The sequence below is a fragment of the Edwardsiella piscicida genome (genome assembly GCF_021733145.1).
Classification (GTDB): domain Bacteria; phylum Pseudomonadota; class Gammaproteobacteria; order Enterobacterales; family Enterobacteriaceae; genus Edwardsiella; species Edwardsiella piscicida.
Window position 1 is genome coordinate 1379958 of the sequence record NZ_CP090968.1, and the last position, 55976, is coordinate 1435933.

Genomic DNA, 55976 nt, shown 5'->3' on the forward strand with positions numbered 1-55976 from the left:
CAGGTATAAAAAAACCCCGCGGAGCGGGGTTTTGAATGAAAGGGAAGAACTTAAGCCTGCGGCTGAGAAACTTCTTCTTTGATGCCTTTCACTTCGATAACAACGCGACGATCCGGTGCCAGGCAGTTGATCAGGGCAGCACGCGGCTTCACGTTATCACAGGTTGAACCGGTAACCGGATCAGCTTTACCCATACCACGGGCAGCGATCTTGTCTGCCGGGATACCTTTAGATACCAGGTAGTCAACCACGGTCTGAGCACGTTGCTTAGACAGCTTCAGGTTGTACTGATCGGAACCGATGCGGTCGGTGTAGCCCAGAACGACGACAGAACCGTCTTTCGGATCCATGCTGCTCAGCTGGCTGTACAGCTGATCCAGCGCCTGACGGCCTTCGGCTTTCAGGGTGTATTTGTTGAAGTTGAACAGAACGTCAGACTTCAGGGTGAAACGCTTGGTTTCAACGACCGGAGCCGGAGCCGGAGCCGGGATCGGTGCCGGAGCTGCGACTTCATCCTGACCGAAGCGGTATACAACGCCCAGGCTCAGCATGGTGTTGTCCGGACGTGCGCCGGTTTCGCTGCGGGTGCCAACCTTGTTGACATACTGATAGTCCAGACGGGTAGCCCAGTCTTTGTTCAGTGCGTACTCAACGCCGATAGCGGCCAGCGGAGATACGCCGGTGTCGTGGCTTGAAGTATAGTCGCCGCCGTCTGCTGCGCCGTGGATATCAGAACGCCATACCATGCCGCCCAGGCGGGTGTATACGTCCAGATCGTCCATCAGCGGGTAGCTCAGTTTGGCAGCCAGCTGTACGCCCTGTGACTTGAATTTGGCATTCACGTCACCGGTGTAGCCCATGCGGCCCAGCCAGTCGTAGCCCATTTCGAAGCCCAGGTACGGGTTGGCTTGGTAACCGAAGAAAGCACCGGCGCCCAGCTGATTCGGATGGGACTTGGTTGTACCCATGTCTTCAAAGCTGTTGCTGATAAAGTGGGACCAGCCCAGTTTACCACCGACGTACCAGGTGTCGTCTTTCGGAGCTGCCTGAGCTACGGTAGCGAAACCTGCCAGTGCCACTGCTAATGCGATCGCTGTTTTTTTCATTTTGCGCCTCGTTATCATCCAAATAGGCAATGAGCTATAACTATAGCTCTTGGTTTAATACCTTTTATACGGCTGTCGCTCGGTTTATTACGCTGTTAGCCAGGTAACAATTATAGATATCTCGGACAGCCGCTGCGATAACAAGTCTACAACGAGATTAGAAACTTACAAGTACGATGTGATTATGCTCACCAAAAAAAAGAGTGTCGTCTACGTTTTGGTAAACAGGTGGTGTTTTTTTGCGCGCAACTGAAATGGTTTTCAGCCAGTCTAACCGCTTAACCGGTGGGGATTTCCCCATTATGAATAACCTATTTTCATATTATGAACGCATCCGCGTTGGATTTATCCTAAAGTGATTTAATGGTAACGCGCTGATCCGCGATTTGCGGCATGGGCCTGAGGCGGTGCCGCCGCGGCCAATTTACCCTCCTGCGGCTGCATCAGCAGTCCGATGCTGCGACCGGCCTGCGCCGCGCGGTTGAGTCGCAGCCGTTCGGCGGCCGTCAGCGGCGGCAGCCATCCGAGTACAACGCTGTAGTTTCCGCTGCGCAGCGCCTGCTCCATCGCATAGATCGCTTCTCCCGCCTCTGCGCGTCTCAGCTGCATCACTTTATGAACCGGAACGCCGCAGGCGGACAGCCAGCGCTTGCTGGGTTTGTGCTGGGCGGTGATCCACAGCTGCCAGCGGGACTGCTCCCCCAGCTGGCGCAGTAACGGAGGCAACAGCAGCGACAGCAGCGGCTGTTGGGCGCCATATCCCAGCTCGCTGACAAAACCGCTTTGCGGCACCGTGGGCGCGCTCTGGCAAGCGGGGCGGCTGAATACGACGCTGTCTGTAGCAGGATGCAACGGGGATGTACGCATAGTCATGTTCTCGTTCCGTATACTGTATGCTTATACAGTAATTCTACCCTGTCCGAAGATCAACCTGTTTTTTTGAATACACTTCGCATTTATCGGATGTAAGGCATGGCGTCGCTCTGTTGCGTATTGGGTGTTGCGGTTGAATTGGTTATGTTGCTAATGGTTGTCCGCAGCGATCTGGTGACAGCTCATTGATTACAATGATTATTAAGGAGACATACATGAATGGACTACAGGGTGAAAAATGCCGGGTGGCGGAGTCCCTGTTTGCGGCGCTGGGGCGGGTCTTGCTGCGCTCTCAGTTCGGCGGCCAGGGCGTATGGTGTGACGGGGTGATGTTTGCCCTGATCGCGGAGGGGGAGCTCTATCTCCGAGCCCGCGATGCACAGGGGCGCCACTGTGAAGACTGCGGAATGCAGCCGTTTATCTACACGAAGCGCGGTTTTCCGGTGCGGTTGGGCTACTATCGGGTCGAGGCGGCCATATGGCAACAGCCCCAGCGCCTGGCTACCCTGCTGCGGCGTTCGCTGCAGCAGGCGCGCAGCGACAACGATATCCGCCTGGCGGCGATGCGGCGGCTGCACACTCGCCCGAATATCTCGATCAATATGGAGCGGCGGCTGTATCGGATCGGCATTCGGTCGCTGGCCGATTTGGAGCGCGTCGGGGCGACCCAGGCCTTCAGCCAGCTAAAGGAGGCGAATCATCAGGTGGGGGATCGGGTGCTATTCGATCTGGAGGCGGCGGTGCAGGGATGTCATAGTGCGGTGCTGCCGCGCCCGGTGAGCGAGGCGCTGCGCCAGTGGCTGCAGGGGAACGCGCACCGCTGGCGCTACAAAAAGTAGTCGCCGCGGCGGCGCGCGCTCAGCGGCTATGCCAAAGAGGCCTTGAGGCGGGTCAGCTCGGGCAGCAGCTCCAGCATCAGGCTGATCTGCTGCAGCACCAGCTGTCCGGCGCTGTCGCTGGGGAGATTGACCGTCAGCAGGCGCTGCTGCAGCTGCTCGATAGCCCGCTGGGTGCGACGAATGACCTCGTCATCCTGATAGTTAAGCGCATCGTCCATATAGCAGACGGCATCATTGAGCAGCGCCAGGGTGACGGGGTCGTCCAGGCGCTGGCGGTGGGCACCCAGCGCGGAGATGTAGCTTAACAGGGTGTGATTGAGGCAGAGCAGGCGAAAGGCCGCCTCTTGGGACTGCGCCGAATGGCGCGGCTCCAGCGACATATTGGAGACGACGGAGGCCAGCTCTGCGTCGCAGTTGTGTGCATCGCGGCGGGCGATACGGTACGCCAGCGCATTGGATTTCCCCTGGTGGTACTGCACTAAAATGGCATCCAGGTAGCGGCAGTCTGCGTTCAGAGTGCGAGCGATCACCGCCGGGATCTGGCGGAAGTGCCAGTCAGGCCAGATGAATGTCACGGCAGCCCAGGCGATGGCGCAGCCCAGCAGGGTATCGAACACGCGCGGCCCCGCAACCTCAAACCCTTCGCCCAGCAGGTTGAAGCACAGCAGAACCAAGAGCGTGATGAACATGGTGGCATGGGCGTACTGCACGTTGCGAAAGGCGAAAAACAGCACGCCGCTGATCACGATCAGCAGCAGCTGTCCCTCCAGCGAGGGGACAAAATAGAGCACCGGCAGACCGATCAGGATGCCGGCCAGCGTGCCGACGATCCGCAGCCACAGGCGACGTTTGGTGGCATGGTAGTTTGGCTGGCAGACAAAGAGGCTGGTGAGCATGATCCAGTAGCCGTGCTGCATGCCGGTGAACTGAATAAAGGCGTAGCCAACCACCAGCACCAGCGCCATGCGCACCGCGTGACGGAACAGCGCGGACTGGGGCGTCAGCTGGCAGCGGATACGCTGCAGCATGTCATGCCAGCCGGTAATGCGATCCTCGGCGAGGGTGCTCTCCTCCTCGCGGGTCTCCTCCAGGGTCTGCTCCGACTCGATATTGGCCAACTGAGCATCGATAGCGCGCAGGTTAATCAGCAGGTTGAACAGCGACTTGACCAACGTATGCTGGCGACCATGGCGGGTGGCGATGCGCTCCAGCGTGGATTCCAGGTGGCAAAAGGCCCGTTCGAAGCGGGGATCGTGCTGATAGTGCTGCATCAGGATCAGGCTCTGAGAGAGCTGTGCGCAGGCGCGGGCCTGTAGCATCAACAGGCGCTGAAAGCGGAACAGCACATCACTGTAGCGGAACATATCGCTCAGTTGCCGGTACTGAAAGTGCGAGGAGCTGGCGCGCTCATGGATATCCTGCGCCACAAAGTAGTAGTGCATCATCCGGCGGGTGCTGCGCTGACCGCGATCGCCGCGCAGGCGCGTCAGCAGCGTCAGCTTGGTCTGATTGAGGGTGGTGACTAGATTACTGTTGGCCATCGCCACGTCGATCAGCGGCTGATTCAGATCCTCTTCCTGATCCGGGTCAAACAGGTTGGACTTGGCATCCAGATAGACGGCCAGCTGGCTGTAGCTGCGCGCGAGTCCCTCCTGTACCGGGCGAATGGGAAAAAGCAGGTGGACGATCAGCGTCAGCAGGTTATACCAGACGGCGCCCAGCAGCAGCAGCAGCGGCTGCTGATACCAGAACTGGTACATGGATGTTCCCAGCATGGTATAGATGGCGATCAGCAGCGCGCCGAAGGCGATGGTCGCGTAGCGCTGCCCCAGCGCGCCCAGCAAAATAAAGCCCACTGTCGATAGCATCAGGCCACCGGCAAACAGCCAGGGATAGGGAAACAGCAGCTCAATGGAGGCGGAGGCGATAAAAAAGCAGACCAGGGTGATCAGCAGGTTGCGCAGGCGGCCCACCAGACGATCGTCGAGATCCGTCAGCGCGGCGGCCACGACCCCCAGCGTGAGGGGAATGGTCAGCCGCGGCTGGTGCAATAGCCAGGGAACCCCGGCGGCGCCCGCCAGGGCAATAAATATACGCAGGTTATACAGCAGAGCGCTGTTATAGGCATAGCGGCGCAGGCTGGGCGCAAACGTGACAAAAACGGACATGGCGCAGCGGGCTTATTGAAAGCGGCGGCGCGCGTTAGCCTGGCGCATTTCCTGCGCGACCTCAATCGGAACGACGCGACGCCCGACCGGCCACAGGGCGATGGCTGCGATCTTAAAATTGGCAATCCCGACCGGAATGCCGATAAGGGTCACGCACTGCAAAATGCCGGCCGCGATATGGCTCAGGCACAGCCACCAGCCAAACAGAACCAGCCAAATCACGTTCAGCAGCGTCCCCCCGGCGCTCAGTAGGCCGTTTTTGCGCTCCGGGTAGAGATCGTCGACGTGCACGGCCTCATTGCCATAGGGAATGAAGGAGAGCTTGGTTATCTCCCAGCAGGAGCGGGTCAGCGGCAGGGTGACGATGAGCAGGGCGCTGACGACGGTAGCCAGCAGCCAGCCCAGGGTAGTAATAAAGCCGCCTAGCACAAAATTCAGAATATTCAGTACGGTTCTCATTAGGGTTAACTCATTATGACACTGGCTATAATTATATGCAGTTTACCCTGTTTTTCCGGCGGCAGGAACGTGGCGCATTGCGTTTTGGCCGCGTTGCTCCGCAGACAGGGGGCGTCGGCCCGGCGCGACGGTGAGTACAATTGTGGGAGCGCGCCTAGAGGCGTCGTCGATTCATGGGTAAACTGGTCGATATTATGGAATCAACGCAGGTAGAAAACGGCATGGAACTTAGGGCCACCAAGCTGGGACAGCGTCTGGCGCAGCATCCGTATAACCGGGTGCGCCTGCTGAACGCCGGCATTGAGGTCAGCGGAGAGCGGCACCAGTATCTGATCCCGTTTAACCAACTGATGGCGCTACGCTGCAAGCGGGGATTGGTATGGGGGGAGCTGGAGTTTGAGCTGCCTGATCAGCGGGTGGTCCGCCTGCATGGCACGGATTGGCAGGAGACACAGCGGTTTCATCAGCAGCTGATGCAAAGCTGGGACGCGTGGAGCGAGTCGATGGCGCAGATCAGCGCCGAGGTGCTTCAGGCTCAGTGTCAAGGGCTACAGGCGCTGGCGCAGCGCGATGGCTGGCTGACGCGCGCCGATCTGACGTCCCTGGTGCAGGAGATCGACCGCACGCTGCAGGCGCTGCCGCTGCCGGTGCAGCGGCTAGAGGCGTTTCCGGTCTGTGCTCCGCTGTACCACGACTGTGTGGCGTGGCGCGATGAGGGCGAACAGCGCCGTCAGCAGCACAACCGCCGCTGGAGTCAACGGGTGCTGAGCGAGCGGGCGGATTTTTTTGCCGAGGCCATGCCGTCGCCGCTCAATGACAGTCAGGCGCTGGCGGTGGTCAACGGCGAACAGAATGTGCTGGTGCTGGCCGGCGCCGGCAGCGGCAAGACCAGCGTCCTACTGGCGCGCTGCGCCTGGCTGCTGCAGGGCGGGCAGACCGACGCCGAGCAGATATTGCCGCTGGCCTTTGGCCGCCGGGCGGCGCAGGAGATGACGCAGCGGCTGCGGCAGACGCCGGGCTGCGCAGAGGTACAGGCCAGAACTTTTCATGGGCTGGCGCTGTATATTGTTAATCAGACGGCCCGACGACCGGTGGCCATTTCACGCCTGGCGAGCGATCGCGAGGCGCGCGACGCGTTTCTGCTCGCCGAGTGGCAGCGTCAGTGCGCAGAGAAGAAAAGCCAGGCCAACGGGTGGCGCCAGTGGCTGACGCTGCTGTTCGACGCGCTCCCTGAGCGGGAGGACTTTTGGCAGGATACCGCGCTGCAGGCGCGTCTGGCGCCCCGCCTCGCGTACTGGATCGGGCTGCTGCGCGAGCACGGCGGCAGCCAGGCGGCGATGGTCGAACAGGCGTCGGAGGCGCTACGAGCGCCGTTTCAACAGCGTCTGCGCCTGTTGGCACCGCTGCTCAAGGCGTGGAAGGCGGCGCTGAAGCAGGAGGGGGCGCTGGATTTCCCGGCGCTGCTCCAGCAGGCGCAGGCGCAGCTGGAGAAGGGGCGTTTTATCAGCCCGTGGCGACATATTTTGGTGGACGAGTTTCAGGATATCTCGCCGCAGCGGGCGCGACTTTTGGCTGCGCTGCGCAGCCAGAACAGCCACAGCGCGCTGTTTGCCGTCGGGGATGATTGGCAGGCTATCTACCGTTTCAGCGGTGCCCAGCTGACGCTGACAACCGCCTTTCACCACTATTTTGGCGAGGGCGAGTGCTGCCGGCTGGATACCTCCTACCGATTTAATCGCCGCATTGGCGAGATCGCCAACGGTTTCGTACAGCAGAATCCACACCAGGCGAAGAAGACGCTCAACGCCCTGCGCGATGGCGATCGGCAGTCGGTCACCCTGCTGCCGCAGGACCAGTTGGAGGCGCTGCTCGATAAGCTGAGCGGCTATGTGCGTGCCGACGAGTCCATTCTGATCCTGGCGCGCTATCATCACCTGCGTCCGGCGCTGCTGGATCGCGCCGCGACGCGCTGGCCGGGGCTGGATCTTCACTTTATGACCCTGCACGGCAGCAAGGGGTGTCAGGCGGACTATGTGATCGTGCTGGGATTGCATGAGGGGCGGGATGGTTTCCCCGCGCCGGAGGCCCCCAGCGTGATCGAGGAGGTGCTGCTGCCCGCGGCGGAGCCGTTCCCCGATGCCGAAGAGCGGCGGCTGCTGTATGTGGCGCTGACCCGCGCCCGCCATCGGGTATGGCTGCTGCAGGATCCGCTGCGGCCCTCACGCTTTGTGGCCGCGCTGCAGCGCCTGGGCGCCGTCGCGCGACGTAAGGCGTAATTTCCGCAGCGTCGGGCGCTTGACGGCCCGCGCTGCGCAGCCGGATCAGATCAGGCGTTCGTTGAGATAGCGCTGATAGTCGGGAATGGCGATGCGCATCTCGCCGGCAAACATCGGCGAACTGATCAGGAAATCCGCCGTGGCGCGGTTGTTGGCCACCGGAATATTCCAGACGGTGGCCAGGCGCAGCAGCGCCTTCACGTCCGGATCGTGCGGGACGGCGTTGAGCGGATCCCAAAAAAATACCAGCATGTCGATTTTGCCTTCGGCGATCAGCGCGCCGACCTGCTGATCCCCGCCCATGGGGCCGCTCAGCATGCAGTGTACTGGGATCCCGGTAGCGCTGTGGATCAGGTTACCGGTGGTTCCGGTCGCATAGAGTTCGTGTTTGCTGAGCTGCGGCTGGTTGCTGCTGACCCACTCCAGCAGCGCCTGTTTGCGGTGATCGTGCGCGACCAGGGCGATGCGTTTACGGCTGGGGAGAGTTCGGGTGGTCATTTCCATGCTGTTGGCCTTTATCAGAAAAAGTAGTCTTATTGGCGGTGTTCCGCGGCGCGGGGCATTAACCCCGGCGGCGCGATGTCCCACGCGCTGCGCACACGGCGTTTGGCGCGTTGGCAGCGCTGTGTCGAGGCAGGGCGTAAGCCGCGATGAAACACGCGCGATACCCTATCAGGATATCGGCCGGAGCGCCGCGACGCGGCGCAAGAAAGGCACAATAAAGCGAAAGTGAACGGGCGGCGCCCGGCGGCTCAACGCGTGAGCGCAGGCAGGGCGGCGGCGGCGGCGCTGTGGTTATAGCGCTGCAACTGCTGACGGTAGTCGCCGGCGGGCGGCGAGCTGAGGACGTCCGCGCGGTACTCCAGCGGGATCCCGCGGTGGTTGAGCAGCTCAAAGTTCAGCGTTTGCTCCAGCTGGCGGATATCCCGATCGTCCCCGATGCGCGGCAGCTTGATAGTCACGGAGGTGGCGTCGCGGGTATCGAAGAGGGCGATCAGCGGAGCCGAGTAATGGGGCTCTCCGTTTGCCGTCAGCGGTTTGGCGACCCGAAACAGCATCTGGTGGATACCGGCGTCCAGCTCCAGGCTGTTGGCGCTTTTGAACAGCGCCGCAGGCAACGGCTGTCCGTCGATAGCCAGCAGTTCGACATCGCTGCCAAATTTCAGCGTGGTGGCTGACAGGGCGTGACAAAAGAGCAGCCCGCCGCAGCTTAGAGCCAGTAAAACACGTGATCGCATGGGGTCCTCAAATTTACTCAGGCGAAAGGCATGATGCCAACGGAGCCAATATTCGACGAGGTGTATCAAAACATTTCCCGTTAACATATTTTTACATTATAAGGGGCTTCACCGCGCTTCGTCAAAAAACCTTTCCCGTCGCCCGCGAGCGATCTACGCTGAGAATATCACTTTTTTCTGGGGAGTCCGCAATGGAAGATGAAACGATTAAGCTGATTTTACGCCGGGTGCATCACATCGCCTTGGTCGGCGCCAGCGACCGGCCAGAGCGGGCCAGCTATCGGGTGATGGCGTACCTGCTGGAGCAGGGGTATCGGGTAACGCCGGTCAGTCCAAAGCTGACGGGACAGACGCTGCTGGGGCAGAGGGTGTATGCCACGCTGGCGGATATTGCGGATCCCATCGATATGGTCGATGTGTTTCGCAACGCCGAGGCCGCCGTCTCGGTTGCCCAAGAGGCGATCGCCGTGGGGGCCGGCGTGCTGTGGCTACAGCTGGGGGTGATAAGCCCGCAGGCGCAGGCGCTGGCCCAGGCGGCGGGGATGCAGGTGGTGATGGACCACTGTCCGAAGATCGATATTCCGCGGCTGGGGATCGCGCGCGAGGCGTAAGGGGGAAATGGCCCCCGCCAAGGCGGGGGCGGCAGGCTTAGTTGCGCAGGCGAGGCGCCAGCAGCTGGGCCCGAATGGACTCCGCCAGATCGTCCATCGACGGCTGCTCTGGATGTGAGTCGCTGCTCTCGCCATCAAGCTGGGCCTCCGCCAGGTAGGTATGTACCGGCTGGCCCTGCTCATCCTCCATCACCACGTGATACCAAGGGGCGTGGCGCAGAACCTCGTTGGCGCCCAGATCATCGTCATCCGGGGCGTCATCCAGGGCATATTCGGGGTCAATATCTATCACTACGCCCAGCGAGCCTAACAGTTTGTGGCGGACCTGCTGCCCAATGCCAAATTTGCTGGTAATCATATGACCTCCTTTGCAACCGCTGCGTCTACTTTATCGGGGAAGACTCCGTGTAATATGCGGGTGGAAATGCCTGTTTCAAGTCTACGCTAGCCTATTGCCGTTCCGGTGCCGAGATCGTCTAGCGATCGCCCATGACCCGGCAGGCAAACCCTTTCAGGTACAGCCCCTCTGGGTAGGTGGCAATCACCGGGTGATCGGCGGCCTGACGGTACTGTTCTATAAATTGTATATCACGTCCGGCGTCGACGGCGGCGTCGGCCAAAATTTTCTGGAACAGGTCGGTCGGCATCAGCCCCGAACAGGAGAAGGTCAGCAAGATGCCGCCGGGGCGCAGCAGCTGCAGGGCCAGCATGTTGATATCTTTATAGCCGCGGCAGGCGCCGGCGAGCTGATTTTTGTTTTCAACAAACTTGGGCGGATCCATGACGATCAGATTGAAGGTTTTCCCTTCGTCACGGTAGCGGCGCAGCAGCTGGAAAACATCGTCGCGCAGGAAGTCGGCGCGCGCCAGATCCAGTCCGTTAAGCGCTACGTTCTGGCGGGCGATATCCAGCGCCGCCTGCGAAGTATCGACGCTGGTGACGTGGGCGCAGCCGCCCATCAGGGTCGAGACGGCGAAGGCACCGGTATAGGAGAAGCAGTTCAGCACATGCGCATCGCGGGCAAAGCGGCGGGCCGCCAGGCGGCTGTCGCGCTGATCAAGATAGAAGCCGGTCTTGTGGCCCCCCTTGATATCGACCAGGATCTGCATACCGTGTTCGCGGATAGGCAGCAGATCGGGCGGCAGGGCGCCGGATACCGGACCTTGCGCGAGGGGCAGCCCCTCTTTCTTGCGTACGGCCACATCGGAGCGATCGTAGATCGCGCACTGTGGGTAGAGGGCGTGCAGGGCGTCTAACAGCGTAGCGCGCTGGTATTCGGCGCCGGCGGAGAGCAGCTGCAGCACCAGCGTATCCTGAAAGCGATCGATAGTGATCCCCGGCATGCCATCGGACTCTCCGGCAATCAGGCGATAGCCGGTCAGATCATCGCGCTCGACCAGCCAGTCACGCCAGCGCTGAGCCTGCTGTAGACGGCGTTCGAAAAAGGCCCGATCGATGTTCTCATCCCGGTCAAAGCTCCAGACGCGGGCCCGGATCTGGGACTGGGGAGAGTAGGCGGCGCGGGCCAGCCACTTTCCCTGATGGTCGCAGACGTCCAGCGTTTCACCGCTGACGGCATTGCCTTCGATGCGCGCTACGGCGCCGGAAAAAATCCAGGGGTGGCGGCGGAGTAAGGACTTTTCGCGTCCTTTGGCGAGGATTAAACGGGCCAAGATTCACCTTCAATATACAGTTATGGAAGCGGCGGGCGGCTATCATAGCCGAATGTGGGCGGAGGCACTAGGCTATGTCCTGCCGCGGGATACGGCGCCGGCGATCTGCGCCGCGCGAATGCGCTATGATAGGGGGAAACGGTGTGGACAAGGGGGAGCGCGCAATGGGAAGAGAGTGTGTGGCAGCCTATGTCAGCGGGCGGGTGCAGGGCGTGGGATTTCGCTATGGCACCCAGCGTCAGGCGGTGGGGCTGGGGCTGACCGGCTATGCCCTCAACCTGGACGATGGCCGAGTCGAGGTGGTGGCCGAGGGTGACACGCAGGCGGTGGCGCAGCTGCTGCGCTGGCTGTCAGAAAGCGGTCCCCGCTATGCCCGGGTCGATCGGGTCGATACGGAACCGCGTCCCCTACAGCATTTTCAGCGTTTTGAGATCCGCTATTGAGGCCTCCGACGGCGGCGTCGCGAGGATTAAATGCACTTCACCGGCCTGGGTAGCCCGGCTATTTTGGTGGCCTGCTTCGCCGGCCCTTTGGGGAACAGGCGGTACAGATAGCGGCTGTTTCCCTTCTCCTCGCCGTATTTTTGCGTCATGGCCTTCACCAACATGCGGATCGCCGGTGACGTGTTGAAGGTTTGGTAAAACTCACGCACAAAGCGCACGACCTCCCAGTGCGCTTCGCTCAGGGTGATCCCCTCCTGCTGCGCCAGGATCTCGGCCAGCGCCTCGCTCCACTCCTGGCTATTGAGCAGATATCCCTGGGCGTCGGTTTCAATGCAACGGCCGTCAAACTCTAACATGGTAAATCATCCTAACAGGCAAACAACGCCGCTCAGTGTACCCTAAGGCCCGGCGGGCGCCAAACCACGCCAAAAAAAACGCCCCGCGGAAGCGGGGCGTAGAGATGGGGATATGGGGCGCGGACTCAGTTGCTGCGGGCGAATCCCAGCAGGCTGAGCAGGCTGATGAACAGGTTATACAGCGAGACATACAGCCCAACGGTGGCGCGGATGTAGTTGGTCTCTCCGCCGTGGATGATATTGCTGGTTTCCCACAGGATGGCGCCGGTAGAGAACAGGATAAACAGCGCGCTGATGGCTAAAGAGAGCGCCGGCAGCTGCAGGAACAGGTTCGCGACCACGGCCAGCAGCAGTACCACAAAACCGGCCATCATCATGCCGGAGAGGAAAGACATATCCTTACGGGTTGTCAGCACATAGGCGGAGCAGCAGAAGAAGACCAGGGCGGTACCCCCCAGGGCCAGCATGATCAGATCGCCTGCGCCGCTGGCGATAAAGCTGCTGAGGATCGGGCCAAGGGTATAGCCCATAAAGCCGGTCAGGGCGAATACGGCCAGCAGACCGGCCGGGCGATCGGCCAGCCGGTAGGTCAGAAACATCAGGCCATAAAAGCCGACCATCATCAGCAGCAGGCCCGGCGCCGGCAGCATCAGGACCGTGCTGACGGTGGCGGTTAAGGCGGAGAACGCCAGGGTCAGCGCCAGCAGAAAATAGGTATTGCGCAGGACTTTATGCGTACTGAGCAGTGAACTGCGCGCAGAGGTAGAGGAAACGACAATACGATCCATACGAAGATTCTCTCGTTGTGTTATAGGTATCGGATGAGATGACGCCAGCGCGACGGCGGCAAGACCTTGTTTTCCTGCCCAATGCGAATGGTATCCCTCAACCCAGACTAAAATATAATTATTGGAATAAAAAGCAGAAAGACGGTTTACCCATCTTTACGCTCGCTCGCCGCCGTTGCGGCGGTGTGATGCGCGCTTTTTATCCCGCGCTGCGCAAAAAGGGATCAAACGGCGCCGGTATTGCCGATTTTGGCAGCACTTGCACCGGGGTGGCCTTTACAAGCGGGGTGGCGCTGGATATAGTCTTCCCCGTCGCGGAGGAGTGGCTGAGTGGTTTAAGGCAGCGGTCTTGAAAACCGTCGAGTGTAACAGCTCCTAGAGTTCGAATCTCTACTCCTCCGCCAAAATTCAGGCCCGAGCTATTCATTAGCTTGGGCCTTTTTCATTTCTGTGTTTTTCAGTATGCCATCCAGTATGCCATCAGCGTCCGTCTTGTATGAGACACGATGATTTCTCCTCGGAGAGTATGGCGTGTTGTCTCCCCCTCTTATTTTGCTGCCATCATCTACCGATAGTGCTTTGCGACGATGCCATTTTTCCACCAGCTTGGGGCGCATTAAAAATGTGCGGCGGAGGTGGAAATGGATAGCAGAGTATTATCACCGTTCAATGACTGAAACAGCGATGTACCGGGGTAAACAGTCGTCGGAGGACCCACTGGCGCTGCGGGACTAGGGGGCAGGTGGCAAAGGCTTTGGTCATGGGGCGTGTATTGAACAAAATGATGAAGGCGGGCAGGCCGGAAAGCGAGCGTATTGCCTGAGAATCAGGTTAGCTGCGGGAAAGTGACTCAAAACCTGATTTATTTAACAAAACCGTGGTGACAGAAGGTATGCCTCATCGGGGGGCTGAGAAGCGGTATGAGGCCTTGGGCTTGCTGTATCCAGCCTGATAACAAGCCTGTTATCTCAGCAGGCGGCAAGGGCCGTCATAATATGATGGCCTTTCCCGTATTGATAGCCAGATTCATCTGGCCTGCCAGATCTTCGATGGTAGAGCCCGGCGATGCTGTTTTCAGGCGATCCACCAAGGATTGTGGGCCGGCAGCAGTATGGCCTGTTTTATTCTGTTTTGGATGAGGGGGGCGTTTGTTGAAAATGGCTGACGGTTTCCCAGGCGATCTGTTGTAACGCGTTGGCGGTAACCGGCGTCATATCGCTATCTATCGGCAGAGCACCGCCAACCGGTGATTGGTTATACAGTGTGGCAAAAAACACACAGGCGGTTAAATAGGTTCCGGCCATTGAGGGATGAACACCATCATGATAGTAGAGATTAATCTCCGGGTGTTGTTCCCGCGCTCTGGCAAAGGCCAGTCCGACAGGTGCAACATAGCCACCGGTTTTTTGTGCGATGGAGAGGTAGGCGTCAGCCAGTTTGGCAGTATCCTCGGGGGTGTCTCGCTTTGCCCATGTCATAAAATAGACCACTTTTGCACCGGCCTGATGCGCCATTCCGGCCATTTTAGTCGCCGCGGCGACAAAGTTTTCCCGGGTGCTCTCTTTCTTTGAGATGGTTTCTGTTGAATTACCTTGCAGGACAACTACATCCCATTTTTGTAGCTTATTTTGATAAGCTAGGTTATTGATTTGCCAGCTTAGCCGACCACTGGATATCGTAATTCCACGGTATTGATACCCCTGTGCATGGTGAGGGAATAATGACTTTGCTAGATCGCGTAGACGGGTATTAATGTTGTTATTATAAAACGTGAATGAATTACCATAGAGTGCGACAGACTTATTCTCCCCGTCCATTTTAGCATAGGGTGATAAAGCCAGTAAGGTATCTGCATGGGCATATATACTGCTGAGCAGTACCATCAGGCCTGTGATTAAGCGTAGTGTTTTTTTCATCGCTCCTCCCATTAGCAATCATAACGCAGTCGGTGGCGTCTCCAATCAGTGAAACAGGTATTTTTCGATAAAAGCACCAATGATTTTTTCATGGAGTTCAACAGCGTGGGAAGCGCAGAGGGTTCTGCTGACCAGACGCTGATTCGGGCGCTCAGTGTGAGGCTGTTGCGCTCAATGCGTTGAGCAAAGATCTTGCCGGTCAGGGGCTTCTCTTTTGGCTCCTCTATTGCTCGTCGAACTCACAGATAAGTGCTATGTCAGCATGCGCCACCGGAGATGGGGTTATGCGTCGTGGCGCGCGCTTTTTAACGTTCGGATGACGGGGTTGAGGCCCATTTCAGTGTCCGGGAAGTATCACGAACGCCGGCGCCGTCGCAGGCCATTTCAGGTATCCTGTCATGATATTTAGAGGAATGCCCATGACGAAAAGCAATTTTATACGTCAATTTAACCAGCTAAAGTCACTACCTCGTATTTTAATGTCGTTTAATAATTGCTGATAGCGCGCTGGTAGCGGCCATTCCGCACGGTGAATGGCCCAGAGCGTATCGGTAACTGGCGATTCACTGTGATAGACGCGGACTAATTCAGGTCTAGCGAATGCAATAACCGCAAAGCGCGGCAGCACGGTAAACCCCAGACCGCGCGCGACGGGTTCTAGGATCAGACTGATTTGGTTGGTGAAGCCTCGCACTGGAATGTCATCTAAATGCTGACCCGGGAACTGGCGGCTCAGTAGCCGTAATGCCATAGCGCGCCCATCTGGGTGGTCGATAAACCCTAACGCCAGCAACGCTGACCAACTGATATCAGTAAGAGATGCGGGGACCACTAGACACAGCGGTTCGCGTGCAAAGGGCTCGGCATGTAAGCTCGGGTGCTCAGGCGCTTGATCGACGATCCCCAGATCGCAGCGTCCCTCTAGCACAGCGCGGATGATGTCGGTGGCTGGGGCGATACGGTGCTGGATACTGAGGGTCGGGTGGGCTTGTTGCTGCTCCAGCAGCCAAGGGTAGATGAATAGACCGATACTGCCGGGTGTCGAGAGACGGATCTCCCCCGCGTGTGGGTTATCCTCTGATAGCTCGGCATACAGACGTTCGCTGGCCCGTTGTTGTTCACGAGCGTAGGCCAATACGCGCAGGCCGCGTGGCGTGAGTTCCAGTTGACGCGGTTTACGCAGTAACAGCGGACCACACTCCGCTTCTAGACGCTGGATATGTTGGCTGACGGCTGCCTGCGTAAGATCGAGTCGCTCCGCGGCGCGGGTAAAGCTGCCGGTTTCCTGTATCGCGATCAGTGTCTTTAGCCAGAGTGGATTTAGCATAATAAATATTTATGGCATCCATTATTTTCACCTTATTTTTAATTATGCTCATCCTTACTATTCTGTCACCTGTTTTCTAACACAACATCAGGTGATTTATGACTTATCCACGTAGCTTTTCGCACATTGGTATCACCGTTACTGATTTAGATCGTGCGGTTGAGTTTTACACCCAAGTAATGGGCTGGTATCTGATTATGCCAGCCACCACCATTACGGAAGATGATTCGTCGATTGGGATGATGTGTAACGATGTATTTGGCCCCGGCTGGGGGGCGTTTCGTATCGCGCATTTATCAACGGGGGATAAAATCGGGATTGAGTTGTTCGAGTTTCCCAATAGTGAACAGCGAGAGAACAATTTTGAATTCTGGAAAACCGGCGTGTTTCACTTCAGTGTGCAAGATCCGGATGTTGAAGGCTTGGCAGCACGCATTGTGGCTGCCGGCGGTAAGCAGCGTATGCCAGTACGAGAATACTATCCGGGGGAAAAGCCATACCGTATGGTCTACATGGAGGACCCGTTTGGCAATATCATCGAAATCTACAGCCACAGCTATGAGCTGACTTACTCTGCTGGTGCTTATCAAGCATAAGATTTGCTGGCACGATTTCCCCGTCTGTTTTTGTCTCTTGCCCCCGGCGATGCCGGGGGCTATTTATTTCATTTCGCGCGCGTCGAGTGTCAATACGCTTCTGCCGTCCCAATATCCACGTTGATATTCTCTTCCCGAATGCGTATACCCGGGGCGCGTCGTGCGCCCGTGGACTCGCGGCTCAGTAGCGCTGACCGATCCCTTCATAGATTAGCCTGAGCGCAAACAGCCCGATAATTGCCCCGATCGCCCGGCTGGCGACGCGCTGTATCCGCCCGTAGAGGCGGCGTACCGCAGGGAGGGAGAAGGCTTGGCTCAGGAATAGGCGCCAGACAATGGATGCGACCACGATCCCGCCCCAGGCCGCCAATCTGGCCCAAAGCGGCGTGTCGGCGCTGAGCGTTACCGAAAAGATACTGATGAAGAACAGCACCGTCTGCGGGTTTGACAGATCGGTCAGCAGCCCGCGGCGGAAGAAGATGTGCCAGGGTTCGCTGACGGAGGGCCGCACGTTGAGTATTGGCAGCGAGGCCTGAGTGCGAACGCTATTCCAGGCGAACCAGAGTAGATAGGCGCCGCCGCCGATCTTAATAAGCGCGAAGAGTGCCTCGCATTGGGTAATCAGCGTCGCCAGACCAAACAGCCCGAGTCCGGAGTAAAATGCATCGCCGAGCGCGACCCCCAGACCGGTCATCATTCCGGCCCGCCGCCCAGAGGCCAGGCTGGTTTGCACCACCACAAAGAGATTCGCGCCGGGATTGAAGAAGGTCAAAACGAACAGGCTGATAGTAAGAATGACGGCATGCAAGGGTTCCATAGACCACGGGCTCATGAGTTAACGTAGTCTTATTTATAGCAAAATAGGGCCGTAATATCGTGACCCATGACAGGGTATTGCTGCGCCGACGGCGGAAGGGCGCGGGCGATAAGGTGAGAGGGCGGGGGAATAGTCACAGGCCGGGCGTCGCCCCGACCTGTGAGAGGGGCATTAGCGTGCGTTGATACGATTGTAACGTTTATCCACGCCGATGATGCCAATGGTTAGCAGCACCAGAAGAATGGCGATGGCCGCCAGCAGGATAAAGACCCCATTCCAGGAGTAGGCTTTCTCGATCAGCGCGATAGGCGCCCCAGCCATCGCTGCACCAATGTAGGTCACGCCGCCTTTCAGGCCGGTTGCCGCCCCGGCGCCGTCGGCATGGGAGGCCTCGATGATCCCCAGCGCGAACAGCATTTGGGGGGCATAGATCCCCGCGCCGATGATAAAGAAGCAGATGGCGACCAGGTAATAGTGGACGTGGATCGTCAGCGCGACGCCAATCATGCCGGCGATCAGGACGAAGCTATAGATCAGAATGGTTTTCCAGCGATCGGCGTTAAACAGTCGATCCGAAATGATGCCGGAGGTCAGTCCCCCGAGGATGCCGCCGACCTCAAACCAGGCGACCAGCGAGTTGGATTTTACCAGATCCCAGCCCAGCTCTTTGACAAAGTAGACGCTGACCCAGTCATTGGTCACGGTGCGGATGACGTAAATGCACAGATCCCCACCGATGGCCATCCAGATAATCGGGCTGTTGACGATGTAGCGGGTAAACATGGCCCACATGGTGAGGCCGCCTTCAGAGCGTTGATTGATGGCCAACTGCTTGGTGTCTTTCTTCCATTCGCCCACGTTGGGCAGGCCATATTTTTCCGGCTTGGCGCGCATAAATATCGCGGAGATAATCGCCTGGACGGCGGTAATGGCGGCTGGAACATAGAAGGCATAGCGCCAGTTTCCGGTATATTCAATAACGCCGGAGGCGATGAGCGGAGCCAGCGCACCGCCAACGTTGTGGGAGGTATTCCACAGTGAATACCAGCCGCCGCGCTCTGATTTAGAGTACCACTGGCTGATGGCCTTCGCGATGGGAGGGAAGCCACAGCCCTGGGCTACGGCGGTCAGGCAGTAGAGCGATAGCAGCACGGTAACGTTATTGGACATGCCGATACCGACGTTGATCACGGCGATGACCAGCAGCACTGGGGCTAGAAAAAGGCGCGGGTTAATTCTATCCGCCAATAGCCCGGAGCTAAACTTTGAAATACCATATAAAATATAATAAATAGAGGAGGCAGTACCGAATTGTACTGCGGTCATGCCAATATCCTGCATCAGCAGTGGCGCCGCTGCGGCAAATGCTTTTCGTGAAATATACATCACGGTATACGTTAGGAATGTCGTGATGATAATTTGCCAGCGTAATTGTTTATAGATTTTATCTATATTATTCATTATTAAGACACCAATATGAACAGGGTGGCGTAAAAAACGTCATAAAAAAGCCTGGTCTAAAATAAGACCATGCTGCCTGGTGATACATGCCGCAATTCAATGGAAGTGGGTAGGATCGGCGTATATTTTGTCACGGTATGACGTCGAACGTCTAGCCGTGAGGAGAGTAAATAGTAAGGAAAATAGCGCCATTTTGTATATAAATTAACTTATTTGTTTCTATTTATATTTGTGTGACGCCTATCATTTATCGATAGAGGCAACTGCAGTATATCTATAATGCGAATGGTGGAAAAGGTTTTTATTTTTCTATCGTGTTTAATCTACCGCGTGGCGGAGATATGAGACGCTATTTCCCTTTCCCTTTCCCTTTCCCTTTCCCTTTCCCTTTCCCTTTCCCTTTCCATATTGCGGCTTGGCAACGATATGCCGGTGATGGTCACCGGCCAACATTTTATACTACTGTTATACACCATGATAACGATGCGAGAAGATAACAGACTGTGCTTTACTGAAAACGCGAGTACTCTCCGGCGCCCCCGACTTTGCGCTCGGGGGCACTCGGGCTACCCTTTATCGTCAACGACGTTTTAGCCTCGTAGCCTCTCACGCTGTGCTCCGCCGCGGGGCCTCTCTCAGCTATGCTGGGGAGCATGATAGGTTTTATCGATCTCCAGCGTCTGGGTGTAGGGGCCGCGCCAGTCGGCCTCAAACAGCGCGCTGAGGATATTGGCCGGCTGATGCCCATTGATTAGCAGCGCAATATCGCGGGTGTTATAAAAATATCCCCACTCCCAGTTACTGGTGGTGATCCAGCTGAGGTCATCATCGACGACGAAATATTTTTCATGCTCTACCCGAGAATAGGGAATATAGCGTGATGGGATAGGGGGAATGCTGCTGATTTTTACCGCGACATTGGGCATTAGCTGCAGCGCCTTCATAAAATCGATGGCCGGTACGGTATTATTCCAGTCTGCGACAATAATTTTCACCTGTACCCCCCGCAGTGCCGCGTTGGCGATGGCATCATACAACTCCCCCCAATAGCCAACGGCACCATATTTTTTGAACCCTGAGAAGGTCATGACCTGCATACGGATAATATGATTAGCGCTATTAATCGCCGCCAGCATCTGCGATATTTCACTATCGGTTCCCTGCGGGCGTATATCGACAGGGCTAAAGGCCGGGTGAATTAAAAGCGTTTCGTCACCATAGCTAACCTGAGCGGGGCGTTGTGCGGTAACCCAGCGGCGTTTATCGGTGTTATTGGTTAAGGCATAGTTGACTGGGCCATGGGTATTTTCAGCAAGCGCCCAGTCCAGATTAAATACGCTCAGCAGGGTCATTGCCAACGGCTGATTACGGATCCGAACGCCAACGTTGTGAATTTGACTCAGAGAGATCCAGCTCCAGTTGGCGCTGTTGAGCGCAATATTCTCACCATCCACGATCATATATTTAGCATGCATCACGCCGCCGCCGATCTTGTGATAGTCGATTTTGCGGATGGCAATCTGGGGCAGCTCGGCGAACAGCTGGTCGGGATCGCTGCTGCCGCTGAGCGCCATGGCATCGGTCAGGATCCGGACCTTGACGCCGCGCCGTGCGGCATCCTTGATGGCATTAACGATAGGCTCCAGGGCTTCACCTGATTGATTGGCTATATAAAAGGTGCCGATATCGAGCGTGTGTCTGGCCTGCCGTATCATGCGTAGCCAGACGGTGGCCGTGGCGTGAATGTCCGCCTGCTGAAAGACCGCGTCGGTATTCTGTGGAATGGCCTGCATAAGCTCAAAGTCTGCCGTCCGCGTCTGATGGCCGTCAGCCATAAAGGCGGCGCCGGCGATCAATCCCGCTATGGCAAGTCGCTTCATTTCTTATCCCTCTCTGTCGTGGCCACACTCTTTAACGGTATATATTAAATAAAATAATCAGTTGCACCCTGTGTTATGTCATATAAATCGCTGCCATCGGGAGGCGTGAGTTTCATCGCGCAGAGTCATCGGCATCCGCGGGCGTCGGTGATGGGATGGCGTTAGGCGATAGGGGTGTAATACCTTAATAATACTTTAGCGAAATATCTGCGTGAGCGGGAGGATGAACTGCTTATTATCCCACGGGTAATGAATGGCATCGAGGATTTATTCATTCCATATCAATAATTGCTTATGTATCTTTATCGAATAGATGGGGGGGGTGGTGATAAAATAACCTACGCTATGCCTTGGATAATGCACTCGTAAAAATACTACAGGTCAGTTCACTGATTAGAGAATATTTTTTGCATATTGGTGCTGAATCGGGAGAATGGCACTGAGGTCGGGCTAAAATTAATATAATAATCCCTTTTTTTATTCGCATATGCCGCTGCTGGTGGCCGTGTGCGGCTATCGACTGCCGAAAAGAAACTGCCTCAGGGCGCCGTCGTAATAGGGATTATGGTTCGGTTGTCGGAGCGTTGAAGTTGGCGCTGGTTATAACTTTTTTTCTTAATCTTGGTTTAAGAAAAGTACGCTATGCTCAATCAATCTAGGTTATCGTCCCGTAAGGGAAATAACGCCTCGATTGCTGTAAGTTGGATAGAGATCACATTTTTCATTTCTAGTACTGATATGGGAACGTGTTAATGAAGGACTTTTTGCCATTCTCCAAGCCAGCTATCGGCGAGGAGGAGATTGCTGCAGTCAGTGAAGTGCTGCGCTCCGGCTGGATCACGACCGGTCCGCAAAATCAGGCGTTGGAGCAAGAGTTCTGCCAGGCTATCGGCGCCCGTCATGCTATCGCCGTGTGCTCCGCGACGGCGGGAATGCACGTTACCCTGATGGCGCTGGGCATTGGGCCGGGGGATGAAGTGATAACCCCGTCAATGACCTGGGTGTCCACCCTGAATATCATCACGCTGCTGGGGGCGACCCCCGTGATGATCGATGTCGATCGCGATACGCTGATGGTGACGCCAGAGGCTATTGCCGAGGCGATAACGCCGCGCACCAAGGCGATTATTCCCGTCCATTTCGCCGGCGCCCCCGTCGATCTTGACCCGATCCGCGCGCTGGCGCAGCGGCACGGCATTGCCCTGATCGAAGACGCGGCCCATGCCATTGGCACCGCCTACCGCGGTGAGCCTATCGGCCAACGCGGCACCGCCATTTTCTCGTTTCATGCGATCAAAAACGTCACCTGTGCCGAGGGCGGCATGGTGGTGACCGATGATGATGCTCTGGCGCAGAAGGTGCGCAGCCTGAAGTTTCACGGTCTGGGCGTGGATGCCTACGATCGCCAGACCCATGGCCGGGCGCCGCAGGCAGAGGTGGTGACGCCGGGATACAAGTACAACTTGGCCGACATCAACGCGGCGATAGCCCGGGTGCAGCTGGCAAAACTGCCTGAGCTCAACGCCCAGCGCGCCCGGCTGGCGGCCTATTACCTGCAGCAGTTGGCGCTGCATCAGCTGCCGTTCACTCCGCTGAGCGCGCCCGACTGGCCGCATCAGCATGCTTGGCACCTGTTTATCATCCGTTGCGATGAGGCCCGCTGCGGCGTGGATCGCGATCGGCTGATGCAGGCGCTCAAAGAGCGCAACATCGGCAGCGGGCTGCACTTTCGCGCCGCCCACACGCAAAAATATTACCGTGAGACCTATCCACAGCTACGTCTGGCGCAGACGGAGTGGAATTCACAGCGTATCTGCTCCCTGCCGCTGTTTCCGGATATGACCGAGGCAGACGTAGATCGGGTGATCGGCGCGTTGAAAGAGATTATTGAGCAGTAACGGTTGGATATGACAATGAGTGATTTTAAAACCATCCAGTTTGTATCGGTGGTGATACCGGTTTACAACGAGCAGGAGAGCCTGCCGGAGCTGTTGAAAAGGACCATCGCCGCCTGCGATGCCACGGGAAAACAGTATGAGATAGTCCTGGTGGACGACGGCAGCAGCGATAGATCGGCTGAGATCCTCCGCGAGGCGGCGCAGCGCCCGGGGAGTCGGGTAGTCGCGGTGTTGCTGAACCGTAACTATGGTCAACATTCGGCGATTATGGCCGGATTCAGCCACATTAAAGGCGATCTGGTGATCACGCTGGATGCCGACCTGCAGAATCCGCCGGAGGAGATTCCGCGTCTGGTGGAGACCGCCGATCAGGGCTATGACGTGGTGGGCACCATTCGCCAGAACCGTCAGGATAGCTGGTTCCGTAAGCGCGCCTCGCGCATGATCAATGGCCTGATCCAGCGCACCACCGGCAAGAGCATGAGCGACTATGGCTGCATGCTGCGCGCCTACCGCAGCAGCATCATCAAGGCCATGCTGCACTGCCATGAGCGCAGCACCTTTATCCCCATTCTGGCCAACAGCTTTGCCCGTCGCACCATCGAAATCCCGGTGAAACACGCCGAGCGTGAGCACGGCGAGTCCAAGTATGGGCTGATGAAGCTGATCAATCTGATGTACGACCTGGTGACCTGCCTGACCACGACCCCGCTGAGGGCGCTGAGCATTTTTGGCAGCGTTATCGCGCTGCTGGGCTTCGCCTTTGCCGTACTGCTGATCCTGATGCGTTTAACCCTTGGACCACAGTGGGCTGCGGAAGGGGTATTTACCCTGTTTGCCGTGCTGTTCATCTTTATCGGCGCACAGTTTGTTGGGATGGGCCTGCTGGGTGAGTACATCGGCCGCATCTATAACGACGTGCGCGCCCGTCCCCGCTATTTTATTCAGAATGTCGTTCGCGCTAACCCGCCGGACGAAGAACAGGAAAAATGATCATGAAAGCTGTTGTTTTTGCCTATCACGATATGGGTTGTGCCGGTGTGCAGTCATTGATTGATGCTGGTTATGAAATCGCTGCCATTGTTACTCACCAGGATGCTCCCGGTGAAAATCTGTTCTTTGGCTCGGTCGCTCGCCTTGCGGCCCAGCATAATATTCCGGTGTTTGCGCCGGATGATGTGAATCACCCGCTGTGGGTTGAGCGTCTGCGGGCGCTGCAGCCGCAGGTGATCTTCTCCTTCTACTATCGCCATCTGCTGAGCGACGCGATTTTAACGCTGGCGCCGCAGGGCGCGTTTAACCTGCATGGTTCGCTGCTGCCGGCCTACCGTGGCCGTGCCCCGCTGAACTGGGTGCTGGTCAACGGCGAGACGGAGACCGGGGTGACGTTGCACCGTATGGAGACGCGTGCGGATGCTGGGAATATTATCGCTCAGCGCCGTATCGCGATTGCCGAAGAGGACACGGCGCTGACGCTGCACCACAAACTGTGCCAGTGCGCCCGCGCGCTGCTGGCCGAGGCGCTGCCGCAGATCCGCGGCGGCAGCTACGCGGAGTTCCCGCAGGATGAAAGCGCCGCCACCTACGTTGGCCGCCGTACGCCGGCCGATGGCCGCCTGGAGTGGAGTAAACCGGCGCGGGCGCTGTATAACCTGGTTCGCGCGGTGACGGAGCCGTGGCCGGGCGCCTTTAGCTATGCCGGCAACCGTCAGTTTACGGTCTGGCAGGCGCGGGTGCGCAGCGATCTGCCTGCCGCGCGTCCCGGTACAGTGCTGTCGGCGTCGCCGCTGACGATCGCCTGTGGCGACGGGGCGCTGGAGATCGTGGCCGGTCAGCCGCAGGATGGCCTGTATATGCAGGGCAGCCAACTGGCGGAAAGCCTGGGGCTGGTTGAGGGCGCGATCCTGAACAGCTCGCTGAACTTTGGCGCCCGTCGGGCGACCCGCGTGCTGATTCTGGGGGTTAACGGCTTTATCGGTAACCATTTGACCGAGCGTCTGCTGGCGGAAGATAACTATGAAGTCTACGGCCTGGACATCGGCTCCGACGCCATCTCCCGTTTTATCGACCACCCGCGCTTCCACTTTGTGGAAGGGGATATCAGCATTCACTCCGAATGGATCGAGTATCACATTAAGAAGTGTGACGTGGTGCTGCCGCTGGTGGCGATTGCAACACCGATCGAATATACCCGTAATCCGCTGCGCGTTTTTGAGCTCGACTTTGAAGAGAATCTGAAGATTGTGCGCGACTGCGTGAAATACAAAAAGCGCATCATCTTCCCGTCCACCTCTGAAGTCTACGGGATGTGCAGCGATCCTCAGTTTGATGAGGATAGCTCTAACCTGATCGTCGGGCCGATCAACAAACAGCGCTGGATCTACTCCGTATCCAAGCAGCTGCTGGATCGCATCATCTGGGCCTACGGCGCCAAGGATGAACTGCGTTTCACGCTGTTCCGCCCCTTCAACTGGATGGGGCCGCGTCTGGACAACCTGAATGCGGCGCGTATCGGCAGCTCGCGCGCCATTACCCAGCTGATCCTAAACCTGGTGGAAGGGTCGCCGATCAAGCTGGTGGACGGCGGACGTCAGAAGCGTTGCTTTACCGACATTAAAGAAGGGGTGGAAGCGCTGTTCCGCATTATCGAAAACAAAGACAATCTGTGCGATGGACAGATTATCAACATCGGTAACCCGGATAACGAAGCCAGCATTCGTGAGCTGGCTGAGCAGCTGCTGGTGTGCTTTGAGCAGCATCCGCTGCGCGATCGCTTCCCGCCCTTTGCCGGCTTCCGCGAGGTGGAGAGCAGCAGCTACTATGGCAAAGGCTACCAGGACGTAGAGCACCGTAAACCGAGCATCCGCAACGCACAGCGCCTGCTGGGTTGGCAGCCGGTGATCCCGATGGAGAGCACTATCGAGGATACTCTGGACTTCTTCCTGCAGACCTTTGACGGTACGGAGCAGGAATGAAACGGGTCGGTCTGCGCATTGACGTAGACACCTGGCGCGGCACGCGTGACGGCGTGCCGGCGCTGGTGTCGCTGCTGCGCCGGCACGGGATCCGGGCGACGTTCTTTTTTACCCTGGGTCCGGACAATATGGGGCGCCACCTGTGGCGCCTGCTTAAGCCGCGCTTTCTGTGGAAAATGCTGCGCTCTAACGCCGCATCGCTGTATGGCTGGGATATCTTGCTGGCCGGGACGGCCTGGCCCGGACGCCGGATCGGTGCCGGCCTGGCCGACACCATCGCCGCCGCCGCGAAAGAGCATGAGACCGGGCTGCACGCCTGGGATCACCATGCCTGGCAGGCCTGGGCCGGCGTTTGGTCACGGGAGAAGATGGCCGAGCAGATCGGGCTGGCCTACGATGAGCTGCAGCTGATCACCGGGGAGAGTATCGATTGCTCCGCGGTTGCCGGCTGGCGCGCCGATGCACGGGTGGTCGAGGCCAAGGAGCCCTTTGGCTTTCGCTATAACAGCGATTGTCGCGGTACGCATCCGTTTCGTCCGCTGCTGCCGGATGGCCGCCTGGGGACGGTGCAGATCCCGGTGACCCAGCCCACCTGGGATGAGGCCATCGGCGTCATGACCGATGAGGCGGGATTTAACCGCTTCATTCTCGACAGCATCCTGGCCGATCGCGGCGTCCCGGTTTACACCATTCACGCCGAAGTTGAAGGCATTGCCAAACATGCGCAGTTTGCCCGCCTGCTGGAGATGGCGCGCGAGGCACAGATTGAATTTTGCCCCCTTGGGGATTTATTGCCAGACGATATTACGCTGTTGCCGAGCGGGCGAGTCGTCCGCACGACGTTGACCGGGCGTGAGGGATGGCTGGGTTGTCAGCAGGAGGTGGAGTCGCCATGAAGAAGATCGCCGGATGGGTTACGCTGGCCGTACTGTTTGTTCTTTACTACATCGTCCCGCTACCGGGACGTTTATTATGGCAGCCGGATGAAACCCGCTATGCAGAAATCAGCCGCGAGATGCTGGCCAGCGGAGACTGGATCGTGCCGCACTTTCTCGGGCTGCGCTATTTTGAAAAGCCGGTGGCCGGCTATTGGGTGAATAACCTGGGTCAGTGGCTGTTTGGCGACGGCAATTTTGCCGTCCGCTTTGGCGCCGTGCTGGCGACGGTACTGAGTGCGCTGCTGGTGTTCTGGCTGGCGCGCCGGCTACTGTCTGGTACGCGCCCGGCCGTTTTGGCTGCGCTGATTTATCTGACCAGCTTTCTGGTCTACGGCGTTGGCAGCTACGCGGTGCTTGATCCGATCTTTACCCTGTGGATGACCGCGGCCATGTGCAGCTTCTGGCTGGGTGAGCAGGCCAGCAGTACGCGGGGCAGGGTCGGCGGCTACATTTTGCTGGGGTTGGCCTGCGGTATGGGCTTTATGACCAAAGGGTTCCTGGCGCTGGCGATCCCGGTGATTGCCGTTCTGCCCTGGGTGATAGCCCAACGGCGCTGGAAATCCCTGTTCTGCTTTGGCCCGCTGGCGGTGTTGAGCGCCATTCTCATCAGCTTGCCGTGGGTGCTGGCTATCGCACAGCGCGAGCCGGACTACTGGCGCTACTTCTTCTGGGTTGAACATATCCAGCGCTTTGCCGAAGATAACGCTCAGCATAAGGCGCCGTTCTGGTATTACCTGCCGATCCTCCTTCTCGGCCTGCTGCCCTGGCTGGGCCTGCTGCCCGGCGCGCTGCGTGAGGGGTGGCGTGGCCGGGTCAGTCAGGGGGGGGATTTTTACCTGCTGGGCTGGGCGGTGATGCCATTTCTGCTGTTCAGCATCGCCAAAGGAAAGCTGCCAACCTATATTTTACCCTGTTTTGCGCCGCTGGCGATCCTGATGGCCGGCTATGTACAGCGTCTGGCCGGAGAGGGGGGTAAGGCGCTACGGATCAACGGGGTGATTAACCTGCTGGTCGGCCTGGGTGGCATGGCGGCGATCTTGCTGGTGCTGGCGCCCTGGGGCATCATCGGACGTCCGCTGTTCGGTGCGCAGGAGGTCAGCAAAGTGATCCTGGGCACCGTCGCCTTTGGCGTATGGGCGCTGTTTGGCGCGCTGTCGCTGCATAATCCACGCCGCTACTGGCGCTGGAGCGCCGCCTGTCCGCTGGGGATTGCCCTGCTGATCGGCGCGGCGCTGCCGCAGCAGGTCATGGAGTCCAAGCAGCCGCAGACGCTGATCCAGGCGGCGATGCCGCAGCTGCAGGCGAGCCGCTATATTCTGAGCGACAGCGTCGGCGTCGCCGCGGGGCTGGCCTGGGAGCTCAAGCGCAGCGACATCTATCTGTATGATAATACGGGTGAGCTTCAGTATGGGCTGAGCTATCCGGATGCAGCCGGTCATCTGGTAAATGCCGCGCAGTTCCCGGCCTGGCTGGCGGAGCACCGGAAGCAGGGGGCGGTCTCCCTGGTATTGCTGCTGTCGCGCAACGAACAGGTTAGTTCGGCGCTGCCGCCAGCGGATATGACCCTGCGGAAGGGGCGTTTCCTGCTGTTGCAGTATCAGCAGCAGCCATGAGTTATCTGCTGATTATTTTCTCCAGCCTGCTCAGCTGTGCAGGACAGCTATGTCAGAAACAGGCGATGTGCGGTGTGCCTCACGGCTCACCGCGCCGCCACCTGCTGCGCTGGCTGACGCTGGCGCTGCTCTGTCTGGGGCTGGCGCTACTGCTGTGGCTGGTGGTGCTTAGCCGGGTGGCGGTGAGCGTGGCGTATCCGATGCTGAGCCTGAACTATGTCCTGGTGCTGCTGGCGGCACGTTTTATTTGGCATGAGCGGCTCAACTGGCGCCATATTATCGGGATCACGCTGATTATGGCGGGGATTATCCTGCTGGGGGTCAACGCATGATGGGCTACCTGTGGGCGCTCGCCAGCGTCGCGCTGGTCAGCGCGGCGCAGCTGATGATGCGCTATACCATGATGCACTGCAGCGATGGGGCGCAGCTTATCTCTGCGCTGCTCAGCGCAGAGCACTGGGTCTGGTGGCTACCGGGCGGCATTCTGTGCTATGGCCTGTCGATGCTGTGCTGGCTGTTTGCGCTGCGCGATCTGCCGCTGAATCGGGCCTATCCATTGCTGAGCCTTAGCTATGTGTTGGTCTGCGCTCTGGCGGTCTCCTTGCCGCTGTTCGGTGAACGGCTTAACGGGGGTAAGCTATTGGGAATGGGCTTGATTATACTGGGTTTACTGGTGATTTATCCCCCCTGGCGTCGCGCGGGGAAGCCGTGAGCGCGGCGGCTGTCCCGTTAGCCTGCCAGCGGCGGGATATCCATTTTATTTGATAAATTGCGTGAATAGTTGTAGCGGCGTAGACTGACCTCACACCCCGAGTGGTTTAGCCGAGCAGGCAATCTTATGCAACTCATTCATGCTTTTATCAAAACGCACGCGCAGCTGATGGCGGCCTTCTGGTCCGTGCTGATTGTGCTCATTGAAGCCTCCATCGCGCTGTATATACTGCGTAACGTCTAGTCGAGTCGCTCCCCGGCATCGCGCCTTTTGCCGGAGCGGCTGCCGCTATCTTCTCCCGTCGCGTTATCCTGCCCGTCTCGCCGCGCTAGCGTCGATGCGTATCGCGCTATTGGCGGGAATATCATCATTAACCTATTGTTGTAATGCGTTATTTTTAGCCAAAGCGTAAAGCGGAGCGGACAGCCTCCGGGTCAGCGTGCGCAAGGGCGTGAATTGACCCGCCGGGTTAAAAAGCGAATAATTCTCGGCGTTGGGTCGTTAGCTCAGCTGGCAGAGCAGTTGACTCTTAATCAATTGGTCGACGGTTCGATCCCGTCACGACCCACCAACAATTTCAAGGCGTTGCGCTAATGGCGTAGCGCCTTTTTTGTTATCGCTCGCGTGCCTGTGCCGATATTTACCGCGGGGTCATCCGGTTTGCTCATCGGGCGGTGCTTTTAGCCCCAGCGCGGGGCGAGCGCGATAGTGGAGCCCGATCTCGCCTACGCTGGCAAAATCAGTCTAGGCCGACTTTTTTACCCTCATGATGTTTTCTGATTTTGGCGTGTAGACCGTGTGGTTGGCTGGAATATCTTTATTGATAAAGCTCATTGCGCCGATGGTGACATTATCGCCTATATGCAAATCATCACCGATGATGCAGCAGTTGGCGCCGATTTCGACATTATCACCGATATAGATTTTCCCCGCCTGATCGTTTTGCTTTACGCCGATAGTCACATTTTGTCTGATATACAGATTATTACCTATGACGCAGTGCCCGGTGATCACAATACCGACATAGTGGGCGATACGGAGCCCCTCACCGATCTCACTGCCAAGCTTGATATCGAGGCAGTATTTATTCCGCAGGCTTCGACTGATGCGTATCGCCGTTTTTTTAGCCGTGCCGCTGCGGTGTAAATAATTGGCGATACGCCACCAAAAGTAGAATCGGCGCTCAGGGCATTTGAATGCCTTATGCAGCGTTTTGAGCCAGGAGAAAGGTTTGTCTGAGACCATCACTTCGCGGCGCAGACACCGTTTCAGATGGGATAGCTCGTGGTCATGCGGTTTCATCGGTTGTGCTCTACCTCCGGTAAAAAGTGGCCACTATAATGCGGTGTCACCTCGGCGCCGTCCAATGACTTTGTCACTGTCGGGCCACGACGCTGGCGATCCGGCGTGCGCGGGATGGCATGCTATCGCGTTGAATATAAACCCCTGACACGATGGAGATAGCCTCATGGCGCTCCCGCTCGCCGGGCAGAGTAATGTGCGCATCGTGTTTTTTACCCACCGCTAACAAGAGTATCGCTGCGCCCACGACGCCGGGGGAATAGCGGATCGGCCCTTTTTCATTCTATTCTGATACGGGAGCGCGTCCCACCGTTGCCCTGAGCAGCGCATAGGGGAACGTGCATGGCGGTGTATCGATGAGATCCAGGTGACGTTGGATCCAAAATATAGCGAGATTTTATGCTGACAGTAACGGCGCTGTACCAATACCCGCTGAAGTCCGGGGCGGGAAATGCGGCGGAGCGAGTGTCCGTGGCACCCTACGGCATCGTGCAGGATCGGCAGTTTATGCTGATCAAGGCGGCGGACAGCCGTATGGTGACGGCAAGAACGCATCCGCAGCTGCTGGGGGTTCGCGTCAGTCAAGATGTCGACAGCGTTACCTTTCACTCGGCGATGCAGCCGCCGCTGCGAGTACAGCGGGCCCAGTTTGTCCGCGGCATACGGCAGACCGCCGTGTGGAATGATGCGTTCTCTGCCCTGAGCGTCGATGAGGAGGCCGATAGGTGGTTTAGCCAGCTGTTAAAAGAGCCGGTAACGTTGGTCTTTAACGGTGAGGCGCCCCGGCGTCACGGCGGGGATACGCAGGCGGCGCTGAGTCTGGCGGACGCGGCGCCGCTGCTTTTGCTATCCGAAGCGTCGCTGGCGTTTCTCAACGCTCGCTCGCCAGCGCGCCATACGCTGCAGCAGTTCCGCCCGAATATCGTGGTGCGGGGAAGCCTGTCCTTTGCCGAGGATGGTTGGAAAACGCTCCGGATCGGCGATGTGACGTTTGCCGTTAGCGCCCCTTGTTCCCGCTGCGTACTGACGACGATCGATCCGCAAACGCAGCAGATGAAGCTCGACAATGAGCCGCTGACGACGCTGAGCCAGTTCCGTCGGGAGGCGCGGACGGGAGCGATCCATTTTGGGGTTTATCTGACGCCGCTGAGCGCAGGTGAGATAGCCTGCGCGGATCCCGTTGATATCGTGGCAACGCAGGCGCCCTATCCCTATGTCAATCGACTGCCTGAAACGATCGCGTTGATTTGCGATGCGGTGGAGCCCATCTGTCGAGATTTCACCACCTTCTGGTTTAAACGGGCCGATGGCTTGCCCTTGCCCCCTATCTGGCCGGGCAGCACTTGCCGGTGACGGTCACGATAGGGCAGCGGAGGTATCAGCGCTGCTATACCCTTTCCTCGTCGCCGACCCGTGGCGATCGCTGGTCGATCGGCGTGAAAAGGACGCCATCGGGCACGGTGTCGAACTGGCTTCATCGCCATATGCGCGTGGGGCAGTCGCTCTGTGCCGCGGCGCCGGAAGGGGCCTTTTTCCTCGATCGCCGCCCCGCGGGTCCCATTGCCCTGATCAGCGCCGGCAGCGGTATTACGCCGGCTATCTCCATGTTGAGGATGTTGGCGGATCGGCAATGGATCGATGATGTTATTTTTTACGCTCAGTGTCAGACGCCGCAGGATAGGGCGTTTGCGGATGAGCTCCAGCAGCTCCAGCAAGCGCACCCCTCTTTGACCGTAATTACGGCGGTGTCTCACCCCGATAGCGAATGGCAAGGGGTCTCGGGGCGCTTCGATGCCGCGCGCGCGGCGCTGTTTCCTGCGCTGGCGCAGCGTCATGTCTATGTCTGTGGGCCCGCGGGCTTTATGGCGCAGGTGCAAACGCTGCTGTTGGCCGCCGGGTTGCCCGCGGATCAGTGGCATCAAGAGCGTTTTGGTGAGGTCGTACGCAGCGCTAATCACGCCTATCGCTCGGTGCAGATACGTATCAATGGCAATGCGTTCAGCGGGAATAATCAGGCGTCTGTGCTCGAGCAGGCGGAGAAAGCCGGGGTCAGTATGGCCTGTAGCTGCAGGGCGGGGGTGTGCGGCAAGTGCAAGGTGCGTCTTAACGCCGGTTCGGTTGAGCAGCCTCAGCGCACAGCGCTCAGCGTCGATGAGGAGAATGCGGGCTATATACTGGCCTGCTGTGCGATACCGCAGGACGATATTGTTATCGGGGAGTAATAGCACAGGAGCCCATCGTCATGGGCTCCTGTCGTTGATTCTCGATCCGGCTGCTCAGGTCAAGGCCGTCATCGCGATTGCGGATCGCTAATCTAAGTCTGGTTTTACAGCGGGGTTACATTAATGGCTGACGGCCCTTTAGCTGCGCCGGTTTGCACTTCGAATGCAACCTTCTGGCCTTCGTCCAGGGATTTGTAGCCATTGCTTTGAATTGCGGAAAAATGAACAAAGATATCGCTGCCGCCGTTATCCGGCGTGATGAAACCAAAGCCTTTATCCGCATTGAACCATTTTACTAAGCCAGTCATTTTATTAGACATAGATATTTCCTTTATTTTATTACCATCGCTGGTTGATGAGGTCTGCTTTACAGATTTTAATGAGAAGCTTAGAAAGGAGACTCACTGATAAAGGGATATCGGGGGGATAACACTTGAACTGAGCACTGCTAAAAAAACGACGTCAGGTTCTGTACTTCAAACCGGTGACGCATTAACGCATGCGGCGAGTACGTTGGCAAGATCTTTTTTAGCCATCCAGACACCTTAGCTATGACGCTGGTAATGCGTCGGGATATCTGTATACTGAAAATATTGCGTAACAGTAAGGAATTAGTTTGTCAGATAAAATGACCGGAATTGTTCGGTTTTTTGATTACCGCAGCGGTAAAGGCTTTATCTCTCCATCCGATGGTCGTAAAGACGTTCAGGTACATATCTCCGCCCTCCATTTAAAAGACGAAGAAACGCTCTCGGCGGGTCTGCGGGTTGAATTTTGCAGAATGCATGGTCGGCAGGGGCCAACGGCGGCCAACGTTTACCTTTCATAATAGCGTTTATCTCTCTTCAGTCCGATATGTTCAGGCCCATCGCCACGCCATCGCCCTGAGACCGGGATAACTTCCCCGTATCTACGCACATTGCAACGTGCCAGGCAACCTATCTCGCTGACTGAGCGCGGTGTCCAGCTGGCTGTCGCCGCGGCACCGTTCCCCACGTAGGGGATATACGCAGGGCACCAGCGGGATCCAGTGCGATTATTAATAAGTAATATCTTTATATTAAACTTAATTAATAATTTATTTGAATCAAAATTAAATTCCAACACTTTAATTCAAAGTAAGCATTAAGACTGTTTTTTGTGTTTTGATTGGTTTTTAAATATGATTTTTCGGCAATGGTATGAAATTTGTCATATTGAGTGGATTTTGTCCTTTCCCCTGAATAGAATGCGCACCGCGCTTGCAGTGGAAGGGTAAATATCCGCCTTGGCGAGATTTTATGATTTTAATAATTCATTGTGTGAATGTTTTTCAGCGGCGCGAAGGGACTCGCTCGGTGTATCGGCGCGAGGATAACTGATTTTAATCTGGACGGTAATAAAGTGAGTACAATGCAGGTAATACTGGATCAGGATAGCTTTTATTCGTGGTTCAATCAGGCGTTTTTATTTGACAGTAACAGTATGCTGGGCGTATGGGTCTCCGAGAGCGAGATGTGTCGTTTGGCCGATACCATGGCACCGCAGCGCTACCCGTGCCTTGCCATGATGATCCCTGGCTCCCCCCATGTCGACTCTCCGCGGGCCATTTATATTTATCGTGAGCAGGTAGCGCGTTGGCTGGCACAGCTCTCCTGTCAGGGTAGCGGCGCTTTCGCCGAGCGGTGAATCGCGTGGGGTCGGCGTAGCGCCGAAGGCGTGCTCTCCGTCCTCGTCGAAACGCAGACGGAGAGCCGTATGACTCACTATTTTTTATAAATCTCAATGAAGATGTTTTTGTGATTGCTGGCGTCGCCAACGATACTCAGTACGCGGAAATAGCATTGTTCCGCTGCAACACCGTGGGATGCACACTTGCTGTCTACGGCTTTTACAACCTTACTATCGCCGATGTTGGGAAGCCCCATTTGCTCTAGGCTGAGCGCGGCAACTTTGGTATAGCCAGTGGTATCCAGCGTATTGATCTGCGTTGCGGCGAACGCCGGAGCGGCAAGCAGGGCACAGAGGGCAACGACTGATTTTAATGGCTTCATACTTTATCCTTTATTCCGTTAAATATGACACAGAGACACAGTACGTTATATAACCAACACGGTTAAGTATAGGTCTGTTTATTGATAACGCCAGCGCGGAGGCATCAACTGATCATTACGTTAACTAATAGAGAGTTTTGATATTTTTTTGACGAATGGTCTGAGAAATGGGGGCAGACTCTCAACGGCGGCGTAGAGCGCTGCGGCTGATCTGCTTATCGGAATTTTATTACGGCTCGCGCTGTTTTGAGCGCGGATCTCTCCGCGCGCGTAGTGCGCCGAGCTGTGCGCTGGTTTTATCGTCACGGTTGCCGGTTGTCTGCGCGAAGTGGATTAAAAAACAGCATTCAGTCTGGCTGGGTGAAGATTTTAGGTGACGCGGCGCGGGAAATACGTAAAATACGCGGCATCCCACGGTGTGCTGCGTTTAGCAGCAGCCTTGGTCGATAACTGCGGGAATAGCTCAGTTGGTAGAGCACAACCTTGCCAAGGTTGGGGTCGCGAGTTCGAGTCTCGTTTCCCGCTCCAAATTTATGTTTGTAACGTTCTGACGAACGGACAGGCAAAAAATGGCGCGTTAGCAAAGCGGTTATGTAGCGGATTGCAAATCCGTCTAGTCCGGTTCGACTCCGGAACGCGCCTCCATTTTTACCCCGAGGACTGTATGTCCGCGGGGTTTTTTTATGTCTTCGTCTCTCCGGCCTTCTCCTGCGCCTGTCGTTTTTGTCTCCCCCGGGGCGCAGATCATGTCCGTATGCTTCCTATCGCGTTACTCTACCGACAGAGCGCCCCTGTGATGACAGCGGCGCCGTCAATCGGTGTAATTGAAAGGCAGCCCTATGCGGATTTCCAGCGAAAACATTATGAGCTATCTGATGCGCTGCGTAGAGTCAGGTCAGTTTAAGAAGGTGACCTTTTCTACCTATAAGCGCGATCGGTGGATTAGCGTGGTGAATATGCCGATGAGTCAGTCTTATCGGGTCACGGAGCAGGGGTTTCACCCCCAAGAGCTCACCGTGCAGGGGCGTGACGTGCTGTACGCCGTGGTGAAGCGGGCGATTCGCCATGAGTTTAGCACCAATAAAACGGCCAACTTTATCCGTATCTGACGCGGAAGATAGCGGCTCTCTCGGCGGCGGTGGCGCATCGCCGCTAATCAACCTTACTTATGGGCGGTAGCCGTCGCTGAATGCGGGCCGCGCTGTCGCCGCGGGCTTCCGGCCACCTGGCTAATCAGAATACTTTTGAGCCATTAGGGAAATATCTCTTCGGGTGTATGGTATTTATGCCACCTCACTAAATTTTTTATCCTCAAAAGCGTGAATAAATTTGTTATTTGTTCTAAACCAGTGGCAGAGCTGTGGCCGTTTGGATAGGCCCTAACGCAGCGGCGGTAGGCGGTCTATTTTCTGCCGTGGATGCGGTAGCGACGTAAGGTGCCGGATTAATACGCTGTATATTGAGGAGTAAATTATGTCTTATCCTGAGTGGCTGCATTCATTAGCCTGGGGCTGGTTAATCAGCGCGCTGATCTGTGCCTTAATTATTGTTTGGGATATTCGTCGGGGGCATCCGCAGCCTATGGCGATCATGGCGGTTGCCTGGCCGATTAATGCGCTTTACTTTGGCGTATTGGGGCTGGGTGCCTATTTCTGGTTTGGCCGGGGGCATCCCGGCGATCGCTGCGGCATGATGGCGATGCCGATGGCGGGCCACGGGGAAAAACCGATGGCGATGGCGATGCCGATGGCGGGCCACGGGGAAAAACCGACGGCGATGGAGATGCCGATGGCGGGCCACGGGGAAAAACCGATGGCGATGGAGATGCCGATGGCGGGCCACGGGGAAAAACCGACGGCGATGGCGATGCCGATGGCGGGCCACGGGGAAAAACCGATGGCGATGGAGATGCCGATGGCGGGCCATGGGGAAAAACCGATGGCGATGGCGATGACGCGGGGGCCGGCAGGGTGGAAGAGTATCTTTAAGACCAGCACCCACTGCGGCACGGGGTGTACTCTGGCCGATATCCTCGGCGAGGGAATGGCTCTGGTGGTGCCGGTGACGCTGTTAGGCAGCTCGCTGCTGGGATCGTGGACGCTGGATTTTGTGCTGGCGCTGTGTCTGGGGATCTTCTTTCAGTATTGGCCCGCGCGCCAGATGGGACAGCCGCGCTGGGTCGCGCTGAAGAATGCGGTGAAAGCGGATGTGCTTTCACTGATCTGTTGGCAGCTGGGCATGTATGTCTGGATGGCGATCGCGCTGTTCCTTCTGTTCACGCCGGAGATGCCGCGCGCCAGCGCGCTGTATTGGTTTATGATGCAGATTGCCATGATCGTTGGCTTCTGCAGTGCGTATCCGATGAACAAGTGGTTGGTCAGTAAAGGGATTAAGCACGCGATGTAGCGCGGGGGAGCGCCGGTGGCATTTTAAACATTATCCTATGTGCAACGTGCCACCGTACGCGAGATCATGGCGATTCAGATGAGCGATATAGAGAGTGTATCATGAGGATAATGTTAGCGTTGTTAGGCGTAATCGCGGTGGCGGGGTGTACAGTCAAAGATATCAAGACGCCGCCGGCGATAGGCATGGCTAATCCTGCGGCGCGCTACTGTGTGGAGCAGGGCGGGATCTTAACATCGGCGACGGCGGAGCAGGGGCAGTTTAGCTACTGTACGCTACCGAGCGGCGAGCGTATCGAGGCCTGGGCGCTGTATCGCCGTAGTCATCCTCAGGCATAACGTGCTGTTATTGATAGAAAGACGGGCCACGTTCGCGGCCCGGCGATCGCGCATTCCTGCATCCATACGGGGTCAGGCCTGCCCGCGGTGGAAGGCGAAGCGCTGTTCAACGTAGGCTTTGACATGGGCCTCTAGCCGGTGGATTTTCTCATCCACGCTCTGCAGCAGGTACTCATCATTGTTCATGGCGTAGACTCGCTCTAGCGCCAGTTCATCGGCCAAGGCTTTCTCCTGTGGCGTTAACTGTTTTGTATTCATCACGTTAATTACCCTGAATGTAGAGCAGTGAGCATGGCATAAGGGCCGCGGCTTTTCAATCCATTCGCCGCCGCGGCCGCCGACTGTGCGTTAGCTGCGCTGACGCTGCGCCGGTTCGCGTAGCCACAGGATAAAGTGCAGCAGCGCCATAAAGCCGTGGCCGGCCAGATAGACTTCAATCAGCCCCGTTAGGGTCTTATGAATGGACTTGGCATCGCCGGTCCATGCAGAGCCGCTGCGCCACAGGACAAACCACACCAGCCCAGAGATCACCACCAGCAGCAGGGCGCCGAGCCCCAGCCCTTGAACGCAGGTCGCAATCCCTTTCGGATCGGTGCCCGGCAAGCGCATTTTAAACATATCGCCGATGTCGGTTTTGAGCTGGCCGAAGTCGCCAAACAGGTAGGGGAAAAAATAACGCAGACTGCGCGTAGAGAGGCTATAGAGGGTCAGTACCAACGTCAGTAGCACCATTAACAGGCCGATACCAATATGCATCCAGGTAAAAATGTCGTAGCTCAACCCGGGTCGAATCTGCTGTTCCTGATTGAATCCCATTCCATTGCTGTTGAGAATTTGCACGATAACGAACAGCATAATAACGAAGTGCAGTACGCGCAGAAAGGGTTTCTGGTAGGTGCCGAGATAACGCCAGAATAGCGGAAATAAGGTGGAGAGACGAGACATCATGGTTACCTTCTGTTTTCTGTTTTTATCCGAGTATCATGTTGGCGTGCCGTCGCGGGGCAAGGTGCTATCTCATGGGGGCGCCGTTCACCTACCGGACTGCGCAGGGGAAAATGCTGATGGACCAAGAGCATCGCTATCTGTACCTGTGCAACACCGGGCTGGAACCATAGGATTGAACCCTGTGCTGTAGCCGCACGCGCGTCGTCGCGAGATGCTATCCGCTACGGGGCCGCCTGATCATACCGACCTTTCTACTATAGTCAGCATGAATAATGTTAACCAGCAGATTCATTTACTCCTATGTTACATAGTATTTTTGGCCGATTAATCCACGGCTTTATTTATTGTTAGTGGCGGCATAGATCGTATTTTCCGTACGTGCTGTATCGCGGCTTGCGCTATGCCATGCCGATCGCGGGAGCGCTATTGTGCTTTCCATATTTGCGGGGGGGGGTAATAAAAGTGGCGATAAGAATAATAACCAATTGTATTTTTGTGTTTGCGCTGAGGATATCGGCGGCGGGATTTATTGGCGTTCGGGCTGAATAATCGAGCGGTACGATTTACACTGAATGAAATAGGCCGGCATGGCCAAACCTTATCGATCCCCTGCCTTGGAGGCAAAAATGCGCTGGCGAGACCTGAGCCGTTGGCTATCCCCCCTATCCCTTACGCTGTTGTTTCCGCTGCCGCTGACGGCGTCGGCGGCGGAGCCTGCTGTGCGCCATCTGGAGAGGGTGGTGATCGTCAGCCGCCACGGCGTACGGGCGCCGACCAAAATGCCGGCGCTGATCCGTGAGGTCACGCCGGATACGTGGCCGGTATGGCCGGTGCCGCTGGGGGATATTACGCCGCGCGGAGAGTCTCTGGTGACCCTGCTCGGCGCCTATTACCGCCAGCAGCTGAGCCGAGAGGGGCTGCTGCCCGCGCAGGGGTGTCCCCCGGCGGGATGGGTCTATGCCTGGACCGATGTGGATCAGCGTACGCGCAAAACCGGCGAGGCTTTCTTACAGGGATTGGCGCCGCGCTGCGCTATCGCCATTCACCACCGGCCCGATGTGTCTCAGCGCGATCCCCTGTTTCATCCGGTAAAGGCGGGGAGCTGTCGGCTGGATAAGGCGCAGGCGCGCCGGGCGATTGAAGCGCAGGCCGGCATGCCGCTGGCCGACCTCAACCGCCGCTATGGCGCGGCGCTGGCACAGATGGATGAGACGCTCCGCCTCGCGTCGTCGCCCTATTGCCAGCGGCACAGCGGGGAGGGGGCGTGCACCCTCGCTCAGGCGATGCCAACCCGGCTGCACATTGGCGCTCACGGCGCCCTCGCGCTGCGCGGCGCGGTAGGGCTCTCCGCGACGCTGGCGGAGATGTTTCTGCTGCAGCAGGCGCAGGGCATGGCGCAGCCGGCCTGGGGGCGTATCGTCACCCCGGCGCAGTGGCGCGCGCTGCTCCAGCTGCACAACCTTCAGTTTGACCTGCTGTCGCGTACCGACTATATCGCCCGTCACCGAGGGACGCCGCTGATGTATACCGTGCTGCAGGCGCTGAACGGGCAGACGCCGTCCCTGCCGGGATTGACGGCGCAGAACCGCCTGCTGCTGCTGGTCGGTCATGATACCAACCTGGCCAATCTATCCGGAATGCTGCAAACGCCGTGGAGCCTGCCCGAGCAGCCAGATAACACGCCGCCCGGCGGCGAACTGCGCTTTGAGCGCTGGCGCGATAGCGCGGATCGCGCCTGGGTGCGGGTGAGCGTGGTTTACCAATCGTTGGCGCAGCAGCGTCAGCAGACTCGGCTGACGCTGCAGGCGCCGCCGCATCAGGTGATCCTGGCGTTGCCGGGGTGCCGGGGCGAAACGGCGGATGGCTTTTGTCCGCTGGATGCCTTTAGCCAGTGGCTGTCGTCCCGCCTGATCACGGCGTGTCTGCCGGCGTCCGATGGCGTGGCAAGCGCACTGCCGTAACCCCGATGCGCCGTCCGGCATCGTCGGCGGCGCCGTTCTCCCTCCCGCGGTGATTTAGCCGCCCCCCTTGCCGCGGCGTGGCGGTGAACCGCCCGTCGTGTCGCTTTTTCAATCGATTGAATCTGGCTTTTTTGCCTAATGCGAGCCGACAGGGTAGGCTGTCGCTCCTTCTGATTTTTTAACGTAAATCATGTGGATACACGGGCACAGAGAGGCCTGGGAGCGGCGTGTCGCGCGTCGGGACGATCTCGGCGCGGGCATGACAAACAGACAAAAAATAGGTTATTAAAGAATGGATTTACAGGGGAATGGCGCTGAGGCGCAGAGAGAGCGGCAGCGGCGCGCGCTGGACGCCCATGAGGCGGGTTACCAGAAGGGGATGGGCAAGCGGCAGATCCAGATGATCGCCATCGGCGGCGCCATTGGTACCGGGCTGTTTCTGGGCACCGGCGGGCGTCTACAGGCGGCGGGGCCTTCACTGGCGCTGGTGTATCTGATCTGCGGGCTGTTTTCGTTTTTTATCCTGCGCGCGCTGGGCGAGCTGGTGTTGCACCGCCCGGCCAGCGGCAGCTTTGTCTCCTATGCGCGGGAGTTTCTGGGGGAGAAGGCGGCCTACGTGGCCGGATGGATGTATTTTCTCAACTGGGCGATGACCGGCATCGTCGATATCACCGCGGTCGCGCTGTATATGCACTACTGGGGCGCCTTTGCCGAGGTGCCGCAGTGGCTCTTTGCCCTGATGGCGCTGACGCTGGTCGCGACCATGAATATGATCGGCGTGAAGTGGTTTGCCGAAATGGAATTCTGGTTCGCCCTGATTAAGGTGGTAGCTATCGTTCTGTTTCTGCTGGTCGGTACCCTGTATCTGGGCAGCGGCCGCCCGCTGGCGGGGAACCCCACCGGGCTGCATCTGATCACCGATAACGGCGGCCTGTTTCCGCACGGCGTGCTGCCGGCGCTGGTATTGATCCAGGGGGTCGTCTTCGCCTTCGCCTCGATCGAGCTGGTCGGTACCGCCGCCGGTGAGTGTCGCGATCCGCAGCGTCTGGTTCCCCGGGCGATCAACAGCGTCATTTGGCGTATCGGCCTGTTTTACGTCGGCTCCGTCCTGCTGCTGGTCTGTCTGCTGCCGTGGAATGCCTATCAGGCCGGTCAGAGCCCGTTTGTCACCTTTTTCTCTCGCCTGGGCGTGCCCTACGTCGGCAGCCTGATGAACCTGGTCGTGCTGACGGCGGCGCTTTCCAGCCTAAACTCTGGGCTGTACTGCACCGGCCGGATCCTGCGATCGCTGGCGATGGGCGGTTCGGCGCCGCGCTTTATGGCTCGGATGAGCGCTCAGGCGGTGCCCTATGCCGGCATTCTGGCCACCGTCGCCCTGTATGTGGTGGGCGTGGTGCTTAACTATCTGCTGCCGACCCGGGTATTCGAAATCGTGCTCAACGTGGCCTCGCTGGGGATCCTCGCCTCCTGGGCATTTATCATCGTCTGTCAGATGAAGCTGCGTCAGGCGATCCGCGCCGGACGAGCCAAGCCGGTGGCTTTCCGTATGCCCGGAGCCCCCGTTACCGGTTGGCTGACGCTGGCGTTTCTGCTGGGGGTCGTGGTGCTGATGGCCTGTGACTATCCGAACGGGACCTGGACGGTCGCCACGCTGCCGCTGTTGGCGCTGCTGCTGGCCCTGGGCTGGCGCGGGCTACGCCGTCGCGAGCGGCAGGACGGCGCGCCGATCCTGCCCGCCGGCTGCGAGGAGTGACGTCGACGCCGCCCGCGGGCTGAGCCCCTCAGCGGTAGTGGGTCTTATCGAGGTGGTACTTCTTCATTCGCAGATACAGTTTCTTGCGCGGGATCTGCAGGTACTCCGCCACCTCATTGATTCGCCCCTGATGCAGGTTGAGGGCTTCGGTGATGATCTGACGCTCATACTCTTCGACGCGTCGGTCAAGGGGGGTGGGGCTGGCTTCGTGCACCTGGGGACAGGCGACCTCCGCCAGCGGCTGCACGCCGACGGCGAACAGTTGGGCGGCATTGGCCAGCTCGCGGACGTTGTTGGCCCAGTGGCGCTGTAGCAGGCTTTTGCGCAGGCTGGCGGGCAGGATGGGCCGGGGATGGTTGAGCCGGAGGCAGGCCTGCTGCAGGTAGTGCTCAAACAGCGGTTCGATATCGTCCGGCCGCTGGGACAGCGGCGGGCAGGCCAACTGGGTCATCGCGAAGCAGTAGTAGAGATCCGGCAGGATACGCTGCGCCGCGGCGTGCTCCACCAGCGGTCCCTCGCCGATGGCCAGCAGACGAAAGGCGTGCGGCTCGTGGCTTTGGCTGCGCACCAGGCTGTACTGCGCGGCTTCGTTCAGGCGCTCCGGGTGCGGGATCAGCAGCGTTCCGCCGTGAGCCCGGTCGATGCTGCGCTGGATATCGTCGTCGCCGGCCTGATGCACGATAAAGGCGCCTTCGCAGCGTGCGCTCAGACGGTGCAGATGGCGGGCGCACAGGGTTCGGCCGCTGCCGGGGTCGCCGTAAAAGTAGACGGCCAGATCGGTCTCCGCCAGCTGCTGCAGGCGGGTACGCATCTGACGCAGCCATTCGCTGCGTCCGACCAGCTCGGTCTGCAGCTGGTGACGCTGCCACTTGCGGCGGGCGATCACCGATCGCCGCTCGCAGAGCGCCGCCTGCGTCAGCGCCAGCAGCTGCGCCGGATCGACCGGCTTCTGCAGAAAATCACGCGCGCCTTTTTTGACGGCCTCGACGGCCATCGGGACGTCGCCGTGGCCGGTGATGAGCAGGACCGGCAGCTGGCTATCGCGGGTGCGCAGGCGCTCCATGAGGGTAATCCCGGAGCAGCCCGGCATACAGACGTCGCTGAGAATCACCCCGGGCCAATCATCGGGGATCATGGCCAGCGCCTGCAGCGGATCGGCGCAGGCGTGAACGGCATAGCCGCTTTGCGTCAGCAGCAGGGTATAGGCGTCCAGTACGTCGGGATCGTCATCAATCAATAAAATGGCGTGTTCACTGGTCAGCATTCAGGGTTTCCGTCAGATGCGGCGGGGCGTCCGCCAGGGTAAAACAGAGCAGGATACAGGCGCCGTGCGGCAGGGCGGAGGCGATACGTAGCTCGCCGCCCAGCTGCTCCATCAGCGACTGGCTGATGGAGAGGCCGATTCCCAGCCCCACCTGTTTACTGGTGGTAAAGGGTTTGAGCAGTCGGTGCGCCAGCGCCAGCGGCCAGCCGGGGCCGTCATCGCACAGCGTGACCTCAAGGCGTCCCGCGCTCTGGCGCCAGCTCACCTCTATGTGCATCGGCTGTTCGGCGGCGTCCAACGCGTTGGTTAACAGATTGACCAACACCTGCTGCAGGCGGACGTCATCGGCGCGGATCCAGACGTCATCGACCGGCAGCGTCAGCTGTGCCTGTAGGCGCCGGTGGCGCGGCGCCAGCAGCTCCCACGCGCTAAGCCAGGCCTGGCGCAGTGCGAGCGGGTGCAGGGGGCTATCGTCGGCGCGGCGGGCAAACTGGCGCAGCGAGCGGATAATGGCATCCATACGGCCGATCAGGCCATCGCACTTTTGCAGCGTGGCTTCGGCCTGCGCCTGCTGGCCGCTCTCCAACGCCCGGCGGGCGGAGAACAGATACATCGACAGGGCGTTCAGCGGCTGGTTGATCTCATGGGCCAGCGTGGTCATGGTTTGGCCGACCACCGCCAGCTTGGCGGCCTGGATCAGCTCATCTTGGGTGGTGCGCAGATGGTGCTCTATCGCTTTACGCTCGGCGACCTCTCGCTCGAGGCGGCGCTGCTGGCGGTGCTGCTGGCTCAGCGTGCGGCGCAGCAGGCGGGCGATACGCCCCAGCTCATCGACCCCGTACACCGGGATCCGCGTGGTGCGATCGCCGGTGCCAATGCGCGCTACGGCCTGGCTCAGCGCGGTAAAGCGCTTCACCAGCCGTGAACGGATAAAGCCGTAGCTCAGCAGCAGCGCCAGCAGCAGGGAGAGCAGGGTCGCGATAAGGATCAGCCGGCCGCTGACGCGAATGATATGCTCCAGCCGCTGGTTAAACGTCTGCATCCGGCGGTGGCTGGTATCCAGCTGCTGCTCCAGCACGGCGCGGAACCTGTTGAGGGTGCGCTCTTTCTGCTGGGTCGCCAGCAGCAGCGCGTTACGCGCCTGCTGATAGTCGGCCAGGGTTGCCGGAAGCTTCCCTGCGCCGAGGCCAATATCCAACAGCTCGTCGATGGTCTGGCGCAGGGTTACCGTGCTGGGGAGCGCGGTCAGGGGCTGCATGATTTCGGCGGCGCTGTTGCGCAGGTACTCCAGGTAGCGCCGGTGGCCGTCCATATTGATGGCGCCGTTGTCGCTGTTGTACAGCTCGCCTATCCGATCGCGCAGATCGTTGGTTATCTGATTCTCCAGGCGGGCCAGGGCATACACCTGCTGCTGCTCCTGCTGCACCGCCCGCAGACGCTGCTGTAGCCGGTGCATCGTGGCGGCGTCGCGCCCCTCCATCTGATCGATCAGCGCGCCCTGCTGCCAGCTGAAGTCCTGCATCAGGGAGTTCAGCTCGGTGGTGAAGTCATCGTGCAGCCAGGTAATGCGTCCGGCGACTTCGTTGGTCTTTTCCCGCGCCAAAAACAGCGTGTAGAGCGCATTGTCCAGCGTGCTGAGGAGCTGGCGGCTCTGCTGCAGGATCCCGGCCAGCTGATGGCGCTCTCCCGGCTCCAGGCGGTGGCTGAGCCGTTCGATCTGCGTCAGGTGGCTGACGATCTGCTGGCGGAACTGCAGACGCACGCTGGTATCGGGCGCCAGAACAAACTCATTGAGCTGATCGACCAGGGTATTCAGGGCGTTTTCGATCACCAGCGAGGACTGAATGCGCGGGAAATAGTCATCCAGGGTATAGCGCACCTGGGAGCTCTGCGCATGCCAAGAGTAGAGGCTGACGGCGCTGACAAACAGGGTCAGCAGCGCACTGGCCAGAAAGGCGATCTGCAGGCTGGCGCTGATGCTTAGGCGGCGGGCCTGACGCAGCAACCGCTTCATTTCAGGTTTTCCAGCTGATTAATCGCCTGGCGCTGCTTTTGGTGGAAAAACTGCTGCCACTCCATCATCAGCTGTTCGCATCCAGCCCGGCTGCTGCACTGCGCCAGCAGCGTCGGGTCTTCGCTCTGCGCGGCGCTGATCGGCATGGCCGTCAGCAGGGCGCGAATGTGGGGCAACGGATGTTTCTGCCGGGCTTCGGCGGCGTTCAGGGCGCGCCAGGCATCCTTGAGCTGCGGCAGCCGGAAGCTGATGGCGGTGTCAAACAGCGCCTGAACCAGACGCTGGCGCAGCAGGATCAGGCGGTAGTCCATCTGCGGCTGCGCCAGCAGTCGCCGCTGCTGCTGAGCGCGGGCGGAGTTGCCCGGCAGGGCGACAATGGGATACTTTCCGGTGTTGGTGTCGGCCAGGGCGCGCTGGCCGTCGGGGCTGAGTAGAAAGCGGATAAAGCGCCGGGCCTCTCCGGGGTAGAGCGCGTCGCGGGTGACCGCCACGTAGGTCGGGGCGGCGACGCTGTGCGGGAAATAGTGGAACGTCAGATGGGGGTCGGTGCTGAGCATCTGGGCATAGTTGTCGATGACCGGGCCGAGGGTGCCGAGACCGGTCTGGATCTTATCGGCGACGCCAAAGCTGCGCGAGGAGATGGTGCTGAGGTTGCCGGCGGCCATCAGCAGGATCTGCCACCCGCGCTCCCAGCCGTACTGCTGTAGCAGGGACTCGATCATCAGGTGGTTGGTATCGGATCGCGACGGGCTGCTCATTAACAGCATATCGCGGTACTGGGGCAGGGTGAGATCCTCCCAATCCTTCGGCGGCGGTAGGTGCTGGGCCGCCAGATTACTGCGGTTGATCAAGAGACCAAAGCCGGAGAGCGCCACCGCCACCGAGGTCGCGCGGATCGATTCGGGAATTTGGCGCTGCAGCTCGGCCGGCTGAGCGTCGATGGGCGCCAGACGATGGTGATCCTGCAGATGCTGCAGCAGCATCGGCGAGGAGGTGAGCACCAGATCGATATGACCATCGTTAAGGTTGTCCAGCAGCTGCTCCAGCGATGCGCTGGTGCGGTTGATGGTGCGGATGGGCACCGCGCCCGGCTGATGCTGCCAACGGCTGATAATGTAGGCCGTGGCCTGGGGCGAGAAGGTGGTCGCCATGACCAGTTCGCTGCGTTTGGCCTGCAGCGTAAGGGGCAGCGACAGCAGTATTATCAGGGTTAGACAGGCGCGGTACATGGCGCACTCCTACGGACAAGTGTGATCATATTCATGGTTTTAAAATAAAGCCGCCGAGCGTGTGCTGAGGCATTTGGGGCAAACTTGCCTGAATGGACCAATGCGCTGGCTGGTGAATAAAGCGGCGTAACATGGCGCTATATTATCCGCAGGACATAGTCGATACTGTTAATCGACTCAAATAATAGCGGCAATCCTAACCGCTGTGTGGAAATAAGTCAGCTGATAACCGCTAATGTTATTTGGTTTGAGTCAAAATGGCACCTGAATATTCTATTTTGTGTCAAAACTGACTCATTTTACCTGGCTTGCCGCCTTGCCTTTATCTGCGCATTATTACCAGCACAAATAGCAATACCTCTCTGACAGACGACAAAATAACGGGTGATAATATGCAATCATTGAATAGCCACAGCGCGGCAAAGCGGGTGCCGCCGGAGAAGGTCGCTGCGACCTATCAACGCTATAGAGTCCAGGCGTTAATGAGCGTGTTCCTGGGGTATATGGCGTATTATATTGTGCGTAATAACTTTACGCTTTCTACGCCTTATCTGAAAGAGCAGTTGGATTTAAGTGCAACCCAAATTGGCTTATTAAGTAGCTGTATGCTGATTGCCTACGGCATTAGCAAAGGGGTGATGAGCAGCCTGGCGGATAAAGCCAACCCGAAAATCTTTATGGCCTGCGGCCTGGTGATGTGTGCGCTGGTTAACGTGGGGCTGGGATTTAGCAGCGCCTTTTGGTTGTTTGTTGCGCTGGTGGTCTGTAACGGCCTGTTCCAGGGGATGGGGGTCGGCCCTTCCTTTATCACCATTGCCAACTGGTTCCCGCGCTGTGAGCGAGGCCGCGTCGGTGCCTTCTGGAATATCTCCCACAACGTGGGCGGGGGCATCGTGGCACCGATCATCGGCGTCGCCTTTGCCATGCTGGGCAATGAACACTGGCAGAGCGCCAGCTATATGGTCCCAGCCGGCATCGCCGTACTCTTTGCCGGCGTAGTGCTGCTGTTGGGTAAGCGCTCACCGAAGAAAGAGGGGCTGCCGGCGCTGGATGAGATGATGCCAGAGGAGAAGGTGGTGCTGAAGGGGCATGCTCAGGCCCATGCACCGGAAAATATGACGGCGTTCCAGATCTTCTGCACCTACGTGCTGAAGAATAAAAATGCCTGGTATATCTCGATGGTCGATGTGTTCGTCTATATGGTGCGCTTCGGCATGATCAGCTGGCTCCCCATCTACCTGCTGACGGAGAAAAACTTCAGCAAGGAGCAGATGAGCATCGCGTTCCTGTTCTTTGAATGGGCGGCGATCCCGTCAACCCTGCTGGCCGGGTGGCTGACCGACAAGCTGTTCCACGGTCGTCGTATGCCGCTGGCCATCATCTGCATGGCGATGATCTTTGTCTGCCTGATCGGCTACTGGCAGAGCAACTCGCTGGCCGTTGTCACCGTCTTTGCTGCCATCGTCGGCTGCCTGATCTATGTACCGCAGTTTTTGGCCTCAGTGCAGACCATGGAGATCGTCCCCAGCTTTGCCGTTGGCTCTGCCGTTGGACTGCGCGGCTTCATGAGCTACATCTTCGGTGCGTCGCTGGGAACCAGCCTGTTTGGTGTGATGGTAGACCGCTTCGGCTGGCACGGCGGTTTCTATCTGCTGATGGGCGGGGTGGTGTGCTGCATCCTGTTCTGTATCCTGTCTCACCGCGGGGCGCTGGAGCTGGAGCGTCAGCGTCAGCAGGCGCTGAATGACGCCGCGCCGGAGATGACGCTGCGGCCCGCCGCGGAGTAACGACGCGGGCGACACCGTACGGGCGAACCGGGAGGTCGATATGTACTTTGCAACAGAGGACAATTTCTGGCGCTTTTACACCAACGCATGTGGCCAGTGGGGCTGGTGCGTGGTGGCGCCCACCGGGTATATCGTGCGTCACTCGGTGGGTTTTTTCCCCCGGCGCCGGGACTGCCTGGCCGATGCCAGGATACACGGTTACCAGGATCAGCCATTGACCGCCGACTGTTAACCGATAACGCCACCTTTCAGCGCCCGTCATTCGACGGGCGCTGTGCTTTTCACCTTTCGCCACCGCTGCCGCGGCTCACCTGCGGCCTGCGGCCGCCCCCCGGCGGCAAATCGCCGCGCTCGCGTGGTGGCTCGTGGCGTCGCTCGGCGCACGATGCGCTGCTGCGTCAGCCTGACAACGCCTGGCAGGGTCGGCTCCCCCTGGCGCCGCGCCCGACTCACATTTGCTAACACAATGGCGAGCGAGCGATACGCATCCCTCCGCGGCCTTGGTTACACTGTGCTGCAGGTGGCGATGCGTCGATCGCCGCGCGAACCGCCATGAGGAGCGTCATGATGCTACAGCTTAATCCGGCCACTACGGCCCTGGTACTGATCGACTTACAGCAGGGGATTTTGCCCGTCGCCGCCGCGCCCTATACCGGTGCCGAGGTGGTCGCCCGCGCGGCCGCGCTGGCGGCGGCGTTCCGCGCCCGGGCGATGCCGGTGATCCTGGTTCGCGTGGGATGGAGCGCCTCTGGCGCCGACGCCCTGCGTCAGCCGGTCGATGCTCCGGCGCCGGGGGGACCGCGGGCGGAAAACTGGTGGGATTACCCGGCGGCGCTGACGCCCCAGGCGCAGGATATTCAGATCGTTAAGCATCAGTGGGGAGCCTTTTACGGCACCGAGCTGGATCTGCAGCTGCGTCGCCGCGGCATCGATACGCTGGTGCTGGGGGGGATCGCGACCAATATCGGGGTCGAATCGACGGCGCGCAGCGCCTGGGAGCATGGCTATGGGCTATGGATTGCGGAGGATCTCTGCGCGGCGGCGGATGAGGTGCAGCATCGCCATAGCTTTCGCTATATTTTCCCGCGGATCGCGCGGGTGTCGCACAGCGCGGCGCTATTCGCCGCGCTGGGAGCGGTGGCATAACTATCGCAGGCTACGCGCTGCGCCGGGTGCGGACGCAGCGCGCTCTGAGGTTTACTGGCGGCGCTGGGCCGCGGAGTCCTGGACGATAAACGGATCGTCCTCCAGCCTATCGTAGGGAACCTGCTTCAGGGCGAAGTTCTGCACCATCACCTTCGACGGAATGGCTTTTTGGCCAGAGATAAAGCGATAGCGGTCGACGATCTCCTCGCTCTTGATCCCGGTCCAGTCAGAGAACAGGTGCAGGAAATCATGGGCTGAACGGCGCGCCTTGATCACGGTACGGCGTTCGTCATCGGCGGAGAGGATCATCAGCGGCACCTGGTAGTCCTGACGGTAACGGTCGTGGTGCGCCAAAAACTCACTGCGAGTGCCCTTTTCATGGAAGGCCAGGCCGTGATCGGAGAAGTAGATCATGGAGAAGTTCTGCCCGCTCTTGCTCAATTGGCCGTACAGCTCACTCAGGAACTGGTCGGTCTGGGTGATGCTGTACAGATAGCAGGAGGTCTCCTTCGTATGGACGAAGGTGGTGAAGTGGTTATTGGTGCGATCGCAGGCTTTGGGGTGGGAGCCGATCAGATGGTAGACAATCAGCTTCGGCCCCTTCGCGGGGGCGTCCAGCGCCTGCTGGGTAAAGTTCAGCAGATCCATGTCAGAGGTGGACTTACCGTCTTCAAAATCGCCCTGTTTGAGAAAGCGAACCTCGTCGGCCCGCTTGGCGATGCTGGCGACGATGGTGTCATATTTGCCCAGCTGCCCCTGATTGGAGAACCAGAAGGTGCGGAAGCCGGCCTTCTGCGCCAGCGTGATAATACTGTTTTGATACTCGGCCTGTCCGTTGCGCACCAGGTTCAGCGTCTGGCCTAGGGATTTCTGGGTCGAGGGGGCCGCGGAGAGATAGTCGTTAAAGAAGACGCCGTTGACCTGGCTGGCGAAGGGGGTGGTGGGCCACTTGCCACCGAAGGCGCCGAGCGCATCGCGGCGCGCGCTTTCGCCAATCACCAGCACGTAGATCTGATGCTTGGGCTTGACCGAAGTAACGTGCCAGCTGTCGGCGACGGAGGAGAGCGTCTGCATACGGGCCATCTCGCGATCGACCTCCAGCTTGCCGTTGGCGGTGTCTTCAATAAAGCGTACGACCGGGTAGCCGGTGTCGTTCAGCTGGAACGCTCCGCCGGCGCTCAGGTTAGTGACCGGCGTCAGCAGCAGGCCGCACAGGGCGAGCAGCAGGTATAGCGTTTTGGGCAATCCCCAGGATTTTTCCCGCGGTATCGGTCGCCACGCCAGAACGCCGCCGAGCAGCAGAATAAACAGGGCGATCAGATAGTCCCAAAAGGGGAAGATCTGCGCCATCTCGCCGGCCTCTTCCGGGTTAGTGGAGTAGAGCGCCAGCACCGAGTTGAAGTTGGGCGGGCCAAAGACTTGGCCAAACGGGTAGTAGAGTCCGGCGACCAGGGTACAGATCAACAGCAGCACTCGCTGCGTGCGCGGCAGATAGTGCGCCAGCAGCAGGAAAATACCGGCCAGTCCCAGCGCATAGATAACGCTAAAGCGGTAGCCCAATCCCAGGTTGATCAGGGCAGCGAGGATAACGTAAAGCAGCGGGTAGGGCGTCAACAATTCGCCGCAGCCGCTTTTTGCGCGTAACAGTAATTCTTTTGGCTTCATGGTTTTTTTCTGAACAAGATGCGCTGGTGATCCCGGTTCACCGTGATGAATCCCCCCACGCTCCGGCAAGAGGACATAGTGTACGACAGAGCTGCCGCTGGAAGGGGGATCCGGAGTGTCGGATTCGGTCCGAACTGGCAGCTTGAAGATAATCTGAGCTGGTACGAATAGCAACAGATATCCGGCATACAATATGTGATAAACCGAACAAATACATTAGGCTGAGTCCGATAAACGTGCGCGCGCTTGCCGCCGGGGCTCGCGCGCGTAGGTTAGCAGGGATCGTCGGGCCCATCGTCCCCCGCGCGGCGGCGTCCGTCGAGATCGCGCCGGTCGCAGCGCCGCGCCCGTCGAGGATCACCGCGCAGAGACGATGACAGGCGCCATTTCGCCTGTCATATGCCAATTATAAGATAAAAAAATCTTATGTACCAGGCTGTTGCGCACCGATCGGATCGCGGTTGAGGGTAATCGCCTGATCGGTCAGCGCATCGGGCGCGATATTCATATGGCGCAGTATATCGCCCATGATCTGGCCAAAAATAGGCCCGGCTACCGATCCGCCAAAGTGCTTGCCGGCGGTCGGGTGGTTAACCATCACCACCAGGGCGACGCGCGGATTGCTCGCCGGCGCGACGCCGGCGGTATAGTTAATGTAGCCGCCGTCGTATTTCCCGTCGCTGCCCATTTTTTCTGCGGTACCGGTCTTGATCGCCAGGCGATAGCCGGGAACCGCCGCCGCCACGCCGCTGCCGCCCGGCAGGGCGTCGCTCTCCATCATATGCACCACGGTTCGGACGATGTTGGCGTCGATCACCCGGGTACCGATCACCGGCGGCGTGACCTTGGTGATCGAGAGGGGGCGGAACAGGCCAAAGGAGCCGATGGTGGCGTACTCCCGCGCCATTTGCAGGGGGGTGATACGCAGACCGTAGCCAAAGGAGAAGGTCGCGCGCTCAATGTCTGACCAGCGCTGGCGGTGCAGGGGGAAATAGCCGCCGCTCTCGCCGCTGATGCCCAGCGCGGTGGAGACCCCGAGCCCAAAGCTATGGTAGAGGTTGACCAGCACATCGGCGGGCATGGCCAGCGCGATGTGGGATACCCCGATATCGCTGGATTTTTGCAGAATGCCGGTAATGGTCAGGCGTGACCAGTGGCCGACGTCGCGGATCAGGTGGCCGTTAACCGGATACGGCATGGTATCGATGACGGAGTCCGGACGGATCAGGTGGCGCTGCAGGCCCGCCATCACCACCAGCGGCTTCACCGTCGATCCGGGCTCAAAGCTGTCGGAGATAGCGACGTTACGCATGTCCTGCTGGGCCACCCCCTGGTAGTTGTTGGGGTTGAAGGAGGGATAGCTGGCCATGCCAAGGATCTCGCCGGTATTTACATCTACCAGCACGGCGGCGCCGGAGTCGGCCTGATTGCGCAGCACGCCGTCGCGCAGGTGGGAGTAGAGCGCGTACTGCATATAGCGATCGATGCTCAGGGGCAGCGTCGGCGCCTGCTGGGCCGGATCGTCCTCCATCAGGCCGACGACGTGACCATAGCGATCCTTACGGTAAAGGCGGTAGCCCGGCTTGCCCTGCAGCAGGCTATTAAAGCCGTGCTCGATGCCGTTCAGCCCCTGCTGATCGAGCCCGACGATGCCGATCAGCGGCGCCGCCGCCTCGCCCATCGGGTAGTAGCGGCTGGCGTCGTCCGGGGTAGAGACGCCGGGGATGTGCAGCTTGGCGATATAGCCCGCGATCTCGGCCTCGACCTGGCGGCCCAGGTAGATAAAGCGGCGCTGGCCGTTTTGCAGGATCTTGTCGCGGATGCTCTCCAGCGGCTGTGACAGCGCGTTGGCCAGATAGCGCCACTGCGGGCTGCTGAGCTGGGGGTCGTGCTCCAGCACCCGCACCGGGTCGGCGATCACATCGTTAGAGGCGACGCTGACCGCCAGCGGCTGTCCGTTGCGATCGGTAATGGTGCCGCGCAGCGGGTGGGTGACCAGCTCGCGCAGCGAGCGCTGATCGGCCTCTTTTTCCAGCTGGGGCTGCTTCATTAACTGCAGATAGCCCACGCGCAGCAGCAGTAATAACAGAAAAACGCCAATGCCAATGTAAATCAGCACAAAACGGCCTGCAAAATAGTTGACTTTGCCTGTTTGAGGGCTTTTTTTGCGCATAAAGTAGTCTGCAACGAAGAACAACAAAATGATGATAATTCATAGCACTATAAATTAGCTGACGCCTTGGATCTGCGCGGAGAAACATTTATACGTAATAAAGACAAAATTGAAATAAATAGCCGTAAAAAACAACATGTGCGCGCCCTCAGGGGGCGCGTCGTAGGGGGAAACGTAGGAGGGCGCTCGCGCGGCCAGGCATGTCCGCGACGCGGTCGGCGCGCCGCGAAGCAGCGTCGCCTAGGCGGGGTCGGTCAGAACAAACATGCCATAGGGGTGAATCTCCAGATAATAGCGCTCGCCGACGTCTGGCTGCAGGCGGGTGGCGTTCACCTGCAGCAGGAGCTCCTGCCCGTGCCATGCGACCCTGACCTCATACTGCGGGCCCATGTAGGCCACGTGTCGGATCTCACAGCGCTGGCTCTCATCGCCGCGCTCGCTCAGGGTGATAGCCTCCGGGCGTACGCCGACGGTGCCGTGGCCCTGGCTGGCAAAGTGCGTCGGGCGCGGCAGGTGATAGCCGTAGATCGCCACGCTCTCCGGGCTAAAGGTGGCCGGAAGCAGGTTGGCGTCCCCCATAAAGCTGGCCATAAAGCGCGATGCCGGCTGACGGTAGAGCGCCTGCGGTGAGCCTATCTGCATGATATGCCCCTGATTCATCACCAGCACGGCGTCAGAGACGGCAAAGGCCTCGCTCTGATCGTGGGTAACATACAGAGATGTGATATCAAACTGCGTTTGCAGCTCGCGGATCTTGTCGCGCATGCTGCGGCGCAGGTTGGCGTCCAGGTTACTCAGGGGCTCATCAAACAGCAGAACCTTGGGGCGCAGGATCAGCGCCCGCGCCAGCGCCACGCGCTGCTGCTGGCCACCGGAGATCTGATCCACGTAGCGATTTTCGAACCCCGCCAAATCCACCAGCGCCAGCGCCTCTTTCACCCGGGTGACGATCTCCGCCTTTGCCACGCCGAGCATCTTCAGGCCATAGCCGATGTTCTCGCCCAGCGACATATGGGGAAACAGGGCGTAGGACTGGAACACCATGCAGATATCACGCTGCTGGATGGCGCGGTGGGTCACCTCTTCGCCGTCGATAAAAATCTGCCCCTCGCTGGGTTTCTCCAGCCCGGCCACCAGACGCAAAATGGTGGTTTTACCGCAGCCGGAGGGGCCGAGCAGCGTGACCATCTGCCCTCGGGGGATGGTGAGGTTAATGTCGTCGATAACCGTATTGCTGCCGAATCGCTTGGTGACGCTGCGCAGCTCAACGAAACTGTTCTGATCCATAGTGCGCTCCCTTAGGCGGGGTCATTGGCTTTTGAGCGGGAGGTTCGCGCCTCGCCGATCAGCCAGTCAAAGAGGAAAATGATCGCCAGCATCACGACGATCAGGATCGAACCATAGGCGATGGCGACCCCGTACTCGCCGTCCTCCACCCGGTTCAGTATGTAGGCGGTGGCGACGCGGGTATCGGGCGTCACGAGGAACACGATGGCGCTGACCGTGGTAACGGCGCGCACAAAGCTGTAGATCAGCGCTGACAGGATCGCCGGGCGCAGCAGCGGCAGCAAAATGTGCGTGATGGTGCGCAGCGAGCCGGCGCGCAGGCTGAGAGAGGCCTCATCCAGCGATTTATCGATCTGGCCCAGGCCCGCGATGCCCGCGCGGATGCCGACCGGTACGTTGCGCATGATCATGGAGATGATCACGATCGCCGCCGTTCCGGTGAGGTATACCGGCGCGCTGTTAAAGGCCAGAATGTAGGATACGCCGGCCACGGTACCCGGCACGGCAAAGCAGAGCATGGTGGTGAACTCGATGCTCTTTTTGCCGGTGAACTGTTGCCGTACCACAATCCAGGCGATCAGCAGGCCAAACGCGGCGGTGATCGGCGCCGCAATGCCGGCGTAGAGCAGGGTGTCGAGCAGCGAGGGCCACGCCCCATCGTGCATTCCCTGGCCGAACAGCGTGATAAAGTTATTCAGGGTCAGGGTATAGTCCACCCCCCAGTTAACGGTGAAGCTGCCGTAGAAAATGCTGCCGTAGAGCAGGGCGTTGAACAGGACCCAGAGCGTCAGAAGGGCGATAACGCCCCATACCAGCGCCGTCGGCAGCGGCTGTACGTCGCCCCGATAGGATTTGCCGGACACGGTGACGTAGGAGCGCTTGCCGATCCACAGATACTGTACGCAAAACACCAGCAGCGAGAACAGCAGCAGAAATACGCCGAGGGTGCTGGCGGCCTGGTAGTCGAGCTGTGACCCGGTGATATAAAAGTAGATTTGCGTCGCCAGCACATCGAAGTTGCCGCCGAGCACCAGCGGGTTGCTAAAGTCGGCCAGCGACTGCACGACCACGATCAGAAACGCGTTGGCCAGCGCGGGCTTGAGTAGGGGAATAAACACCCCGCGAAAGGTCTGCCAACGGCTGGCGCGCAGCGTGTATGAGGCCTCCTCCAGCGAGGGGGGGATGGTCTTGATGGCGCCATCCAGGATCATAAAGGCCATCGGGGTAAAGGCCAGCACCTGGGCCAGCCAGATACCGGTGAAGCCATACAGCCAGTTGGTATTGGTTAGCCCGAACCACGCCGCCATCCCTTCGGTAATATAGCCGGAACGCCCCATCATGAGCGTTACGCCCAGGCCGACGACAAAGGGGGGCGTAACGATGGGCAGAATGGAGAATACGCGTCCGATAATGGCGCTGCGCTTAGCGATGCGGGTGGTATAGATAGCCAGCACCAGGCCAAAGAAGGTACAGCCGATCCCCACC

The 55976-nt window shown here is 58.7% G+C and carries 52 protein-coding genes, 4 tRNA genes and 1 pseudogene (1 of these 57 only partly in view); 29 read left to right on the top strand and 28 right to left on the bottom strand.

Features of this window, described 5'->3' with window-relative positions:
- Positions 1-50 precede the first annotated feature (50 nt).
- Positions 51-1106, bottom strand: a complete 1056-nt coding sequence (gene ompA / locus L1P05_RS06215) for a porin OmpA (RefSeq protein WP_012848126.1) — start codon at positions 1104-1106, stop codon at positions 51-53.
- A 360-nt stretch (positions 1107-1466) separates the two neighbouring features.
- Positions 1467-1979 (bottom strand): SOS-induced cell division inhibitor SulA, encoded by a 513-nt coding sequence (sulA, locus tag L1P05_RS06220; RefSeq protein ID WP_249975182.1) that lies wholly within the window; start codon positions 1977-1979, stop codon positions 1467-1469.
- A gap of 215 nt (positions 1980-2194) precedes the next feature.
- On the opposite strand from sulA, the gene L1P05_RS06225 reads away from it, so the two are divergent.
- Positions 2195-2818, top strand: coding sequence for a TfoX/Sxy family protein (locus L1P05_RS06225; protein WP_012848129.1), 624 nt, complete (start codon positions 2195-2197; stop codon positions 2816-2818).
- Positions 2819-2844: 26 nt separating this feature from the next.
- On the opposite strand, the gene yccS is transcribed toward L1P05_RS06225, so the two are convergent.
- Both yccS and L1P05_RS06235 read right to left on the bottom strand, forming a co-directional pair.
- The gene (gene yccS, locus L1P05_RS06230; protein WP_012848130.1) at positions 2845-4986 is read right to left on the bottom strand and encodes a YccS family putative transporter; all 2142 of its coding nucleotides are present in this window, start codon (positions 4984-4986) and stop codon (positions 2845-2847) included.
- A 12-nt stretch (positions 4987-4998) separates the two neighbouring features.
- A complete protein-coding gene (locus tag L1P05_RS06235) occupies positions 4999-5445 on the bottom strand; it encodes a YccF domain-containing protein (RefSeq protein ID WP_012848131.1) in 447 nt (148 codons plus the stop codon).
- A gap of 221 nt (positions 5446-5666) precedes the next feature.
- Between L1P05_RS06235 and helD the strand changes: the two genes are divergently transcribed.
- Positions 5667-7721 (top strand): DNA helicase IV, encoded by a 2055-nt coding sequence (helD, locus tag L1P05_RS06240; RefSeq protein WP_041692583.1) that lies wholly within the window; start codon positions 5667-5669, stop codon positions 7719-7721.
- 45 nt (positions 7722-7766) lie between these two features.
- On the opposite strand, the gene L1P05_RS06245 is transcribed toward helD, so the two are convergent.
- Both L1P05_RS06245 and L1P05_RS06250 read right to left on the bottom strand, forming a co-directional pair.
- Positions 7767-8225: a methylglyoxal synthase gene (locus tag L1P05_RS06245; RefSeq protein WP_012848134.1), complete on the bottom strand. Its 459-nt coding sequence runs from the start codon at positions 8223-8225 to the stop codon at positions 7767-7769.
- Between the two features lie 248 nt (positions 8226-8473).
- On the bottom strand, positions 8474-8959 hold the full coding sequence (locus tag L1P05_RS06250; protein WP_012848135.1) for a YccT family protein: 486 nt from the start codon (positions 8957-8959) through the stop codon (positions 8474-8476).
- A 191-nt stretch (positions 8960-9150) separates the two neighbouring features.
- Between L1P05_RS06250 and L1P05_RS06255 the strand changes: the two genes are divergently transcribed.
- Complete coding sequence (locus tag L1P05_RS06255; protein WP_012848136.1) at positions 9151-9570, top strand: CoA-binding protein; 420 nt, start codon at positions 9151-9153, stop codon at positions 9568-9570.
- Between the two features lie 37 nt (positions 9571-9607).
- Here the strand turns inward: L1P05_RS06255 and hspQ are convergent, their stop codons facing one another.
- Together hspQ and rlmI are read right to left on the bottom strand one after the other, a co-directional pair.
- Complete coding sequence (gene hspQ, locus L1P05_RS06260; protein ID WP_012848137.1) at positions 9608-9928, bottom strand: heat shock protein HspQ; 321 nt, start codon at positions 9926-9928, stop codon at positions 9608-9610.
- Between the two features lie 118 nt (positions 9929-10046).
- Positions 10047-11231 (bottom strand): 23S rRNA (cytosine(1962)-C(5))-methyltransferase RlmI, encoded by a 1185-nt coding sequence (rlmI, locus tag L1P05_RS06265; RefSeq protein WP_172454882.1) that lies wholly within the window; start codon positions 11229-11231, stop codon positions 10047-10049.
- Positions 11232-11407: 176 nt separating this feature from the next.
- Between rlmI and yccX the strand changes: the two genes are divergently transcribed.
- Positions 11408-11686 carry an acylphosphatase gene (yccX, locus tag L1P05_RS06270; protein ID WP_034168138.1) on the top strand — a complete coding sequence of 93 codons (279 nt, stop codon included), beginning with the start codon at positions 11408-11410 and terminating at the stop codon, positions 11684-11686.
- Between the two features lie 26 nt (positions 11687-11712).
- On the opposite strand, the gene tusE is transcribed toward yccX, so the two are convergent.
- Positions 11713-12042 carry a sulfurtransferase TusE gene (gene tusE / locus L1P05_RS06275; RefSeq protein WP_012848140.1) on the bottom strand — a complete coding sequence of 110 codons (330 nt, stop codon included), beginning with the start codon at positions 12040-12042 and terminating at the stop codon, positions 11713-11715.
- A gap of 125 nt (positions 12043-12167) precedes the next feature.
- On the bottom strand, positions 12168-12830 hold the full coding sequence (yccA, locus tag L1P05_RS06280; protein WP_012848141.1) for an FtsH protease modulator YccA: 663 nt from the start codon (positions 12828-12830) through the stop codon (positions 12168-12170).
- 38 nt (positions 12831-12868) lie between these two features.
- Here yccA and L1P05_RS06285 point away from each other — a divergent pair, with 38 nt between their 5' ends.
- Both L1P05_RS06285 and L1P05_RS06290 read left to right on the top strand, forming a co-directional pair.
- Complete coding sequence (locus L1P05_RS06285) at positions 12869-13183, top strand: hypothetical protein (protein WP_129985649.1); 315 nt, start codon at positions 12869-12871, stop codon at positions 13181-13183.
- Positions 13147-13234: transfer RNA gene (locus L1P05_RS06290), tRNA-Ser, on the top strand. Before L1P05_RS06285 ends, L1P05_RS06290 begins: the two co-directional genes overlap by 37 nt.
- Before the next feature lie 717 nt (positions 13235-13951).
- Here L1P05_RS06290 and L1P05_RS06300 read toward each other — a convergent pair.
- The 3 genes and pseudogenes from L1P05_RS06300 to L1P05_RS06310 form a co-directional block, all read right to left on the bottom strand.
- Positions 13952-14746: an SGNH/GDSL hydrolase family protein gene (locus tag L1P05_RS06300; protein ID WP_012848142.1), complete on the bottom strand. Its 795-nt coding sequence runs from the start codon at positions 14744-14746 to the stop codon at positions 13952-13954.
- Positions 14747-14791: 45 nt separating this feature from the next.
- Positions 14792-15192, bottom strand: a pseudogene (locus tag L1P05_RS06305) (IS1 family transposase).
- Positions 15189-16073, bottom strand: a complete 885-nt coding sequence (locus L1P05_RS06310) for a LysR family transcriptional regulator (protein WP_012848144.1) — start codon at positions 16071-16073, stop codon at positions 15189-15191. Before L1P05_RS06310 ends, L1P05_RS06305 begins: the two are co-directional and overlap by 4 nt.
- Positions 16074-16171: 98 nt before the next feature.
- Here L1P05_RS06310 and L1P05_RS06315 point away from each other — a divergent pair, with 98 nt between their 5' ends.
- Positions 16172-16669, top strand: coding sequence for a lactoylglutathione lyase family protein (locus L1P05_RS06315; RefSeq protein ID WP_041692499.1), 498 nt, complete (start codon positions 16172-16174; stop codon positions 16667-16669).
- 181 nt (positions 16670-16850) lie between these two features.
- Here the strand turns inward: L1P05_RS06315 and L1P05_RS06320 are convergent, their stop codons facing one another.
- The 3 genes from L1P05_RS06320 to L1P05_RS06330 all read right to left on the bottom strand — a co-directional run bounded on the left by L1P05_RS06320 (position 16851) and on the right by L1P05_RS06330 (position 20827).
- Complete coding sequence (locus L1P05_RS06320) at positions 16851-17486, bottom strand: LysE family transporter (RefSeq protein WP_012848146.1); 636 nt, start codon at positions 17484-17486, stop codon at positions 16851-16853.
- Positions 17487-17657: 171 nt separating this feature from the next.
- Positions 17658-18947, bottom strand: a complete 1290-nt coding sequence (locus L1P05_RS06325) for an MFS transporter (protein ID WP_012848147.1) — start codon at positions 18945-18947, stop codon at positions 17658-17660.
- Positions 18948-19582: 635 nt separating this feature from the next.
- Complete coding sequence (locus tag L1P05_RS06330; RefSeq protein ID WP_012848148.1) at positions 19583-20827, bottom strand: phospholipase D-like domain-containing protein; 1245 nt, start codon at positions 20825-20827, stop codon at positions 19583-19585.
- A gap of 752 nt (positions 20828-21579) precedes the next feature.
- Between L1P05_RS06330 and arnB the strand changes: the two genes are divergently transcribed.
- The 8 genes from arnB (at position 21580) to L1P05_RS06370 (ending at position 29534) form a co-directional block, all read left to right on the top strand.
- Positions 21580-22725 (top strand): UDP-4-amino-4-deoxy-L-arabinose aminotransferase, encoded by a 1146-nt coding sequence (arnB, locus tag L1P05_RS06335; protein ID WP_012848149.1) that lies wholly within the window; start codon positions 21580-21582, stop codon positions 22723-22725.
- Positions 22726-22740: 15 nt separating this feature from the next.
- Positions 22741-23718 (top strand): undecaprenyl-phosphate 4-deoxy-4-formamido-L-arabinose transferase, encoded by a 978-nt coding sequence (gene arnC, locus L1P05_RS06340; protein ID WP_015461282.1) that lies wholly within the window; start codon positions 22741-22743, stop codon positions 23716-23718.
- A gap of 2 nt (positions 23719-23720) precedes the next feature.
- Positions 23721-25700, top strand: coding sequence for a bifunctional UDP-4-amino-4-deoxy-L-arabinose formyltransferase/UDP-glucuronic acid oxidase ArnA (gene arnA / locus L1P05_RS06345; RefSeq protein ID WP_012848151.1), 1980 nt, complete (start codon positions 23721-23723; stop codon positions 25698-25700).
- Entirely contained in the window at positions 25697-26596 is a 900-nt protein-coding gene (gene arnD / locus L1P05_RS06350; protein WP_012848152.1) for a 4-deoxy-4-formamido-L-arabinose-phosphoundecaprenol deformylase, read from the top strand. The genes arnA and arnD overlap by 4 nt, the downstream gene beginning before the upstream one ends.
- Complete coding sequence (gene arnT, locus L1P05_RS06355; protein WP_012848153.1) at positions 26593-28251, top strand: lipid IV(A) 4-amino-4-deoxy-L-arabinosyltransferase; 1659 nt, start codon at positions 26593-26595, stop codon at positions 28249-28251. Before arnD ends, arnT begins: the two co-directional genes overlap by 4 nt.
- Positions 28248-28583, top strand: a complete 336-nt coding sequence (gene arnE, locus L1P05_RS06360; protein ID WP_012848154.1) for a 4-amino-4-deoxy-L-arabinose-phosphoundecaprenol flippase subunit ArnE — start codon at positions 28248-28250, stop codon at positions 28581-28583. Before arnT ends, arnE begins: the two co-directional genes overlap by 4 nt.
- The gene (gene arnF, locus L1P05_RS06365; RefSeq protein ID WP_012848155.1) at positions 28580-28963 is read left to right on the top strand and encodes a 4-amino-4-deoxy-L-arabinose-phosphoundecaprenol flippase subunit ArnF; all 384 of its coding nucleotides are present in this window, start codon (positions 28580-28582) and stop codon (positions 28961-28963) included. The genes arnE and arnF overlap by 4 nt, the downstream gene beginning before the upstream one ends.
- A 495-nt stretch (positions 28964-29458) precedes the next feature.
- Positions 29459-29534 (top strand) — tRNA-Lys (locus L1P05_RS06370).
- 173 nt (positions 29535-29707) lie between these two features.
- Here the strand turns inward: L1P05_RS06370 and L1P05_RS06375 are convergent.
- On the bottom strand, positions 29708-30265 hold the full coding sequence (locus L1P05_RS06375; protein WP_012848157.1) for a serine acetyltransferase: 558 nt from the start codon (positions 30263-30265) through the stop codon (positions 29708-29710).
- Positions 30266-30664: 399 nt separating this feature from the next.
- On the opposite strand from L1P05_RS06375, the gene L1P05_RS06380 reads away from it, so the two are divergent.
- Both L1P05_RS06380 and L1P05_RS06385 read left to right on the top strand, forming a co-directional pair.
- Positions 30665-31618, top strand: a complete 954-nt coding sequence (locus L1P05_RS06380; RefSeq protein ID WP_049761327.1) for an MOSC domain-containing protein — start codon at positions 30665-30667, stop codon at positions 31616-31618.
- Positions 31615-32487 (top strand): flavin reductase family protein, encoded by an 873-nt coding sequence (locus L1P05_RS06385; RefSeq protein WP_146203334.1) that lies wholly within the window; start codon positions 31615-31617, stop codon positions 32485-32487. The genes L1P05_RS06380 and L1P05_RS06385 overlap by 4 nt, the downstream gene beginning before the upstream one ends.
- Positions 32488-32591: 104 nt before the next feature.
- Here L1P05_RS06385 and cspA read toward each other — a convergent pair whose 3' ends face one another.
- Positions 32592-32807: an RNA chaperone/antiterminator CspA gene (cspA, locus tag L1P05_RS06390; protein WP_012848159.1), complete on the bottom strand. Its 216-nt coding sequence runs from the start codon at positions 32805-32807 to the stop codon at positions 32592-32594.
- Positions 32808-33103: 296 nt separating this feature from the next.
- Between cspA and cspF the strand changes: the two genes are divergently transcribed.
- Entirely contained in the window at positions 33104-33316 is a 213-nt protein-coding gene (gene cspF, locus L1P05_RS06395) for a cold shock-like protein CspF (RefSeq protein ID WP_012848161.1), read from the top strand.
- A gap of 563 nt (positions 33317-33879) precedes the next feature.
- On the top strand, positions 33880-34155 hold the full coding sequence (locus tag L1P05_RS06400) for a hypothetical protein (RefSeq protein ID WP_012848164.1): 276 nt from the start codon (positions 33880-33882) through the stop codon (positions 34153-34155).
- A 77-nt stretch (positions 34156-34232) separates the two neighbouring features.
- Here the strand turns inward: L1P05_RS06400 and L1P05_RS06405 are convergent, their stop codons facing one another.
- Complete coding sequence (locus tag L1P05_RS06405) at positions 34233-34520, bottom strand: hypothetical protein (protein WP_012848165.1); 288 nt, start codon at positions 34518-34520, stop codon at positions 34233-34235.
- Positions 34521-34972: 452 nt separating this feature from the next.
- Here L1P05_RS06405 and L1P05_RS06410 point away from each other — a divergent pair.
- The 5 genes from L1P05_RS06410 (at position 34973) to L1P05_RS06430 (ending at position 37264) form a co-directional block, all read left to right on the top strand.
- Positions 34973-35048: transfer RNA gene (locus L1P05_RS06410), tRNA-Gly, on the top strand.
- A gap of 43 nt (positions 35049-35091) precedes the next feature.
- A tRNA-Cys gene (locus L1P05_RS06415) sits at positions 35092-35165 on the top strand.
- A 218-nt stretch (positions 35166-35383) separates the two neighbouring features.
- A complete protein-coding gene (locus L1P05_RS06420) occupies positions 35384-35629 on the top strand; it encodes a hypothetical protein (protein WP_226079132.1) in 246 nt (81 codons plus the stop codon).
- 364 nt (positions 35630-35993) lie between these two features.
- Entirely contained in the window at positions 35994-36926 is a 933-nt protein-coding gene (locus tag L1P05_RS06425; protein WP_012848167.1) for a DUF4396 domain-containing protein, read from the top strand.
- Positions 36927-37036: 110 nt separating this feature from the next.
- On the top strand, positions 37037-37264 hold the full coding sequence (locus tag L1P05_RS06430) for a putative hemolysin (protein ID WP_306304448.1): 228 nt from the start codon (positions 37037-37039) through the stop codon (positions 37262-37264).
- A 72-nt stretch (positions 37265-37336) separates the two neighbouring features.
- Here the strand turns inward: L1P05_RS06430 and L1P05_RS06435 are convergent, their stop codons facing one another.
- Together L1P05_RS06435 and L1P05_RS06440 are read right to left on the bottom strand one after the other, a co-directional pair.
- Positions 37337-37522, bottom strand: coding sequence for a hypothetical protein (locus tag L1P05_RS06435; RefSeq protein ID WP_012848169.1), 186 nt, complete (start codon positions 37520-37522; stop codon positions 37337-37339).
- Positions 37523-37612: 90 nt separating this feature from the next.
- Positions 37613-38209 carry a cytochrome b/b6 domain-containing protein gene (locus L1P05_RS06440; RefSeq protein WP_012848170.1) on the bottom strand — a complete coding sequence of 199 codons (597 nt, stop codon included), beginning with the start codon at positions 38207-38209 and terminating at the stop codon, positions 37613-37615.
- 629 nt (positions 38210-38838) lie between these two features.
- Between L1P05_RS06440 and L1P05_RS06445 the strand changes: the two genes are divergently transcribed.
- Both L1P05_RS06445 and ansP read left to right on the top strand, forming a co-directional pair.
- Entirely contained in the window at positions 38839-40173 is a 1335-nt protein-coding gene (locus L1P05_RS06445) for an AppA family phytase/histidine-type acid phosphatase (RefSeq protein ID WP_012848172.1), read from the top strand.
- A 292-nt stretch (positions 40174-40465) separates the two neighbouring features.
- Positions 40466-41926 (top strand): L-asparagine permease, encoded by a 1461-nt coding sequence (gene ansP / locus L1P05_RS06450; RefSeq protein WP_012848173.1) that lies wholly within the window; start codon positions 40466-40468, stop codon positions 41924-41926.
- Positions 41927-41954: 28 nt separating this feature from the next.
- Here ansP and pgtA read toward each other — a convergent pair whose 3' ends face one another.
- Genes pgtA through L1P05_RS06465 form a run of 3 tightly spaced genes read right to left on the bottom strand, consistent with a single transcriptional unit; the run spans position 41955 to position 46433 of the window.
- Positions 41955-43190, bottom strand: a complete 1236-nt coding sequence (gene pgtA / locus L1P05_RS06455) for a two-component system response regulator PgtA (protein WP_012848174.1) — start codon at positions 43188-43190, stop codon at positions 41955-41957.
- Entirely contained in the window at positions 43177-45204 is a 2028-nt protein-coding gene (gene pgtB, locus L1P05_RS06460; RefSeq protein ID WP_012848175.1) for a two-component system sensor histidine kinase PgtB, read from the bottom strand. The genes pgtA and pgtB overlap by 14 nt, the downstream gene beginning before the upstream one ends.
- A complete protein-coding gene (locus L1P05_RS06465) occupies positions 45201-46433 on the bottom strand; it encodes an ABC transporter substrate-binding protein (RefSeq protein WP_012848176.1) in 1233 nt (410 codons plus the stop codon). Before L1P05_RS06465 ends, pgtB begins: the two co-directional genes overlap by 4 nt.
- Positions 46434-46825: 392 nt before the next feature.
- Here L1P05_RS06465 and pgtP point away from each other — a divergent pair, with 392 nt between their 5' ends.
- From pgtP to L1P05_RS06480, 3 genes are all read left to right on the top strand, one after another.
- Entirely contained in the window at positions 46826-48220 is a 1395-nt protein-coding gene (pgtP, locus tag L1P05_RS06470) for a phosphoglycerate transporter PgtP (RefSeq protein WP_012848177.1), read from the top strand.
- A 40-nt stretch (positions 48221-48260) separates the two neighbouring features.
- Positions 48261-48452 (top strand): hypothetical protein, encoded by a 192-nt coding sequence (locus L1P05_RS06475; RefSeq protein ID WP_015461294.1) that lies wholly within the window; start codon positions 48261-48263, stop codon positions 48450-48452.
- Between the two features lie 335 nt (positions 48453-48787).
- Positions 48788-49366 carry a hydrolase gene (locus L1P05_RS06480; RefSeq protein ID WP_015461295.1) on the top strand — a complete coding sequence of 193 codons (579 nt, stop codon included), beginning with the start codon at positions 48788-48790 and terminating at the stop codon, positions 49364-49366.
- Between the two features lie 51 nt (positions 49367-49417).
- Here the strand turns inward: L1P05_RS06480 and L1P05_RS06485 are convergent, their stop codons facing one another.
- The 4 genes from L1P05_RS06485 to L1P05_RS06500 all read right to left on the bottom strand — a co-directional run.
- Entirely contained in the window at positions 49418-51031 is a 1614-nt protein-coding gene (locus tag L1P05_RS06485; RefSeq protein ID WP_012848179.1) for a phosphoethanolamine transferase, read from the bottom strand.
- A 424-nt stretch (positions 51032-51455) separates the two neighbouring features.
- Positions 51456-53204, bottom strand: coding sequence for a penicillin-binding transpeptidase domain-containing protein (locus L1P05_RS06490; protein ID WP_015461297.1), 1749 nt, complete (start codon positions 53202-53204; stop codon positions 51456-51458).
- Positions 53205-53444: 240 nt separating this feature from the next.
- Positions 53445-54491 carry a ferric ABC transporter ATP-binding protein gene (gene fbpC / locus L1P05_RS06495; protein WP_012848181.1) on the bottom strand — a complete coding sequence of 349 codons (1047 nt, stop codon included), beginning with the start codon at positions 54489-54491 and terminating at the stop codon, positions 53445-53447.
- 11 nt (positions 54492-54502) lie between these two features.
- A protein-coding gene (locus L1P05_RS06500) for an ABC transporter permease (RefSeq protein WP_012848182.1) crosses the window boundary here: on the bottom strand, positions 54503-55976 show its 3' portion. 599 nt of this gene lie beyond the right edge of the window; 1474 of the gene's 2073 nt are visible here — the last part of the coding sequence; its start codon lies beyond the right edge, outside the window — the gene reads right to left on this strand; it ends in the stop codon at positions 54503-54505.

What these genes read in the sequence shown, in the direction of transcription:
- L1P05_RS06250 (WP_012848135.1), bottom strand. Translation starts at nt 8,959, where the DNA reads ATGCGATCACGTGTTTTACTGGCTCTAAGCTGCGGCGGGCTGCTCTTT.
- pgtB (WP_012848175.1), bottom strand. Translation starts at nt 45,204, where the DNA reads ATGAAGCGGTTGCTGCGTCAGGCCCGCCGCCTAAGCATCAGCGCCAGC.
- tusE (WP_012848140.1), bottom strand. Translation starts at nt 12,042, where the DNA reads ATGTTAGAGTTTGACGGCCGTTGCATTGAAACCGACGCCCAGGGATAT.
- L1P05_RS06420 (WP_226079132.1), top strand. Translation starts at nt 35,384, where the DNA reads ATGAGCTATCTGATGCGCTGCGTAGAGTCAGGTCAGTTTAAGAAGGTG.
- arnE (WP_012848154.1), top strand. Translation starts at nt 28,248, where the DNA reads ATGAGTTATCTGCTGATTATTTTCTCCAGCCTGCTCAGCTGTGCAGGA.
- L1P05_RS06445 (WP_012848172.1), top strand. Translation starts at nt 38,839, where the DNA reads ATGCGCTGGCGAGACCTGAGCCGTTGGCTATCCCCCCTATCCCTTACG.
- arnF (WP_012848155.1), top strand. Translation starts at nt 28,580, where the DNA reads ATGATGGGCTACCTGTGGGCGCTCGCCAGCGTCGCGCTGGTCAGCGCG.
- L1P05_RS06440 (WP_012848170.1), bottom strand. Translation starts at nt 38,209, where the DNA reads ATGTCTCGTCTCTCCACCTTATTTCCGCTATTCTGGCGTTATCTCGGC.
- arnA (WP_012848151.1), top strand. Translation starts at nt 23,721, where the DNA reads ATGAAAGCTGTTGTTTTTGCCTATCACGATATGGGTTGTGCCGGTGTG.
- ompA (WP_012848126.1), bottom strand. Translation starts at nt 1,106, where the DNA reads ATGAAAAAAACAGCGATCGCATTAGCAGTGGCACTGGCAGGTTTCGCT.
- L1P05_RS06475 (WP_015461294.1), top strand. Translation starts at nt 48,261, where the DNA reads ATGTACTTTGCAACAGAGGACAATTTCTGGCGCTTTTACACCAACGCA.
- L1P05_RS06485 (WP_012848179.1), bottom strand. Translation starts at nt 51,031, where the DNA reads ATGAAGCCAAAAGAATTACTGTTACGCGCAAAAAGCGGCTGCGGCGAA.
- arnD (WP_012848152.1), top strand. Translation starts at nt 25,697, where the DNA reads ATGAAACGGGTCGGTCTGCGCATTGACGTAGACACCTGGCGCGGCACG.
- L1P05_RS06490 (WP_015461297.1), bottom strand. Translation starts at nt 53,204, where the DNA reads ATGCGCAAAAAAAGCCCTCAAACAGGCAAAGTCAACTATTTTGCAGGC.
- L1P05_RS06435 (WP_012848169.1), bottom strand. Translation starts at nt 37,522, where the DNA reads ATGAATACAAAACAGTTAACGCCACAGGAGAAAGCCTTGGCCGATGAA.
- L1P05_RS06380 (WP_049761327.1), top strand. Translation starts at nt 30,665, where the DNA reads ATGCTGACAGTAACGGCGCTGTACCAATACCCGCTGAAGTCCGGGGCG.
- arnB (WP_012848149.1), top strand. Translation starts at nt 21,580, where the DNA reads ATGAAGGACTTTTTGCCATTCTCCAAGCCAGCTATCGGCGAGGAGGAG.
- pgtP (WP_012848177.1), top strand. Translation starts at nt 46,826, where the DNA reads ATGCAATCATTGAATAGCCACAGCGCGGCAAAGCGGGTGCCGCCGGAG.
- L1P05_RS06465 (WP_012848176.1), bottom strand. Translation starts at nt 46,433, where the DNA reads ATGTACCGCGCCTGTCTAACCCTGATAATACTGCTGTCGCTGCCCCTT.
- L1P05_RS06430 (WP_306304448.1), top strand. Translation starts at nt 37,037, where the DNA reads ATGTTAGCGTTGTTAGGCGTAATCGCGGTGGCGGGGTGTACAGTCAAA.
- helD (WP_041692583.1), top strand. Translation starts at nt 5,667, where the DNA reads ATGGAACTTAGGGCCACCAAGCTGGGACAGCGTCTGGCGCAGCATCCG.
- sulA (WP_249975182.1), bottom strand. Translation starts at nt 1,979, where the DNA reads ATGACTATGCGTACATCCCCGTTGCATCCTGCTACAGACAGCGTCGTA.
- yccA (WP_012848141.1), bottom strand. Translation starts at nt 12,830, where the DNA reads ATGGATCGTATTGTCGTTTCCTCTACCTCTGCGCGCAGTTCACTGCTC.
- L1P05_RS06330 (WP_012848148.1), bottom strand. Translation starts at nt 20,827, where the DNA reads ATGAAGCGACTTGCCATAGCGGGATTGATCGCCGGCGCCGCCTTTATG.
- L1P05_RS06225 (WP_012848129.1), top strand. Translation starts at nt 2,195, where the DNA reads ATGAATGGACTACAGGGTGAAAAATGCCGGGTGGCGGAGTCCCTGTTT.
- L1P05_RS06245 (WP_012848134.1), bottom strand. Translation starts at nt 8,225, where the DNA reads ATGGAAATGACCACCCGAACTCTCCCCAGCCGTAAACGCATCGCCCTG.
- yccS (WP_012848130.1), bottom strand. Translation starts at nt 4,986, where the DNA reads ATGTCCGTTTTTGTCACGTTTGCGCCCAGCCTGCGCCGCTATGCCTAT.
- L1P05_RS06400 (WP_012848164.1), top strand. Translation starts at nt 33,880, where the DNA reads ATGCAGGTAATACTGGATCAGGATAGCTTTTATTCGTGGTTCAATCAG.
- arnT (WP_012848153.1), top strand. Translation starts at nt 26,593, where the DNA reads ATGAAGAAGATCGCCGGATGGGTTACGCTGGCCGTACTGTTTGTTCTT.
- ansP (WP_012848173.1), top strand. Translation starts at nt 40,466, where the DNA reads ATGGATTTACAGGGGAATGGCGCTGAGGCGCAGAGAGAGCGGCAGCGG.
- pgtA (WP_012848174.1), bottom strand. Translation starts at nt 43,190, where the DNA reads ATGCTGACCAGTGAACACGCCATTTTATTGATTGATGACGATCCCGAC.
- L1P05_RS06285 (WP_129985649.1), top strand. Translation starts at nt 12,869, where the DNA reads ATGACGCCAGCGCGACGGCGGCAAGACCTTGTTTTCCTGCCCAATGCG.
- L1P05_RS06405 (WP_012848165.1), bottom strand. Translation starts at nt 34,520, where the DNA reads ATGAAGCCATTAAAATCAGTCGTTGCCCTCTGTGCCCTGCTTGCCGCT.
- L1P05_RS06325 (WP_012848147.1), bottom strand. Translation starts at nt 18,947, where the DNA reads ATGAATAATATAGATAAAATCTATAAACAATTACGCTGGCAAATTATC.
- arnC (WP_015461282.1), top strand. Translation starts at nt 22,741, where the DNA reads ATGAGTGATTTTAAAACCATCCAGTTTGTATCGGTGGTGATACCGGTT.
- fbpC (WP_012848181.1), bottom strand. Translation starts at nt 54,491, where the DNA reads ATGGATCAGAACAGTTTCGTTGAGCTGCGCAGCGTCACCAAGCGATTC.
- cspA (WP_012848159.1), bottom strand. Translation starts at nt 32,807, where the DNA reads ATGTCTAATAAAATGACTGGCTTAGTAAAATGGTTCAATGCGGATAAA.
- L1P05_RS06255 (WP_012848136.1), top strand. Translation starts at nt 9,151, where the DNA reads ATGGAAGATGAAACGATTAAGCTGATTTTACGCCGGGTGCATCACATC.
- L1P05_RS06235 (WP_012848131.1), bottom strand. Translation starts at nt 5,445, where the DNA reads ATGAGAACCGTACTGAATATTCTGAATTTTGTGCTAGGCGGCTTTATT.
- yccX (WP_034168138.1), top strand. Translation starts at nt 11,408, where the DNA reads ATGGGAAGAGAGTGTGTGGCAGCCTATGTCAGCGGGCGGGTGCAGGGC.
- L1P05_RS06315 (WP_041692499.1), top strand. Translation starts at nt 16,172, where the DNA reads ATGACTTATCCACGTAGCTTTTCGCACATTGGTATCACCGTTACTGAT.
- L1P05_RS06480 (WP_015461295.1), top strand. Translation starts at nt 48,788, where the DNA reads ATGCTACAGCTTAATCCGGCCACTACGGCCCTGGTACTGATCGACTTA.
- L1P05_RS06320 (WP_012848146.1), bottom strand. Translation starts at nt 17,486, where the DNA reads ATGGAACCCTTGCATGCCGTCATTCTTACTATCAGCCTGTTCGTTTTG.
- hspQ (WP_012848137.1), bottom strand. Translation starts at nt 9,928, where the DNA reads ATGATTACCAGCAAATTTGGCATTGGGCAGCAGGTCCGCCACAAACTG.
- L1P05_RS06425 (WP_012848167.1), top strand. Translation starts at nt 35,994, where the DNA reads ATGTCTTATCCTGAGTGGCTGCATTCATTAGCCTGGGGCTGGTTAATC.
- L1P05_RS06375 (WP_012848157.1), bottom strand. Translation starts at nt 30,265, where the DNA reads ATGAAACCGCATGACCACGAGCTATCCCATCTGAAACGGTGTCTGCGC.
- L1P05_RS06300 (WP_012848142.1), bottom strand. Translation starts at nt 14,746, where the DNA reads ATGAAAAAAACACTACGCTTAATCACAGGCCTGATGGTACTGCTCAGC.
- L1P05_RS06310 (WP_012848144.1), bottom strand. Translation starts at nt 16,073, where the DNA reads ATGCTAAATCCACTCTGGCTAAAGACACTGATCGCGATACAGGAAACC.